Consider the following 57,671-nt stretch of genomic DNA (forward strand, 5'->3'; position numbering starts at 1 on the left):
CAATTATCAAACACGAAAACAAGCTAATATGTCTTTATTTGAGTATATAGAAACATGGTATAATACAAGACGAAGACATTCGGAATTAAATTACCTTACTCCTATGGAAGTTGGTGATAAACTGAATAATACCGATAAAATGGCCGCATAACTTAACTGAATGTCCGAAAAACTATTGCAAGTTCAATATTCTCCTCCTTGTGAAGGAGGAGTCCCACGAAGTGGGGAGGTGGTTAAATTGGTTAAAAGCAATTTCCCTGGAGAAGAATAAAAGAATACAGTTCGAAATTAATAGCAACTGAATGACAAAGAGTAAAAACTACATTGGAACTATATTATGCTTGTTGTGCATCTTTGGCTGTAAGCAAGCACCAAAAACGATCATGCCTGGCGAGCTATGGCCTGACAATAATGGTGTTCACATCAATGCCCACGGCGGTGGTATTCTGTTTCACCAGGGTACCTATTACTGGTTTGGCGAGCATAAAATTGAAGGTAAGGCTGGCAACAAAGCCCATGTGGGTGTACATTGTTATTCATCGGATGATTTATGTAACTGGAAAGATGAAGGTATTGCCATGGCTGTTGTGGATGATACAACAAGCCTGATTGTAAAAGAATGCATTATCGAACGCCCCAAGGTCATTTACAACCCTAAAAATAAGCAGTTCGTCATGTGGTTTCATCACGAGTTAAAAGGCATGGGCTATAAGGCAGCCATGACTGGTCTGGCGGTGAGTGATAAGGCAACTGGACCATACACCTACCTTCGAAGTGTTAACCCGAATGCAAAGCAATGGCCACTTAATTATGCCGATAGTCTGAAAACCAAAGAATATAAGCTGGAGCAAATAAAAAGATGGTCGGCCCAATGGCAGGAAGCTTCACAACAAGGCGTGTTTTTACAGCGTGACTATGAACAGGGACAAATGGCTCGTGACATGACATTGTTTGTTGATGATGATGGGACGGCTTATCACATTTATTCTTCGGAAGAAAATCAAACCCTTCATATTGCGGAGTTGACGGATGACTACACCGATTTTACAGGACGATATACGCGTGTGTTAGAGGGTAAATCCAACGAAGCACCAGCTATATTTAAGCGAGGTGGTAAGTATTATATGATTAGCTCTGGTTGTACAGGCTGGAAACCTAATCCGGCCAGATCGGCAGTGGCAGCCCATCCCATGGGACCGTGGACCGAATTAGGTAATCCTTGCCGTGGTACCGAAGAAGAGGTTAAGACTACTTTTCAATCGCAAAGCACCTTTGTTCTTCCTGTGCATGGTAAAGCGGATACATACATTTATATGGGAGACCGATGGACGCCTGAGAATGCCATTGATGGCAGATATATCTGGTTGCCAATTGAATTTGAAGATGATAAGCCGGTGATTCGGTGGATGGATGAGTGGGCAATAAAAGATTTATAATGCTATTTATCTCAGGCTAAGCTGTAATTTGTAAAACCTATTCAGCTTTTAAACAGAAATTATAGCTATTGCAGAATTGAAAGGATGTACAATGAAACACTTCATAAAGATCTCAGTATTATTAGTGCTGACAGGAGTATTTGTCTGTGAACAACCTCAATTATCAGATCCAATTTTTACACTCTGGTACACCCAACCAGCTACCGACTGGCAATCAGAAGCCTTACCCATAGGTAACGGTTATATGGGAGCCATGTTTTTCGGTGGTATCGAAAAGGAGCAAATCCAGTTTACGGAAGGTACTTTGTGGAGCGGTGGCCCGGGTAGCGGGGAAGAATACAATTACGGGATTAAAAAAGAGGCCTGGAAATATCTGGCCGAAGTACGTCGTTTGTTGGATGCCGGTATGATGGATGACGCTCATCGACTGGCCAACAGAGAATTAACTGGTTCCATATATAAGGCCCAGGATTCAGAATCTCCTTTTGGTAATTATGGGGCGCAGCAAACCATGGGGGATGTCTTTGTGGAGGTGCATCACAAAGGTGAAGCCGCAGAATATCGACGGGAACTGGATATCGAAAATGCCTTAGGTCGTGTAAGCTATAAAATTGGCGAAACGAATTACAAGCGTCAATACTTTGCTTCCTACCCGGCCAAAACCCTTGTTTATCGCTTTGAAGCGGATAAGCCAACAGCTTATTCGGTTCAATTTAAAACGCCCCATGTAAAGAACAAAGAATCATTCGACAATATGGTTTATTCTTTCCGGGGAGAGGTAGCTGATAATGGTATGCAGTTTGAAACCTGCCTGAAAATAGAAACAGATGGTACTGTGAACTATAAGGATGGAAAAATAGACGTAGTCGGTGCAGGGTATTTGAATATGTACCATGTGGCCGCTACCGATTATATCAACCAGTACCCCGATTACACGGGCAATGATTTTATGGCTGACAATAAAAAGGTGCTTCAAAACATAGGAAGTAAATCATACGAAGAGTTGCTAACTGAGCATCAAAATGATTACAAAGCCCTATATAATAGAGTTCAGCTGGAGCTGGGTGACAATGCTAGGGATAGCATTCCCACGGATGTCCGCCTGGAAGACTATTCCAAAGGAATCTCTGACTTAGGTATTGAGGAATTGTATTTTCAATTCGGACGTTACATGATGATTTCATCGTCACGCCCTGGTACAATGCCCATGAACCTGCAGGGGAAATGGAATAACAGCACCAATCCAGCCTGGGCCTGTGATTACCACATGAATATCAATCAGCAAATGTTGTATTGGCCGGCTGAAGTGACTAACCTTAGCGATTGTCACGAGCCGCTATTCGATTACATGGAGACCTTGGTAGAGCCAGGGCGAATCTCAGCGAAGGAGTTTTATAATACACGTGGCTGGGCCGTTAACACCATGAATAACCCCTTTGGTTATACATCGCCAGGCTGGCAATTTCCATGGGGAGCTTTCCCGGGTGGGGCGGCCTGGTTATGCCGGCACCTTTGGGAGCATTATGAATTTACCCAGGACAAACAGTTTTTGGAACAAATGGCTTATCCATTAATGAAAGAAGCGGCTCTGTTCTGGATGGATTACCTGATAGAAGATGAGAATGGCTACCTGGTGTCATCACCATCTTACTCGCCTGAGCATGGCGGTATTTCGCGTGGAGCATCTATGGACCATCAAATAGCCTGGGACTTATTGAACAACTGTATGGCAGCTTGTGAGGTATTGGCCATGGATGAAGAATTTAAAATGGAGGCCCAGCGTATTCACGACTTAATTTCGCCGCCAACCATTGGTAGTTGGGGACAATTACAAGAGTGGAAAGAAGATGTGGACGACCCCAATAACAAGCACCGTCACGTGTCGCATTTGTATGCGTTTCACCCGGGTAAACAAATCTCCATGGAACTTACACCGGAACTGGCTGAAGCAGCTAAAGTGAGCTTAAATGCTCGTGGCGATGATGGTACAGGATGGTCACTGGCCTGGAAAGTAAATTTCTGGGCACGATTTAAAGATGGCGATCATGCCTATAAATTGATTAGGCGTCTTTTGAAACCTCAGGGAAAGCAGGCTGGAGGTGGAACCTATTCAAATTTGTTTTGTGCTCACCCGCCATTTCAACTGGATGGTAATATGGGGGCAACAGCAGGTATGGCTGAGATGTTATTGCAATCCCATGCGGATGTTATCGACTTATTACCTGCATTACCTTCTGCATGGACTGATGGGCATGTGAAAGGTTTAAAAGCACGAGGAGGGTATAAGATTGATTTGGAGTGGAAAGGTGGTAAGCTATTGAATGCAATAGTTATCGCATCAGCTGAGGGAGAATGTATCATCAGCTATCAGTATAAAAAGCAGAGGAGAGCTATGAAAAAGGGTGAGGTGTGGAAAATAAAAATATAGTCAAAATATTAGCTGTTTAAACTACTCATCCATAAACTCCTGTCTCACCCTGAGGAAGGAATTTATGGAAATGGACTCAACATGATTATGTTTGAATTCTATCATATTTTTGGCAAATATTTATCAATTATATGCACAAAACAACGTGACTTGTTTATATAAAATAGCAAGATACCCCTTCAGATAATCTTATCTGCTCTTACGTCTATGCTTTTGCAACAATCGCAAACAAATAAATTAAGTTTGAATTAACTATTCATAAAATATCAAATACGTTTGTGCTCTCTTTTTCTTAAAACTGTTAAGTTTTTGTAGATTATCTGCTCTTTCTAAATATTATATAGTCATACATTTACGTTGCTAATTAATTTCAAATCTTAAGTGTCATGATGAAAAAATTTACATTTCTGTTGCTGCTCTTTCTGGCAAGCAACATGAGTATTAATGCACAAATGCTTCTAACTCTGGAAGCCGAAAACGCCACATTATCGGATGGTTATTCGATAGTGAGCAAAGAATTTGCTTCAGGAGGAAGCTTTGTCAAATTAAAAAATTCTTCCCCACAAGGATCATTAGTGTTTACAGTTGCAAACGTAGATTCAGCCGGAACCTATAAGTTACATGTATTTAGCTTTAACGGGGGCTCAACTGTTGATGCTTTAATTTCTGTAAATGGTGGTGCTGCAACAACTATTGCTGTTCAGCCCTCCAATTGGGCGTATCTAGATTCAGCAAAAGTAACTTATCTGGATGTGGATCTAGTTGCCGGGAACAATACCATTGCTTTAACAGCAACTTCTGCCACAAATGTATTGGTAGATAAAATTGTTGTTTCTGAATATTTTAACGACTATTATTTTAGTGAATCAGGTAACGATGCCAATGATGGAAGCATTGATTCCCCTTGGCGAACTCTTGCAAAAGCAACGGCCATTACCAACAAAACAAGCAATGGAGGTATTGTATTGCCCGGCGACAAAATCCTTTTCAAGTCAGGTGATACTTTTGAAGGAAATTTCCTGGTAAAATGTTCAGGTACTGTTGATCGTCCAATCGAAATTAGCTCTTATGGAATAGGCGAACTACCAATTCTTTCAGGTTCAGGTACCATTGAAGGCGGAGATTATTTTGAGGCTATAAAATTAGTTAATACTTCAAACATTGTAGTATCAAAACTTTGGGTTAAGAACGACCGTCAAGTTGACGGACGCTATACATGGGGTGAAACCAATGCTTACGGCATTTTAGTTTATGCCAACAAGTGGGGCGGAGTGTCATCAAACCTTACTTTTCGCGATCTGAAAATAACCGATGTATTTGGTTTGAGTTTGCCGGCAGATTTCGATGAATTAAATGTAACCGGATTACGCTTTGATTCGGACAGTAGTGAAGTGAATACAGAAGTAAGTATTAAAGATGTACTTATAGAAAACTGTTATTTTAACAATATTGGTAAAGCCGGAGTGTGGTCGGTGCATAAAGGTGTAGATGGTGGGGTTGATTCGGTCAATCGAAGTGCGAATTTTATAATCCGTAACAATACCTTTTACAAAACCGGGGGGTCAGGCATTATTCTTTCTAAAGTTTATAATGCTTTGGTCGAAAACAATGATTTTGACCATTCAGGTTATAGCGATGGTATTGAGACGCGTTTGGCGGGACGTGGTAGTGGAATGTGGGTGTTTAAGTGTGTGAATGTTGTCGGTCAGTATAATCGCTCCATAAGTGTTAGAGGTTCCGGTGACTCCTACGGAATGCACATTGATTTTGGTAATAAAAACATTTTCTATCAGTATAATTACAGTGAAGACAGTGAAGGTGGTTTCTGTGAAGTTTTAGGTGATAACCACAATGTGACTTACCGATTCAATGTAAGTGTCAACGATGGTTTCAGAGATAACCATGGTTGTACTATTTGGACATCTGGATACGTAGGCACAGGCAATTCGCCGGTTCCGTCAAACGATGTTTACGTATATAATAATTCCATTTACCTGGATGCAAACCGAACTCCTGATTTTTCTCTTTTTAGCGAAAATACTTATATCTATAACAATATCTTTAAACAAACCGGAAGTGGAATGATCGGACAAAGTGTTGATATAGATATTCAGAATGATGGTGAATTTATCGTATCGAACAACCTATTTAGTGGAAATATCAGCTCAATATTTAAAAATTACGACAGCAACCCAGTGAATGCCGATCCAATGTTTGTGAATGAGGGAGCAACGAATATTAACGGATACACTATTTTATCCGGAAGTCCAGCAATAGATGCCGGAACTACTTTCCCTGAGCCTGTTTTTCCTATGGCAGGTCAAGGCATATTCAAAGATGTAACCATGTATCCTACATTTGATATTTATGGTAATGATATAGATTTGAGTTCCTTTTTGCCAAACATAGGAGCAGATAATAACTACAACAGCAAAATTGATCCGTTGGCAGTCAATGTACTAAACCACGACTTTGAACAGGGTTTGCAATACTGGAACACATGGGGAACGGGCACTGTAACCACTGAAACTTCAACGCCTTTTGCCGGAACCTCCTCGCTTAAGGTTGTTGGATACGGCGGTGTTAACCAATGGATTAATACTAAGCCTGCAACCGATTATCAGGTAACTTTTACTGCAAAAGTTGATAATGCGTCGATTCCTGTAAAGTTCACAATGGCAGATGCTAACAATGTGGCTTATTTTACACAGGATATCGTTAATACTAATTACACAGAACATACCATCTCTTTTAAAACAAAAGCCAACCATGAAACTTCAAAAATAGGTTTTTGGAGACCTTCGGGTTCAATAGGTGGTGCTTATCTTGATAACATTAGTATTGTAGAATCAACACTCAAGAGTGCCGAAATAGCAACTGATTTGATTAAAAATGTAAATGAACAAGAAGTTATTGTCTATCCAAATCCTACATCAGACAAGATGACCGTCCTAGGTCTTTTGGGTGAAACAAGCTTGTTGATCTATAACCTGATGGGGAGTCAGGTGTTAAGCCAAATGCATGATGCTAATAAGAATGGTTCTGCTACAATATCTGTTAACCATCTGGCAAAAGGCACCTACCTGCTTATAGTAACAGATGAAACAGGTAAGAGAGTTACTAAAAAACTAGTAATAAAATAAACTGTTTTTCTAACTATTTATTCCACTCCTGTCTCGCCTTGAGGCAGGAGTTTTTTTAGAATAGAACTCAACATGATCATGTTTGAATTCTATCATATTTTCGACAAATATTTATCAATTATACGCACAAAACAACGTGACTTGTTTAAATAAAATAGCAAGATTCCCCTTCAGATAACCTCTGTCTGCTCTGACGTTTATACTTTTTCAACAATCGCAAACAAACAAATTAAATTTGAATTAACTATTCATGAAAAATCAAATTCGTTTGTACTGTCTATTTGTTAAAACTGTTAAGTTTCTGTAGATTATCTGCTCTTCTTAAATATTACATTATCATACATTTACATTGCTAATTAATTTCAAATCTTAAGTGTCATGATGAAAAAATTTACATTTCTGTTGCTGCTCTTTCTGGCAAGCAACCTCCGTACTAATGCACAAACCTTTCTTACTATTGAAGCAGAAAATGCTACCCTTTCTGATAGTTACGATTTAGTAGCTAAAGAATTTGCTTCGGGGGGAAACTTCGTAAAACTAAAAAACACCTCACCTGAAGGAAAAATGGAATTTGTGGTGCCCAATGTTTCAACTGCCGGCACTTATAAACTACATGTCTATTCTTTCAATGGAGGAATAAGTACTGAGGCTCTGTTATCAGTAAATGGTGTTGCGGCATCAACTGTTACACTTCAACCATCCAATTGGGCTTATGAGGACTCTGCCAAAGTTACCTACTTAGATATTAATTTGGAAGCAGGTAATAATACTGTTGAAATTGCTGCTACTTCCGCTGTCAATGTTTTAATTGACAAAGTTGCTATTAGCGAATATTTCAATGTTTATTATGTGAGTACAAGTGGAAGCGATGCCAACAATGGAAGCGTTAGTTCGCCTTGGCAAACCATTGCTAAGGTTAATGAGGCAGCAGCCACAGATGCTAATGGAGGATATTTAGGATCCGGTGATAAAGTGCTGTTTAAACGTGGAGATTATTTTGAGGGTCAACTTTTGCTTAACCGCTCAGGAACAGCCGATCGTCCAATTGAAATTGGCAGCTATGGAGCAGGTGAACTCCCTGTTTTATCAGGCTCGGGAACTACCCTGGCCAGCGACTATATCGAAGCTGTAAAAATGACTAATACCAGTCATATTCTTGTTAACAACATCTGGATTAAAAACGACCGCCAGAATATGGGAACTATTACATGGGGCACCAATACGGCCTATGGTATTAAAGTGATTGCAAATAAATGGGGTGGTGTTAGTGAGGGTCTTACTTTCCGCAACCTTAAGATTACGGATGTATTTGGTATCAATATGCTTGACTGGGAAGGAAAATTTACCCTTGACTATTACACAGCTAAAGGTATTTTCTTCGATGCGACAGCAGATGATCCTGAATTAGGAGAAGTAAGAATCAATGATGTATTAATTGAGAACTGCTATTTCTACAATCTTGGAAGTACAGCCATTAGTTGCAGAAATTTAAATCCGGCCAACAATCCCATAAGCGAGGAAGGCAGAAATATGAACTATGTTATCCGCAACAATACTTTTGAGCAATTAGGTGGCGATGGTGTTGTATTTGCCTCGGTTTGCAATGGTCTTGTTGAAAAAAATACTTTCATTGATTTGGGTCTGGGAGATAAAAATTCATCTACCGACAGATTATACGGGCGTGGAGAAGGTTGTTGGATTTGGGATTCGCATAATATCATTGTGCAATTTAATAAACAGTTAAGAAACAGTGGTTTTGGTGATACTTACGGTGCAGGCGGACATGTTGATTTCTTCTGTAAAAATGCAATCTTCCAATATAATTACAGCGAAGAAACAGCAGGAGGTTTTTGTGAAATTCTTGGGGATTGCGAAAACAGCACGTTCCGCTACAATGTAAGTGTAAACGATGGGTACCGAGATTTTCACGGATATTCAATCTGGGTCTCAGGATATGTAGGTACTGATCAAACTCCCGTTCGTTCAAACAATAACTATATTTACAACAACACTATTTATATTGATAAAGCATACACACCCGATATTTCAATTTGGGCTGAAAACACTTATGTTTACAACAATATTTTTAAAGCCGTTAATGGAGGACAAATTGGTGCTACTGGTGTTGATATTGATATAGCTTCAGGCAGCGAGCTGGTGGTGGCCAATAACCTTTTCTATGGTGATGTTGCTTCAGCATTTACTAATTTGGATAATTCCAAGATTACAGGCGTTGATCCTCAGTTTGTAAACCAAGGCTCAGGCGATATTTTTGGTTATCAGATTCAGCCTGGAAGTGCTGTTATTGATGCCGGTACAACTTTCCCTGAACCAACTTTTCCAATGGCTGGGCAAGGCATTTTTAAGAATATTTCATTGAATGCAGCCACAGATATCTACGGCAATGCTGTAGATATAAATAATCTGTTACCAAATATAGGTGCTGATAATAACTACAATTCCGGAATTGACCCAAGTGCTGTAAGCGGAGTTTCAGTTTCTCCTCAGAGCGGCACGATAACTGTGGGAGGAACACTGCAATTAACCGAAACAGTAATGCCTTCACAGGCAGCAAACAAAAGTGTTACATGGTTGAGCGACAATACTTCTGTAGCAACTGTTGATGCCAACGGATTAGTTACTGCTGTAAGTGAAGGTACTGCAATAATAACAGTAACTACTGTAGATGGCGGTTTTACTGCAACGGCTGATATTACCGTTACTGCTCAGGTGGTCACCGAATTACTTAACGCTAGCTTTGAAGATGGATTAACCAACTGGAATACATGGAACAACCCAACAATAGTGTCGGATGCTGTATATGGCAGTAAGGCCGTTAAATTAACAGGAAAAGGCTCTGTTAACCAATGGGTAGATGTAAAACCAAATACCACCTATACTTTATCAGCTTTTGCAAAAGTAAGCGATCCTCAAAACGATAGAGTTGTACTAGGTGTTGAAGATGCAAGTGGCACTGCTTTGGGCTTTATTGATATTTATGACACTAATTATACAGCGCACAGACTGATGTTTACCACCGGAGCTAACGATGTAACGGCCAAAGTTTATTTCTGGCGACCGGCGAATGGTGTGAATGATGCTTATTGTGACGAAATGATTATTGATGAAACTGCTTATATTTTAAATAGTGATTTTGAAAAAGGATTACACGCATGGGATTATTATGGCGGAACAGCAATTGAAACCTTAAGTCCTGTTGCCGGAACAAGCTCTTTATTAATTGATGGGAAAGGTGGATCAAGCCAATGGATAAAAACAAAAGGGGCTACTACTTACGAAATTACTTTTACTACCTTGGTAACGGATGTTTCAAAAACAGCAAAATTCCATGTGAAGAACTCAGCAGGAACAAAATATTTTGAAGTAGAGCTTACTGATACACAAACTGCCGAACATACAATATCATTTACTACAGATGCCGGTGATACGGATTCGCAAATTGGATTCTGGACACCTAATGACTATCAGGGACAAGCATACCTTGATAACGTTAGCATCGTCGAATCAACACTGAAAAGTGTAGCGATGACTCCTGAATTATCAGATAATACAAGCAAAAATAGAGTTCTGGTCTATCCAAACCCTGCATCAGATAATATTACCATTCAAGGTCTATGGGGAGAAACAAGTTTATTGATCTATAATCTGATGGGAAGTTTGGTATTAAACCAAGTGTTTGATGCTTATGAGAATGGTTCAGCTACTGTCTCTGTTGACCATCTGGCAAAGGGTACTTACCTGCTTATAGTTACTGATGAAACAGGTATGCGCATTACTAAGAAGTTAGTTATAAAATAAAAGGCCGTACGAACTAACCATTTCACTCCTGTCTCACCCTGAGACAGGAGTGTTTTTATATCTGAAAATTGAATCGTGAGCAATTATTAACCTAAGAAGTGAAAGATGATAAAGAGGGCGAATGTAAAATCAAATTTAAAAATGCTCAACATTCTATCCTGTGACAAGTTGGCGAACTTTGGTTCAGGACATATTTAGTATTAGATGATAGTTTTAACTCAATAAGACTATCAAAATAGAATGAAGTACAATGTCAAAAATCCCAATCTAAATCTCACCAAGGTATAAACTATTACTGATATTGGTTTCATCCCTGCTTCGAAAGGCCACCCAAAGATGCCAAAGATGATTGTCGTGCTCCGTGTCCCAAAAGTATTCTTTTTTAAAACGGGGAATACCTGTAAAGCGGTAATCGATCCAGTTTTTTTCTGGTATATAAGCCACCACTATCAAAGTATCGCTTTTGTCTCCTTGATTATCATTCCAGCCAAAGTGCCATCCTTCTTTTTCTTTGCTTACATGGCAATTTTCGGGTTGGGCAAGAGAACCTGCACTGAGATATACATTTGGCCAATCAATTCTTTGATGAGGGTATTCACCTGTTACGGCATGCAGTAGGTTATAGGATTTAGCTACATGATAAGGTGCATTGTTTGTTGTTGCAGGTGCAAATGTGACTTTTATAAGATCTTTTAAAGGGTTTAAAAGTTCCTGAATCAAAGCCATTTTCTGTCTTTGTGCTTGTTGTTTCAGACTGGGTTTTCTCCGCCTTGATAATTGGGGACGTGATCTAATAATGTTTTTTCCATACATGGTATAAAAAACCGCATTGCCTACTTTCCCCTTTATCGTGCCATTAATACCATCTTTTGCTTCAGCCATGATTCTATTGATTAAGTTGGTTATTCAGCTTTGGGTGCACATATACCTTAGCTCTACAGGATAATGCAGCTTAAGTTATTGTATATAGATATAATTGTCAATGATTATTCATTAATTAAATGGTAAATATTGACTAATGATTGAAGAAACATTGAAGAAACAATGAGTAAAGATTCAAAATCTATCATCAGCAATAGCAACCATCTCACAATACCAGCCTAGGGGATGATCATAAGCTTCCATCGGGGCTTTTTGCTTTTTCTTTGTGTTTTTACCCCGCCAATCAGTAACAAGTGATTGTCATGTTCAAATTAATTAAGGTGGTCAAAATTGGAATATTTGAGTTAAGCATTGTCAAATATGCGCCTGTTTGTTCTGTTTCTGTGAGTTACTTTTAGTGCTTTACAAATTGGTTAAAATTTTTTTAATGAAAAGCCCGAAATGCATACTGTTTATTCTTCATGTATTTTTATCAATCAACATTATTGGGCAAACGCCTTTAGTTGATCTGAGTGAAACGTATGTCGCCGAATTTGTTAAAACAAAAGGTGCTGCTGTCGGTCTTAAGGACGAGGTGTTATATATTACGCTGCAAGCCGATGCACCCTTGGTTGAGTTACATTCACCATCGGAGAGCTGGGATTTGTGCTCGCACTCGTCTGTTGCCTTTGAGGTGACTAATCTGGGAAATGAGCCCGTCCTGTTGAATGCGCATATTGGCGATTACCATTGGAACGAAGGAGTATTGGTTATCCATCCGGGTGAAACAAATGTGATGCGCATCCTCATCAAAGGGTACCGATTACCGGAAGAGCATCCGCTGGCCCGCTCTTATAAAGGGATGTTTGGATATCCGGGAGGCTACTACTGGCACTGGGTACCAATGGATGCAGCGCATATTAAGAAGATTAAATTATCACTGATCAATCCGAAGAGCCCTGCCATCATTGCCGTCAGAAATTTCATGGCTGAGGGCAACCTTCTGGCCAAGTCATATGAAGAGATACAAAAGACCATGTTCCCTTTTGTGGATCAGTATGGGCAATACATGCATAAGGATTGGAAAGGAAAGATTCATACTGATGAAGAACTACAGGCAGCGATTAAAAAAGAGAAGAATGATTTAATGGCACAGCCTTCGCCACAAGGAAGAAACAAGTATGGTGGCTGGGCCTTAGGGAAGCAGTGCAAAGCTACGGGGCATTTCAGGGTGGAGAAAATTGATGGTCGCTGGTGGATGATTGATCCGGAAGGCTGCCTCTTCTGGTCCCATGGTATTACCGGTGTGGCAAAAGCTGCTGCCACTACAATAATAAAGGGACGTGAAAAATATTTCTCATCCTTGCCGGATAAAGGGACTCCATTGATGCAATTTGCCAAACAGGAAAAAGGGAAGGTGCTGACTTATAACTTTACAGGTTCTAACCTGTATCGTAAATATGGTGAGGACTGGCAACAAATAAGCAGTGAGCTGGCTCATCAGCGTCTCAGGAGCTGGGGCATGAATACCTTTGGTAACTGGTCGGATGAAACAACCTACCTTCAGCGAAAAACGCCTTATACAGTCAGTGTGAACTTTCCGTGGCCAAAAGTTGGAGGTAAGTTAAAGTTTCCCAATGTATTTCATCCAAATTATAAATCAAATCTGGAGAAGACCTTTGAAAAACATGCGGTTACCTGGGAAGATGATTACTGTATTGGCTATTTTGTGGATAATGAGTTGCATGGCTGGGGATCAATAGGAAGAACAGTGCAGACTTTACCTGCAGAAGATAATGCCAAAGTTGAGCTGATGAATTACCTGAGCGATAAGTATGATAACATTGAACAACTGAATTCAGCATGGAACAGTGACTTTAAGTCATGGAAAGTATTTCTAAATTCTACCAAAGCCATAACCGGAAAGACAGCAGTGAGTGATTTGCTGGAATTTGAAAAATAATGGTTGATCTATATTACAAAACCTGTCGGGAAGTAATTAAGGCCGAGGCACCAAACAAGCTATACTTAGGAAGTCGTCTTCACAACCATTATTATCCTCAGGATCTCGGGCACCAGCATTGGATCGTGCCCATAGCTGCTAAATACTGCGATGTAATCAGTTTCAATCGCTATCGTTTTGTGCCTAACGATTTAATTTTTCATGATCTTAACATTGATAAACCCATCATCATAGGTGAATTTCACTTTGGTGCGTTGGACCGCGGCATGTTACACACCGGACTGCGCTCAGTGCAAAGTCAGGATCAACGAGGACGAGTGTACTATGAGTACATAAAAGGTGCTTTGGAAAATCCTTTTATCGTAGGGGCTCATTGGTTTCAATATGGCGAACAGGCAGTAACCGGGCGTGGCGATGGAGAGAATTATCAGATTGGTTTTCTGGATGTTTGTGACACGCCATATCAGGAAACCATTGATGCTTGTCGAAAAATTGCTGAGCAGATGTATGAGATAAGATTGGCCCCAGAATCTATAAACACTAAATAATAATAATCGATACCAAATATGCAAGGCCAATGAAAATATATAGTTCAATACGACTATTTCTTCTCTGTATTTCAGCAGTGAAAGCACAAAACAAAACAGGTTCGAAGAAAAAAATAAAAGTGTTTATCCTATCAGGTCAGTCAAACATAGTGGGTTGGGGCGATAGCGAGTGTTCAAGCCTTTTTGCTTAAATACGATTTTAAAAAATAATACTCATGAAAAGAATTTGTTTATATATAATCATTGGATTTTTTTTATTACAAATTACTTGTAGAGCACAGGAGTATGATACCTGGCGGTTTATTAACATACCAGATTATCACAATGCCGAAGGCTTTGCAAAGAATATTCCTGAACGCAGTAAGCGAATTCAAGTACAAACAGAACAGTTCAAAGAAATGAAGGAACGACATGGCGGTGAGTTGATCATTATGCCGGGCGATTGTAACGGAGGGCATTGGTACAGAACAAAGTTTATGAAGCCGTTTAAATCTCACCCAGATTATGCGCAATACTCAACAGAGGAGGTTATTCAGGAAGCATCACGCTTGTGTTACAGTGGATTGTGGGATATTATTCACGATGGCGGTTACGAACATTTTTTAATGGCAGTGGGCGATCACGAGTTGGGTGACAATCCCTGGCAAAAAGGCAGTGAAGTCAGTAAATACATTTCAACCTTTCGTCAGGGTTTTGCCAATACTTTTACTCTGGATGAGAATAAAGAATCGAGATTTACTCAAAAGATAGGTAATGCATTGCCACGTCCGGTAGGGACTATATATGAGCATACCTCCAATGCCGTTCAATATAAGAATGTCTTATTCGTTACGCTTGATATGTTCCGTTTTGACAGTCAGGATAAAAACCTGGGAAGTCAGGGTGTAATTAATGGTGATATTGATAGGAAACATATGGAGTGGTTTGAATCAGTATTATCAGAAGCTCAGAAAATCCCATCTATTCAACACATAGTGGTTCAATCCCATTTGCCCATAATCTATCCGGTGCGTAAATATGCCAGCAGTGGTATGTTGGTGGATGAAAAAGAGAGTGAAAAGATTCTAAATGTGTTGCGAAAGTATAAGGTGGACTTGTATCTGGCTGGTGAGGTGCATATGAATACGGTGACCAGGGATACAGAATCAGACTTGATTCAGCTGGTGGCGAGAGGCAATAATTTATCCAATATAACATTAATAGATGTGGAGCCAAATATGCTTTCTATTAGTACCTTGAATGAGAATGGTGATGAGTTGGGAAGTCTTAAAATTGATAAGTCATCAGTAAAAACAGTTATTGAAGGTGAGGGTCTATTAAAACCAATTATTAGCAACGGTTTGCAAATACATTGGAGTTTTGATGAGCAATTGGATAAAAGCAATTATAGAAGTAGTGTGGAAGGAACCTTTCCCAAGAAGGGAAAGCATAATCCCATTTTAGCTACAATTCAATATCCATGTGTATATCTGAATGACGGTGGTTTTAATTACGATTATTCACTTATTTGTGAAAATGTCAAACCAGCTATGGGGATATTAGGTCAGGCTGCTGAAATAACAGAATCATCCAAGCTATTTGTTTTGCCCATGGGACCAATGAGCGAAGGTTATAAACGTACTCTGTCATGTTGGGTAAGAACCAAAGCCAAAGGAAGAATGCTGATTCTGAATAGTGGATCGTATTGGGGACAAGGACAATTTTTTAATTTATCCATTAATAATGGTAACCTGGAAGTAGCCTTGCGTCCCGATATATATGCAACTACGCATAATCAACATATTAACGACGGTGAATGGCATCACTTGGCAGTGGTGATGCCTGACGAAGATGCTACAATTGGCGAGCTGAAGTTATTTATTGATGGTAATCTGATTGAAGATAAGCAATGTGCTCAACCCGATGTCAAGGTCAATACATCACAAGCTAACTGGATGGCTGTTGCCACAAATATTGAAACTTATAAAACAGATTTATCTGAAACAATGGGCATGAAAGGGTACGTTGGTTTGTTGGATGATTTCTGCATATGGACAGGAGCTCTTAAAAATACAGGTATTAAGCAATTATACATCAATGGACTGAAAGGCAAAAATGCATGTAATGTAGAGGTAATAATGCATGATTAGCATATTTACGTTAAGCATTGTTCAATTTCTGCCCGTTAAATTGCTGGTTGCATTCTAATTTTACAGCGTTTATAAATTAGATCTTGACTATGCAATTACGTTTTATATTACACTTAGTAATCTTGTTATTACCGGCCGGTTTATTGGCAAAAAACTACTATGTGAGCGCAGATGGAAATGATGCCAATGATGGAAGTATGGAAAATCCCTGGAAGACCATCGCTAAGGTATCCGAGGCAGGAGCCAATGATAAAAATGGCGGATTTATTCAACCCGGAGATCAAATTCTCTTCAGGTCGGGTGATATCTTTGAAGGGCAGTTGGTTATTAACCGTTCTGGCACACCCGATAAGCCCATAATAATTAGTAAGTATGGTGATGGTGAGCTGCCAATATTAAGTGGTTCTGGCAATATACCAACAGGTGATTTTATTGAAGCGGTTAAACTGGTCAATACCAGCCATATTGTGATGGATGGATTGTGGATTAAGAATGACCGGCAAAACATCGGTACTATTACCTGGGGAACAAATACGTCCTATGGCATAAAGGTTATTGCCAATAAATGGGGAGGCATCAGTAAGGATCTGACCTTTCGTAATCTGAAGGTTACCGATGTGTTTGGTTATGATATGATTGACTGGGAAGGCAAATTTACTTTGGACTATTACAATGCCAAGGGTATCTTTTTTGATTCAGATAAAAATGATGATACGGTAACGCCAGTTAAAGAAGTACGATTCGAAGATGTGTTGATTGAAGATTGTTATTTCTACAACCTGGGAAGTACCGCCATTAGTGCCAGAAATCTTAATCCGCCTAATAATCCGGTAAGTGAAGAAGGCCGTAATCGGAATTTTGTGATACGTAACAATACCTTCGAGCAGTTGGGAGGCGATGGTGTCGTGTTTGCATCAGTGTGCAACGGACTGGTGGAGAATAATGAATTTATCGATTTAGGCTGGGGCGACCACACATCTTCTACTGATCGATATTACGGACGAGGAGAAGGTTGCTGGATATGGGATTCACACAACATCATTGTGCAATACAACAGGCAATATCGAGCGCGTGGTTTTGGCGATACCTATGGTGCTGCCGGACATATTGATTTCTATTGTAAAAATGCCATTTTTCAATACAACTACAGTGAAGATACCGAAGGTGGTTTTGTTGAGATATTGGGCGATTGCGAGAATAGTGTATTTCGATACAATGTGAGTGTTAATGATGGCCACCGTGCCAATGGTCACCACCGTTATAGCATATGGTTATCAGGTTGGGTAGGAAAAGATATAACACCGGTACCTTCAGACGAAAACTACATCTACAACAATACTGTGTATCTGGATGATCCAAAATGTAAACCCGATATTTCAATTTTTGCTGAGGATACCTATATATACAACAATATATTCTACGCCATGAATGGTGCCCAGATAGGCTCAGGTGGCGTGGAGATAGATATGCAGAATGGTGGAGGGCTGAATGTATCCAACAACCTGTTTTATGGCAATGTGGCCACAGCATTCTCCAACCTGGATGCCAGAAAAGTTAATGGAGATCCACTCTTCGTGAATCCGGTATCGACCAATGGTGCTCCGGACAATTTTAATATTCAGTCAGGTAGTGCTGCCATTGATAAAGGCTTCTCTTTTAAAGAGCCTGAATTTCCTATGGCTGGTCAGGGTATTTTTGCTGATGTGCTGCTTGTTCCATCAGAGGACATATTTGGAAATGCCATGGATATTGAGAATCTGATACCTAATATTGGTGCCAGTAATGCTCATAATTCCGGTCATCAGGTGGGCATTGAAGACTTGACCAGGGTTAGTTATTTGTTTAATGTCTATCCGAATCCTGTTCGAAATAAATTAAATATACAATTAAGTGAGTCAAACAAGGAGATTCACTATAGTATATATTCCATACAGGGGCAGCTTATATATTCAGAAAATATCCATTCAGGTATTAAAGAGTTATCTATTCATCTGCCCGAGAATGCAAACAATGGGATTTATTTTATCCGAATTACTCAGGGAGATTATTATCAGGTAGAACGCTTTGTATTATATCGATAGAGCATAACAGGCATGAAAAATATTCTGATTATATCTTTACTATTTATGGTTTCTTCTGCTGTTACAGCTGTTATAGAACCAGATACTGTTCTTGTGTATAAAACCATTGATGATGTTGACTTAAGCCTGCATGTGTTCTTTCCTGACGGACATACTATGAATGATTCAAAGCCTGCTATTGTTTTTTTTCATGGTGGAGGCTTTAAGTCAGGCAGTCCTGAGCATTTTTACGGACAGAGTCAATATCTTGCTTCGAGAGGCATGGTGGCCATTAGTGCCCAGTACAGAACTGAAAAGGCCAATGGCACTACACCTATAGAATGTATCAAAGATGGCAAGTCGGCTATGCGCTGGGTACATTCACATGCGGCAGAATTGGGTATTGCTGCAGATCAAATAGTGGCAGGGGGTGGTTCGGCAGGTGGTCATATTGCAGCGTCCATGGCTGTGCTTGCCGGGTTTAATGAAGCGGATGAAGATACTTCTGTAACGTGTGTACCTAAAGCCCTCGTCTTATTTAATCCTGTTCTCAATAACGGACCAGACGGTTATGGCTACGAAAGAGTTGGTGACTTTTATAAGCAGTTTTCACCACACCATAATCTGCACGTCAATACACCACCTACACTTATTATGGTGGGCACTGAGGATAAATTATTTACGCCCCCAATGGCCAAGGCCTATAAAAAGAAAATGGAAAACATGGGACTGCGTTGCGATTTGATTTTCTACGATGGGCATGGACACGCTTTCTTTAATAAGGGAAACAGCGAAGAGATGTATTATCAAACCATGATTGATGCAGATCGTTTTTTAATTTCGCTAGGGTACTTAACGGGTGAGCCGTCAGCTTTAAAGCCATTCAGGGATGTACATTTCAGAAAAGAAGGTAATCCATTTGTAAAACATTTATATACAGCTGATCCTTCAGCCCATGTATTCAATGATAAAATGTATGTGTACACCTCACATGATGAAGATACTGCCACTTATTTTAATATGATAGACTGGCACGTTTTTTCAACTGAAAATATGGTGGACTGGACCGACCATGGAGCTGTTTTTAGTCTTGATGATATTAATTGGGCTGATAAGTGGGCCTGGGCACCGGATTGTGTCGAGCGAAATGGCAAATACTATTTCTATTATCCAGTAGGGCGTGCTAAAATAGGCGTGGCTGTTGGCGATTCGCCTATTGGACCTTTTAAAGATGAATTGGGAAAGCCTTTGATTGATAATACCGGTCAGGTTGAACACATAGGCAAGGAACCTATTGATCCTTCTGTCTTTATCGAAAAAGGACAAGCCTATATGTACTTTGGCTGCCGCGAACCCAAAGTGGTAAAGTTGAAAAAGAGCATGATGGCCTTAAAAGGAGATGTACAGGAATTAAAAATAAAAGGAATAGAAGGCGATAATGAGCATTTTGGGGGTTTTTATGGTGAAGCACCCTGGGTATTTAAACGTAAGGATACCTATTACCTGTTATATTCTAATGGTTGGGGTAAATCCAGCACTTTGGTGTATGCCACAAGTAAAAAACCAATGGGTCCTTTTAACTTTCAAGGAGAGGTAATGGATGTAGTGAGTTCCTGGACCTCGCATGGCTCTATTGTTCAATTTAAGGACAAATGGTACGTGTTCTATCACAACATGGATTTATCGAACAATAACTACCGACGTTCCATCTGTTTTGATGAACTCACTTTTGATGAAAATGGGAGGATTAACAAACTAAAACTTTAGGATGAAGCGATTACGTTATGTTTTGGTTTGGACTGCTGTAGCATTTAATGGTATATTAAATGCCCAAAGTGCTTTTCAGCCATACAATACACAAGGTGATAATTTGATTCATATTGCTACTGCTGATTTCGATGGCGTTGGTGCAAAAGATTATGTGGTGGCTATGACGGTAGAGGGAAAGGTAATCGCTTTCAATCGTCCGGACCTAATTACGGATCCTTCAACCGATAATCGTTTGTGGGAATATACAGCTCTTCCAACCATGGGATTGAGAGTTGTTGCTGATGAGGTGTATTCAGAAAATACCGGCGATGAAATTCTCTTGCCAGGTACCGACGGACATCTACGTATACTATCATCAGCAGGCGAATTGCTGCTGGATAAAGAAATCAGCACCGGTGCCTTGTATTCAGCAACCGTTGCCACAGGAGTGGGTGGACAAAAAGTCATTGTAACTTCCGGTGTGGATGGGCTGGTTTATATACTCAATGATGCAGGCGTTTTGCTAAAAAGCGTTCGCCCCGAAACTGGTAAAGCAGCTGGTGTGTCTGGTCTGGTGCGTCATGTGGCGGCTGGTGATTTTGATGGAAACGGAACAGATGAGGTAGTTGCTTTTGTCAACCGCAAAAGCTTTGAAGGCAATAATTTTATTGACATCATCGACCTGGCTACATATGAACGACCGGCATACTGGAATGGTGATGCCGATCCTGTAGCTGATAATGTGGTGTCAGGCCTAGGCTTTACCGATAAACAGTTGCCTCGCGTATTTGATGTGGATGGTGATGGCAGTCCGGAGTTGGTAGCGCATTGGGGTGTTTTTCATCCAGAGGATGGTCCCCAAACCAAAACATTTTCAACGATGTTGGCGGATAATGAAAAAATGCCGCTCAGTGCCTATAGAACTTTTGCAAAGAACTTCTTAATTCAAAACCATGGCTTTCAAAAATCTGATAAGGTAGATCTAACTGCAACAGGTAAATACCTGATGCAACATGGGGTGCCTGGTGATTTTGATGGCGATGGGCAAGCCGAGCTGTTTACTATTTATGGCGATGATTTGTTTCTTTCTCAGTATGACTCCTCCACAAAAACACTAACTATTTCAGCTTACACCTGGGCCCATAGTATGTATCACTTTTCAGATGGTGCTTGTTTGGAGGATAGAAATGGTGGGGCTGATAAAATGGTTTTGTCCGGCCCTATCAATGGAGATGATCATTTTTACGTGGTGGATTTCTCAAACCCGAATTGGAAAATTCAAGCACGAACAATAAACGGTTTAGGTAAATTAGGTGAGGTAGACCGAAATTTAGACCAACTGACAGATCAGATTGATCAGTTTACAGGAACCCTAGCCACAGGCGATGAACCCATCTGGTACCTCGATTATTTTGCCAGTAGCTTATGGTGGGAGATGACACCTGAAAATAGCGCTGTACAGGCACAAAAGGTGTATGATGCACAGCAGGAATGGTATGATAAAATAGGTGGACAGGAGAACTATCGTTCAACAAAAATACGCCTGGCAGCGAGCGTCAATTCATGTATTTACGGAATGGCTAATGAATGCGATAAAGCAAGTATTACGGCTGAAGGGGTTAAGAATTTTTGTGCAGCCCTGGCTCAAAAAGGGGCTTATTTCTGCCTGAAAATAGGGCATGGACCACATATTTTCATCAACCCGGAGGATTTGGCTGATTGTTATGAGGCTTCTGTTGTTGATGGCGAATGTTACATGATGGCGCGCACGCGTGAATTAAACGAACCTGTGGATTTTGAATCTTACATCCCTCACTTGGATGCTTTATTGGCTCGTGCTGAACAAATAGGTGCGGCACCGCCGATGGTGATGCTATGTGCAAAGGGTGCAACGTTTACCGCTTTATCACAAAATCAGGCTGATAGCTATTTTCCAAAGTATAAAGATATACTGGTACCTGGTGTCGAAAATTCAAATGTGACCGAATTGGACATTAGTCTGGCCGAGCGCGTTGGTTTATGGATGAATGGCGATGTAGAGGGCTGGGGGTGTAACGTGATTGGCGACAACCTGTCGGCTAACCGTGTAGCTGAATGGGGTGGTATGCGAAATGCCCACATCGTTTTGCGTCAAATGTTATCGCAATATAGCCTCGGAGCAAAAGTATTCCGTACAACATCAATCACGGCACTTATTAATCCGTTATACGAACGTGGTGATGTCAGCGACGCAGACCAGCAATGGACACAGGTCTTTCAGAAAGGAATTTTAAATTTTCTAAAGCTGGTTGATAAAGGAGTTTACCCGAACTCACCGGATGTTGAGCAACTAAAGGGTATTTCTCCTGTTTCGGTTGGTATCTATAATCGAAGTAACCGCCTCACCGAGCAAAGCATTAATCACGACCATTACTTGTATCAGCCCGAGACCGATAACTATGTTCTTAACCGTTTAGCTTGTTGGAATGCCTATACCGATATACCGGAAACAGATGCGACTTCGTATTTATACGGAACAAAGCGTCGTTGGGAAAACATGTTTCCATCAATGCCGGGCGGCTTTGTGACTATTGTACCTGGAAAACAGGCTTCAGATATAGAGAATAAATCATGGTGTGATGTGGCTTACCAAACCAATGGCGATACCTGGAGCGATATGTCACTGAATGAAGCCAAAGAATCGATAAGTAGCGAAGTGCTGACTCAGCGTAATAACCTGGACTTTTATGTAGATGGCGATTGTTTTTGGCAATTCACCCAACAAAAGGATGATCCTTATACCTACTTTGCTTTTCTTATGGATAATGAGGAATTATCGCCTGTGGAGAAAGTCGTGAAACTAAAGGCTGGTACCTCTATTAATGGCAATTGTCAGGTGTTTGATCAATTAGGTGGGACTGAAGCCATTGGCACTTTATCATCCACCAGTGATGAGCTTGCCATCACCATTCCGGCCGGAACAGCCCGTTTCTTCGTGATCCATTTAAGTGAATTGCCCACAAAGGATGTTGGCATTAATGATTTGATGAATGATGTTTTTAAGGTCTATCCTAATCCATGCAACAAGATAATTACCATTGAGTTAAAAAAAGGTTATCAAGAAGGCGTTTCTTTAGAAATAGTTAATGCCTTTGGTATAAGGGTCAAGAAACTTGAAGTACATGGTTGGATGCAAAGAGTTGATGTTAGCTCATGGTCTTCGGGCATGTATTTTATTAGAGAAGAAAATGGGATGGCAGTTGAGAAACTAATAGTAAAGTAGAAAGTATGAAGTACGGTGTTATTATAGCTTTGTTTGTTCTTTTGACTTCGTGCAAAGAGAAGAAGCAGACAAATGTAATTCTCTTTTTAGTTGATGATTTGGGATGGACGGATTTGGCTTGTTATGGCAGTGATTTACACCAGACGCCAAACATTGATAAATTAGCATCAAAAGGCTATTTATTTACAAACTCTTACAGTTCATGTAATGTATGTTCGCCTACGCGCGCAAGCATCATGACAGGGAAATCGCCCGCTCGCTTACATATCACAGATTGGATTGAAGGACATAAATATCCCTGGGCAAAGCTAAGTGTTCCGGATTGGAACATGAAACTGGATACAAACGAATATACCATGGCTGAAGCTTTTAAATCGGCCGGATATAAAACTGCTCATTTTGGGAAATGGCACCTGGGTGAAACCGAGGAGTATTGGCCCGAAAATCATGGGTTTGATATAAATGTAGGTGGTTGGTCGAAAGGCGCACCTCGTTGGGATACACAGTTGGGTTACAATGGTTATTTTTCGCCATTTGGAAATCCACATATTAAGGATGAGCAGGAAGACGAATACCTCACCGAATATTTATCTAAACGTGTTTGTGATTATATAAAAGAACAGAAATCCAGTAAGCAACCTTTTTTCATTAATTTCTGGTTGTACAATGTGCATACGCCTCTGCAAGCCAAGGCTGAGAAAGTAGCAAAATACCAAGAGCTCATTAGCGACAACGCTCACCATACAAATGCTACATATGCCGCAATGGTTGAACATACAGATGATGCAATGGGAGCTATTTTGAAAGCTTTAAAAGATGCTAATCTGGATGAGAATACGATTATTCTATTTTCTTCAGACAACGGAGGGCTTATTGGCAAAGGAAAGCATAAAGTAAGCAATAATGCCCCTCTGAGAGAGGGGAAAGGAACCATGTATGAAGGAGGAACGCGAATTCCAACGGTGCTATATTTGCCCAATACCCTGGACAGTACAAAAGTAATTTCAACGCCGGTAATTTCTATGGATTACTTACCCACATTGGCAGCCTTAACAAATGTCCCATTAAAAAACCCTTTGGATGGTGTTGATTGGTCACCATTGTTAAGAGACGAATCAATTAACCGAGAAGCCCTTTACTGGCATTATCCGCATTACCATCAACAAGGTGCTGTGCCTCATAGTATTATTAGAAAAGGTGATTGGAAACTCATTCAGAATTTTGAAACCGAAGAGTATGAGTTTTACAATTTAAAAGATGATTTAAGTGAATCCAATAACCTGATCAATAGTCACTCTAATTTAGCTAATGATTTACTGGCCGATTTAAAAAAATGGCAGGAAGAGGTTGATGCGCAATATCCCACAAAAAATGAAAACTTTAATCCTAAAAAGAGATGGCTTAAGCATTAAGCCAATGGTCTTATATGTAATCATCGAAACTATAATGGAGATTGGGTAATTATTGACTTGTTTTGGTTAATCAATCAAATATCACTTTCAGGTATATTCAAGAATTTTATCAGATAGAATTATAACGTTATAACATGATGTGTAGCCTAAGTAAATATGTGAAGAATAGTCATATTCTGGTGTTTTGTATGTTGTGCTTTTCAGGAATAGCAACTATAAAGGCACAGACGAAACCCAATGTAATAGTCATAATGGCCGACGATCTGGGCTATGCCGATGTGGGTTTTAATGGCTCTACCGAAATTCCTACGCCAAATATCGATCGTATTGCGGATAACGGTATAACATTTACCAGTGGTTATACAACGTATTCAGTGTGTGGTCCAAGCAGGGCCGGTTTTATTACCGGCCGTTATCAGCAGCGTTTTGGTTTTGAACGAAACCCGTTATATCGTACTGATGATCCGTTTATGGGCTTACCTCTTGATGAAATGACCATTGCCGAATCGGTCTCACAAGTGGGCTATAAATCCGGTGTTATTGGCAAATGGCATTTGGGGGCTCATATTTCCAATCACCCGCTCAATCGTGGATTCGATGAGTTCTATGGCCATCTGGGTGGTGGGCACAGGTATTTTCCTGAAGACCTGACCATTGAGGATAGTTATGCTGCAAAAAATGAGGACCAAAGCTATTTGACATGGATCCTTAGGAATCATACACCGGAAAAAACAGATGAATACATAACGGATGAATTTTCCAATGAAGCCGTTGAGTTTGTGTCGCGTCACAAGGATCATCCTTTTTTTCTGTTTCTTTCATATAACGCTCCGCACTCACCAATGCAGGCGAAAGATGAAGATCTGGCGTTGTTTCCATCACTTACCGATAAGCGTCAAATCTATGCAGCCATGGTTCATGCGGTTGACAGGGGTGTAGGGAAATTACTAGATAAGTTACAAGAGTTAAATATAGAAGATAATACCATTGTTTTTTTCTTGTCGGATAATGGTGGCCCAGAAAGTAAAAATGCCTCAGATAACGGTATTCTTCGTGGAGGCAAAAGCGATGTGTTTGAAGGAGGCTACCGTGTGCCTTTTGCCATGCAATGGACTGGTGAGATTGATGGTGGTGTAACGTATGATTTCCCGGTATCATCGCTCGATATTTTCGCCACTTTATCAGCACTGTCAGAATCACCAGTTAATCCTGATAAACCACTGGATGGTGTTAACCTGATCCCATATCTGAATGGCGAGGAAAGCGGAAGACCCCATGAAACAATTCATATCCGTAAGTTTGATCAGGATCGTCATGCCGTGCGTTACGGTGATATGAAATACATACGGTTTATGGCTGAAAGTCCTAATCCAAGGTTATACAATTTGAATACCAATATCAGTGAAAGCGATGCAGATGGACAGAATCTATACTGGAATGCTGATTATAAGCATCAGCGAGATGAATTACAAGCAATTCAAGCCGAATGGGAAGAGGGTTTAATTCACCCACGTTTTCTAGGTTTGGTACACGATGAGCTGGTGTGGGCAACGGAAGTGAACTTGTCTAGTGAGAATATTGAACTTAATAGCAATGATACATACCAGCTCGAGGCTTCCATCTTGCCCAATGATGCCTTTAATGATGTGATCGAATGGAACAGTAATAACCCTTCTGTGGTTTCGGTGGATGACAGCGGTATGGTCACAGCCCTTAGTGAGGGGTATGCCATTGTTACGGCAAGGGTTGTAGATCGTCGACAAGTATTTAAGCAATGTGTTGTTAAAGTTGGTAGTCCGGATGAAGCGAGTACCATCACGCTGTCCGACAATGTGCTCACATTAACCACCGGCAAACCTGCCCGCTTAACAGCAGAAGTTAATTCATCCAGCAGTAGTTACGCCATCGAATGGAGCAGCAATAATATGGCTGTTGCAACGGTCGATGAGCATGGACATGTGCTAACACATCGGCAGGGGCAGGCAATTATAACAGCTAAGGTGACAGGCAGTCCAAACATATCTGCTGAGTGTGAGATTAATGTTGAAGACTACCAGGAAGGTACCGGAATTTTTGATAATGATTTGGTGCAGGCTGATTTCTTCTCTGTTTATCCTAATCCAGTGGTGAACGGACAGGCCACTATTTTATTTAAAATGAATGAACCCAAAGCCTATATAAAGCTTTATGATGTTTCCGGACAGTTGGCTAAGGAAAAGACTCTGGAAGGAGTCCGTCAACATATGTTGAATGTGAGCGGCTTAGCGAATGGCTTGTACTTTATCAATATGAATACAGATAAAATGGTGCAGACAAAAAAAATACTGGTCAGGAACTAAAATTAATATAAGATGTTAAGAGGCGTATTTATACTTTTATTGGGACTGATTTGTCTGGGCGGTAATGCACAGGAAAGGATGAATGCCGTGCTAATTGTTCTGGACGATATGAACGACTATATTGGCGTAATGGGAGGTCATCCCCAGGCCAAAACACCCAATATCGACCAATTGGCCAATGAAGGTGTGTTCTTTTCCAATGCCCATGCTAATGCTCCAATTTGTGCACCGTCAAGAGCCAGTTTTTTATCGGGTTTGTATCCTTCAACAACAGGTAATTTTGGATTTGCCCGTATTGCCGATAATGAGGTTTTGAGCAATTCCAAGTTCATTATGGAGTATGCTGCTGAAAACGGCTATGAAACTTATAGTACCGGCAAAATATTTCATCGAAGCGGGGATGATCCATCAAAAGTAAAGGGAGAGAAACAAGACCAGGGACCTTATGCGTGGGATGGAACCAATGCCATTGGTCACCCGTCAGTACCGGAACCATTTCGGAATGTAGGTTTATTAAACGGGTCGTTTGCCCCGCTCTCAGATGTGCCACCGGGAGGATGGCGTAATAATATAACGGCCAACTCAGCTTTTAATTATATATCGGCTGATGAACGTGATAAGATGTGTGATGAAAAGAGTGCTGATTTTGTAAAGCTATGGATTGATGAACATGAAACATTAAAAGCTCAGGGCAGTGATAAACCTTTTTTTATGGCTTATGGAGGTGTGAAACCGCATACACCCCACGTGGTCCCTCAACGTTTTTTTGATATGTATCCTTTGGATAAAGTTATGATACCGGAGATATTAAAGAATGATTTAAAGGATACTTACGGTCATCATTATAGTGCTTCCGGCTTTAACGACTATGATTCCCTGCTGGTATCTTACGCTACAGCAGAAGAGGGACTACGACGTTATGTGCAAAGCAAATTAGCCTGTATCGCTTTTGCCGACAGTTTGGTTGGGGTAGTTCATAATGTCATAAAGAACAGCTCCTTTGCCAATAATACAACCATCATATTGTGTGGTGACAATGGTTTCCATATGGGAGAAAAGTGTCGATTGGCAAAAAATACTTTGTGGGAAGAAAGTACACGCATTCCATTTATACTTAAAGCCCCTGGTTTTAACTCTTCGGCAGGTACAGTTGTTACTCATCCCATAGGCTTGATTGATATTTATCCCACCTTTAAAGACTTATGTAACTGGAGTGGAGAAACAAAAAAAAACACTAACGGAGCTGAACTGGATGGTCATAGTCTGAGAACATTTTTGGAAAATCCTAATACAATGACTTGGTCAGGTCCGAATGTCGCCTTAGAATCGGTTTTTAACCCTGCAAGTGAAGAAATTGGAAAACAAAATTATGCCGTTCGTTCAAAAGATTACCGTTATATTCTTTACCCTTCAGGAGATGAGGAACTATACGATCTGTCGACTGATAAGAATGAATGGAACAATGTCATTTTTGATGAGACATATGCCGCAATAGCGCAAGAACTGCGTGAGCAATTAAAAGCGCTTGTGCCAGAAGTAAGCTTTGAGAAAACAAGTGCGATACCATATCTCTTTTACGATAACTTTGAAAGTTATCGTGAAGGAGATGACTTGCTAAGCAAAGGTTATCAGCAAAAAAACGGAGAAGCTACCACAACAACTTTGGCGCTTGAAGAAGAAAACCAATTTGCATTAAATGTGTCAGTTAATGGGAGTGCAATCAGTATGCGTAAAAACGTTAAAGATCTGACACCTGGCAAAGTTTATTTTTTTGAAGCATCAACACGAACGGAAACCAGTGTAACAGCCGGTTCGTGGGAAGCCGTTACACCAAATACCATTACTGGGCATCAGTGTGTTGATTGGCATACTTTTTCTGTGCCATTAAGGCCCAACAAGGATTCCTGGGCAGAAGGTGTGGCCATGAATTTATTTATAGGTTCCGCACAGAATAAGCCCTTAGCCGTTGACAGTTTTGCTTTTTATGCAGCCGACCTTGTGATTAAGACTAATGATTTTAATGAAAATGAATTAATCGCCGGGAATGATTATCAATTTGAATCGATGGTTATTCCTGCAAGGGAATCGTATTCGTGGTCGCTTATTGAGGGGACGGGTTCCGCCAGTATCGATACAAAAGGATTGTTGACAGCCAAAGCTGCCGGGACTGTAAAAATTATTGCAACTATGAATAACTATCCGTCGGTGAATTGTACAACAGAGGTTGTTATATGGAATGATGCGATTAATCCAACACTAACAATTTCTGAGATTAATGAAGAACTGTTGGTTGATGTGCCCATTCAATTATCTGCCAGTCTTAATCCGGAAATTGATATACCTGTTTTATGGAGTGTTGATGATGAAAGTAAGGCCATTATCAACCAAACAACGGGTTTGTTAATTCCAATTGATTATGCTACGATTACGATTACAGCAAGCTTGTACAAACATCAGGATGTATTTACCAGTGTGCAACTGGATATTAAAGAAAATACCTCTGTTAAAGACCTAAAGGCATCCTATTTTAAGATTTATCCCAATCCATCTAAAGGCATTTTTTATATCGATGGTGATGGAATTGAGCCACGATACCAAGTGTATAACTCAATGGGGAGGATGGTTAAAGACTCATCTGGTTCCATCCTGAATTTAAGTGGTTTTGCCAATGGAGTTTACTATTTAGTCATCGACAGAAACAATGTTGAAAAGATTATATTAAGCAAATAGCAGGTTGGTAGTCATGTTGTTTTCTATAAATTTGAGCAAATTACAAATGCTATGAAACCATTAGTATTATTCTGTTTTATGACTTTAATGCACTTTACTGTGGCTAGTTCTCAGCTTGTTAATATATGGGAACCCAATCAGATACCGAACTATCAGGATAAAAAGGGTGAAGAACGAGTTCCGGAAAGGGATATTCTTTTTATTGAAAATGTTCAAAAGCCAAGTTTAGAAATCTTTGTTCCATCTAAGAAAAATGCCATTGGAATGGCAGTGTTAATTTGTCCGGGTGGGGGTTATGCAGGTGTTGCTTATGATTGGGAAGGAAGCGATTATGCAAAGTGGTTTAATAGCCAGGGAATTGCGGCCTTTGTTTTAAAATACAGAATGCCACAGGCCGAATCCGTTATTACATCTTATTTGGCACCAATACAAGATGCTCAGCGTGCTATCAGGTTTTTAAGGTATAATGCAGACAGTTTTAATATTGATAAAAACAAAATTGGGGTAATTGGTTCTTCTGCCGGAGGACATTTAGCTTCTACTTTAGCTACACATTTAAATGAAGCCTACTATGAACCGATAGATGTGATTGATCAGGAATCAGTGCATCCAAACTTTATGATGCTTATTTACCCTGTCATTAGTATGAAGGAAGGCGTGACACACAAGGGTTCAAGAAATAGTTTATTAGGGAAAAATCCGTCGGATGCATTGGTGTTACAATTCTCGAATGAATTAAGAGTCACCCCTGCAACACCTGTAACCTTTATAGTTCATTCGGGCAATGATAAGGCTGTACCTGTTGAAAATAGTATTAGAATGTATCAGGCTTTGCTTAAAAATGATGTAAACACTACCATGCACATTTTTCCCAATGGTGGTCACGGATATAGTATGGGCATAAACACGATAAACACGCCAGACTGGACAGAACTTGCAAAGCAGTGGCTTTCATCTATTGAAACAGTGTTATAAATGTGATAATATTTGCTCGCTATCTGTTATTGTACCATTAAAGTTTTGGTGATATTTCGATTTCAATAATAACTAGATACAAATGAACAAATTTGCTTTACTTTCCTGTTTATTATTGGGTTTGTTGGCGTGTAAAACGGAAAAAACGACAAGCAAGCAACAGCCCAATTTAATAATGATCATGACCGATGATATGGGTTATGCCGATGTTGGCTTTAATGGTTGTACCGATATTCCAACGCCCAATATAGATAAAATAGCTGATCAAGGCGTTCGTTTCACTCAGGGCTATGTTACGTTTCCGGTGTGTGGTCCAAGTCGGGCTGGTTTTTTAACGGGGCGTTACCAGGATCGCTTCGGATTTACAACCAACCCTTCAATTGATCCAAATAATCCTATTTCCGGCTTGCCTGTGGAAGAAGAAACCATGGCTCAGGTATTGCGCAAAGCCGGTTATAAAAACGCCATAGTAGGTAAGTGGCATATGGGTACACATCCAAATTTTCATCCACTTGAAAGAGGATTTGATTATTTCTATGGTTTTCTATCGGGTGGGCACAATTACTTCCACGATGAACTGTATCTGAATGACCTCTCGGAAGTGACAAAAAAATGGGAGTGGTATCGAACTAAGATCATTGAAAACAGAGAAAAGGTTGAAACGGACGATTACCTGACGGATGAGTTGAGCGATGCAGCGGTCAATTTTATCAATCAAAAAGTAGATAAAAGCGAGCACTTTATGCTTTACCTGGCCTATAATGCACCGCATACTCCTTTGCAAGCCACAGAAAAGTACCTGTCACGCTTTCCAAATATCGAGGATAAAAAGCGAAAAACATACGCTGCTATGGTCAGTGCCGTTGACGATGGCGTTGGTAGGGTTTTAAAAGCATTGCAAGACGGAGGCATTAATGATAATACCATTGTGGTATTTCTCTCAGATAATGGTGGCGCACACAATAATGCATCTGATAACGGACCTTTGCGAGGATTAAAAGGTGACTTGTTTGAGGGTGGCATTCGTGTGCCTTTTGCCATGCGTTGGCCTGCTGTTATTCGTGCTGGTCAAACTTATGACAAAGCCATTTCTTCAATGGATGTTATGGCAACCATTGTTGCACAAAACAACATTGAAATAAGCGCTGAGCGCCCTTTGGATGGTGTTGATTTAATTCCCTATTTGACGGGTGAATCAAAAGAGGAACCGCATGATTATCTATTCTGGCGCAAGTGGGAGCAAAATGCCATGGCTATACGTCAGGGAATGAATAAACTGGTAGCTAATAATAATCAGGATAACAATGCGCCAGAATTGTACAATATAGAGAATGAATTAAATGAGCAGACGAATATAAAAGCCGAAAATGAAGAATTATCAAATCATCTTCTGGAAGAATGGGAAAAGTGGAATGCACAATTGAAAGATCGTGTTTTTCCGACACTTGGGGGTGATGAATGGTGGATAGATTAACGCAAAAATAAATATTAGAACCTACTATTATGAAAAATATTTTGAAAGTCAGTGTATTCTTATTGGTAATGTTAATTGCAGTAGGATGCGGTGGCAGCGGTAGCAAAGTGGAACCGGAGCCAAAGGATGTTATGAATCCTGAAATGACAATAACAAAACCTGTGGAAGGGGCCACTGTAATAAAGGGAAATAGTCTGGATTTATCTGGTACTTTTACTGATGATATGGAACTAGAAGGTCTAACCATAACTTTGAGCTTTAATCAGACTAAATCATCAAATGGTATAACAGATCCATGGGAACCAGTCAATAATCCGGAGCTAATTGCTTTAACTGGAAAGGAAGACGAAGTAACCAACCACCAATTGTTTGAAGAATATATTCCTGCCGATTGTAAAGGCGGTCAATACCTTTTGACTCTTGAATTAAAAGATAAGGCAGGAAAGTCAATAAGCAAGCAAATCAATATAGTTATTGAAGGATAATTGTAACATAACAGGGTAAACTGGCAACTGGGGAAACTTGGTTGCCAGTTTTATTTTAGAGTTGTTTTTAATTGAAATAGCGCTTAAAGACCCCTGTAAAATAATTCATCTACCTGATCTATTCTCCTTGTAACTATCAAATACTAATTCTGTTTTTATACGCAACGAAAATTGCAATATGAATCGAATTTGATTGAATATAACTTCTGAATAATAATGTATGTTTGTGTCTTAGTATTTGTAAATGTGATGATTGGGTTTGTTTAGTGGGCTCGATGTTTGCATATATTTGCTAATCGTTGTCAGATATGTGTTAATGTGTATTGTTGGAGATGGATATTTTTGTGACAAAACATATAAGATGATGAAAGGTATATTCATATTGGCAGGCTTAACTTTTTATTTAGCCTTAACAGCCCAAACAGTGGTATGGCAAGCCCAAGCCGAAGATGGAACATTGAGCGGAGCAACTGAGGTTGTTGAAGGCTGTGCCAATGCGTCGGGTGGTTTCTTTGTTAAGTTGTCCAATAAAGCCAGTAATACCGTTAGTTTTAATAATATTGAGCTAAGCAAAGCAGGTAACTACAAACTATCGGTTTATCATTTTAATGCTAGTCCTGTGGATCTAGTAATAGAGGTGAATGGTAATTCGCTGGGAACAAAAGGGTTTCCGGCGGGTGTCTGGTGTTATCAGGGGAGTGCCATCGAAACAGTTTTTGATGTAGAGCTTTCGGTGGGTACAAATTCCATATTGCTCAGGCCCGAGGAAAGTCTTGGCTCGCCACTGCTTGACAGGTTAGTGCTCATTGATGAGTCAGGCGACTTTAAGCCACAGAAGTACTATGTTAGTAGCTCTTCGGGAAACGACACTAATGCAGGAACATCACCTGAAGCTCCATGGGCCAGTCTGGCACGAGCCAGTGATCAACTCCTAAATCCGGGTGATTCGGTTCTGTTTAAATCCGGGGATACTTTTATCGGTCAGTTGCAAATCAGTCGCTCCGGAACAAAGGACATGCCTTTGTATTTTGGAAAATATGGTGAAGGAGATTTGCCAGTCCTGGATGGTGCATTAGCCGAAGGTGGTGCACATCTAGCGACGGTTGCAATCACCAATCATGATAATATTGAATTGGCGTTTCTCGAAATTACCAATGATCGTCAGACCTCTCGTGCCGGTGTGTCTGATAACCTGGCCTATGGTATTGATGTTCAGAATACAGGTCCTGATACGCTACGAAATTATCATTTTCATGATCTGACCGTTCGTGATATTTTTGCGCCAACTACAGAAAATCAGGATTTTAACGCTATAAAAGTTTCGGCTATTAACTTTTTTACAAGCAAAAATACGGAAGTAGGTAAAGAACGTAATATTCAGGATGTTTTGGTTGAGAATTGTTATATAGCCCGCACTACCCGTTTAGGCATAAAAACCGGTCATGCCGGAGGAGATGAAGGTGTAGGGAATGATTCTATCAACCGAAATATGAACCTGGTGTTTCGCAACAATCATTTCTACCAAACAGGCGGAACTTGTATTCTTCCTACCAAAACCTATAACTGCCTAATTGAACACAATATTTTTGAAGAGCCAGGGTCAGATGCCGATCCACGCATGGCCAACCGGGGGAGTAGTGTTTGGTTCTTCAGTAGTCGCAATGGTATCTCTCAATATAACAAATGCTATAGTGTTCGTGGCTATGCCGATTCCTATAGTCAACACATCGATTTTGGAAATCGCAATATTATTATGCAGTACAATTATAGCGAGGATAGTGAAGGTGGATTTGTTGAGATACTGGGCGACAATGTGAATTCAACCTATCGTTTTAATGTGAGTGTGAATGATGGTTTTCGAGATTTTAAAGGGAATACCTTATGGGTATCGGCTTATGCCGGTAAAGATCGTGACATTTTATCTGATAGTAGCTTTATCTATAATAATTCGGTATATGTGGATGCGGCCATTACACCGGATATCTCCTTTGTAGGAAAAAACATATTCGTTTATAATAATATTTTTCAAGCTACCGGAGCTGCTACTATCGGACAGGAGGTAACAATGGAAATTGAGCCAGGCAGCCAGTTGTACATGTCAAATAACCTATATTACGGCAACATTACCAGTACATTTAAAAATTATGATAGTAGTCCTGTAAATGGCAATCCATTATATGTGAATGGAGGTGGTTTAACAAGTGAAGACTATAGAGTTACTGATGATAGTCCGGCTATTAATGCAGGGAAACAATTTCCTGAACCTGTTTTTCCAATGGCCGGTAAGGGAATTTTCAAGGATATTGCAATCACACCCAATGTAGATATGTTTGGCAATCCGGTTGGCGTATCAGATTCAGTACCCAATATAGGTGCCGATAATCGAAATAATTCCTATGTGGGCATACATGATCTTGAGTTAGTTTTAGAAGAGTCGATGACTATCTATCCCAATCCTGTAGAGGATCAGGTGATGGTAACTGTGCATGGTGTAAAAAAAGGAAAAGTATCGCTTGTTTTGTCTGATATAAAAGGAACCTTGTTACAGCAAAAAGAAATGGATATAAACCCTAATTTTAACCAATTGAAGATGACTATTGATCCTGATTTGCGCAATGGAATTTATATCTTAAGTATCGAGGAAAAAGGTAAGTATGTCAGTAAAAAAGTAGTGATCTACCGATAAGATGACCCAATAGCCACCAACCTGACTTTTTAAGTTCAATTATCTTTTAAAAATGGTATTTTTGAATTATGAGTAAAGGGAAAAAGTGTTTTTACATAGTAAGTTTAGGCTTATTACTTATAGGTTTTTTATCTAAAGCCAATGAAAATGTTCGCTTCGAACACTTGGTTTTGCCACCTGGCATTAATTCTACCGTAAAATGCCTGATAGAAGATTCAGAAGGTTTTATGTGGTTTGGCACTTCCAACGGATTGGCCATGTATGATGCCTATTACCTAAGGCAGGTTGATTTAGTATCTGATGGAATACCAGGGTCATTTGGCTCCATAAATGCTCTGGCTGAAGATAAGATGCAGCAAATATGGATTGGTACTGAAAATGGTGTTTTTATATACAATAAAACCACAGAAACTTCAAAACGAATTGATGATGAATACCTAAGGGGAGTTCAGTGTCGCACTATCCATATTGGATCGAATGATGAGATTTTTATCGGCACAGCAGTTGGTTTTTTTATTTACGATCACGAAGGGAGGTATCAGGAGCGTTATCTTCACCAGGCCGAAATGGGAAGTGGTTTAAGTCATAATATGGTACGTTGCTTTTATGAAGATAAAGATCAGCGTATATGGATCGGAACCTTTGATGGATTGAATTGCCTGGACAGGAAGAAGAAAGAAGTAAAGAAATACAGATTGCAGCCTGAATCAAGTTTAAAAAATAACAACTTGATCTTAAGTATTCAACCGCATTATCAGGATTCGGATAGTATATTATTGGTTGGAACCGAAACAGGTTTATGTGTTTTCAATACTGTAACTGGTGACTATTCAAACTTCCGGCATGTTAAAGGCAAAAATTCCCTTAGTAATGATGTGATCAAGTCAATCTGCGTAGATGGAGCTAATGTGTGGATGGGAACTGATCTGGGCCTGAATCTGTTTAATACAACTGAAGAGCGGTTTTATAATTATTTCCACGACTATAGAAATACCTTTTCAATAGCAAATAACGTCATTCACCAGGTATTTGTTGATCGACAGAAAAACCTATGGCTGGCAACTGACAATGGAATTGATAAGATGTACCTGCGCAGTAGTAAGGTGTTGCTCAATAGGTTTTATGAGTCGTCGAAAGTACTGGAAGGAGAATTAAATGTCACAGGCTTATGTGGCACAAGGAATGGAGATGTATGGTTAGCCACCAGGGAAGGTTTGATTCAGTATAATAAAGAACATAATGAATATCAAAAATACTTGCCTCCCAAATTACTACACAATAAAATTAGTGATGTGCTTTGTGACAATAACGGGATGTTTTGGATATCAACTCCAGGAGGTTTAAATACTTATGATAGTCGAATAGCTGACTTTAAAAGTTATGAGGCTGATGTTTATAATGATTACGCGCTAAAAACAAATTATATTCATGTTCTTGCTCAAAGTAGTTCCGCAATATGGATCGGTTCATACGATAAAGGTCTGCATAAGGTGGTAAAAGATGGGAAAGGGCAACTGAAATTCCATAATTTCCGTCACGAGTCTGACAACAGAAACTCTATCAATTCGGACAGGGTAACTGATGTAATTGCAGATCAAAAAGATAATATATGGATATCAACTAGTAAGGGACTTAATAAAATAGATGAATTAAGAGGTGTAGTTGAACGTTTAAATGTTATCCCTAATGCGAATAATCAGTATGTAGGTGATTTGTTTATTGATAAAAGTAATACACTATGGATTGCTACATATCACGGTTTGTTTTATACTGACACCGATGAGGTAAGGTTCAAAAAAGTTGAAGAGATTACCTTTGATATTCAATCTGTAGCAGTTGTGGGATCAGGAGTTTACTTGGTTTCAAATAATGTCTTCTACTTCTTTGATCTATCAAGTCGCGAACTTTTGCGCATTCCCAATGCAGATTTAGGCCTTAGATCAATTTTAAATGTAGAAATCCTCGAGGATGATAAACTTGTCCTTTATGGGAAAGAGGGATTTGTGACTTTCAATATGAATGATGTTGAAATTGACACAAATATCCCTAAAGTCAACTGGACCAACTTCTCAATACTAAGTGAAGATATTAAACCTTTCAGAATGCGTGATGACCGATACGTGATCAATCGTCGTATCAATGAAATGGAGAATATTGAGCTGAAATACAGTGAGAATACATTCCGTTTAGATTTTTCTTCATTGCAATATAGCCATGGTAAAGATTGTAGTTATATGTATTTGCTGGATGGTTATGATAAAGAATGGCGAACGACCTTGCCAAACCAGGCCTATGTGTCATATACACAGGTGCGCCCAGGTAAATACACTTTGAAAGTAAAAGCATCAAATAAATATGGATTATTCAATGATGAATGGCGTGAAATAGCTATTAGGATCAAACCTCCTTTATACTTGTCTTTGTGGGCAATAATATTCTATGTTGTTGTTCTAGTTATGTTGTTTGTCATATCCAGGAAGTTGCTTATAGCTAGGGAAAAAGCGAACAGTGATATTCGATTCCAAACGATGCAGCGCCAAAAAAGTGAAGAACTGGTAGAAATAAAAACACGATTTTTTACCAATATCTCACATGAACTAAAAACGCCACTAACACTTATCAGTAGCCCGGTAGATGACTTGTTAGCATCGGAGCCTGATGAACCGATCAAATCGTCATTAATGTTGGTTAAGCGAAATACCGACAGGCTTAAGAATCTGGTCAACCAAATACTTGATATTCGTAAGATAGAAAGGGGTGGAGAGAAGTTATCCGTTCAAGAGTACGATATTATTCGTTTTTGCGATCGTGTTATTGGTCAATTTAAAGAGGAAGCTGAGCGGCGCAATATGCTGCTGCAATACAATACCAGCGAATCATCATTAATGATGTGGTTCGATATGGAGAAACTGGAAAAAGTATTGGTCAATTTACTTTCCAATGCCTTTAAGTTTACGCCTGATGGCGGATTTATCCGAATTGAAGTGAAGGATGCAAGGAAGCTGGCAGGCAAATTGAATGAAGTGCAGATCGCCATCACCGATGATGGCTGTGGCATCAGTAAACATGCTCAATCTGATGTTTTTGATCGATTCAATACTCAGGCTTCACCTAATTACAGTAATCAACAAGGTACAGGTATTGGTTTGTCACTGGTAAAAGAGTATGTTACTATGCACGGTGGACAAATCAAGCTTGAAAGTGAACCGGATAATGGCAGTTGTTTTACTTTTTCCATTCCTTTCGATAGAAATAAGTTTGATAAGTATGAAGAGCAAATTGAGTTAATAGAAGCAGAAGCGGAAGAGGTTGAAACTAAACAGAACGCCTCCGAAGAGATCGCTAAAGTTAACCTGGAGCAGGAAAGTGGAAAAATACTTATCCTTGTGATTGAGGATGATAATGATATGCGCGAGTATATTATTTCCGGTTTAAAGAAGCAATATAAGGTAATCTCGGCCGAAAATGGTGTGCAAGGCCATAAGCTGGCATTAAAAGAGGTGCCCGACATCATTATTTCTGATTGGATGATGCCCCAGATGAATGGCATTGAATTGTGCAATAAGGTTAAAAATGACCTCAGAACTTGCCATATTCCACTTATCTTGTTAACAGCAAAAGGTGGATTGGAAAGTCAAACTGAAGGTATTGAAACAGGTGCAGATGACTATATTCAAAAGCCATTCAGTATGGCCTATTTGCAGGTACGCATCAAGAATCTGTGGCAACAGCGAGAACGACTTAAGAAGGTCTATCAAAAGCAAACCAACCTGGAGCCTTCAGAGGTAACAGTAACATCGTTGGATGAAAAATTCCTGTCAGATCTGATGAACTTGCTCGAGAAAGATATGGATAACCCTGAACTCAATGTTAAAACAATGAGTGAAATGATGGGAATGAGTCACACTAATCTTTATCGTAAAATTAAGGCGCTGACAGGACAAACTGCTACAGAATTTATTCGTACCATCAGACTGAAAAGAGCAGCCCAGCTTCTTAAAGCAGGTCAGTTAAATGTGAGTGAAGTGATGTATATGGTTGGTTTTTCGCACCGTTCCTATTTTACACAAAGCTTCAAAGCCATGTATGGCGTATCGCCAAAAGAATATAAGTAAACACAACTATTAGTGCCCAAAAAAAGTCCTGAATGTATTACATCCAGGACTTTCTTGTTTTAACTTTTCAGGCTTTTATCTAATAAGCATTTTACGAGTGCAGGTTTGTCCATTGGCAATAAGCTTAACCAATACGATGCCTTTTATATCAGATGGTAATACAATGCTGTTTGTTCCGGCAACCAATTGGCTCGAATAGAGTTTTTGGCCACTTAATGCAAACACTTCAAGCAGACTGTTGTCTGAATTGGCGATTTTTACTTTAAATGCACCATTATTTGGATTAGGAGTTATCGATACTTCCATTGCTTCTCTTTGAACAGTTGTTGCAGTCGTATATTCAAAGGAGCCCATATCCGGTGCGCTACCACGGCTTGTGCCCAATATATCCGTTGATACAGCAGTTGTGGCATCAGCAGCATCAATAGCAACACTACCTGCTAGCAACGGTAAGGTGTAAACGCCATTTGCACCTTTTCTAAATGTGCCAAAGCTAATGGCGGCTTCTGTGGCGCTTTCTCCGGCGATGCAGTCTGTTCCAATTGCAGTTGCATAGGCATTAGAGATGATATTGTGATGATTGATGCCTCTTTCGGTTATTTCAAATACCTTTGAATCTGTTCCACCAATATCAAGACCTGTTCCCCATTTATTTTCTAGTGAATTAAACAGGATAGAGTTGGTGAGGGTAAGTGATTTCCCTTTTATAAAACGAATACCTACAGCCATTGGGTTATTTGCCGGATTTATAATTTTCGTATAAGCCAGCGTTGAGCTGTTCATTGTAATTGTGCCCCTAGTGGCATCTGCATTTTCAGAAAAGATAGCGGCTCCCTGATCCTTGTTTGAGCCGGTTACAGAATTGTTGTAAATAACAGAATTACTGATCGTGATATCATTGAGCTGGGTATCATTAGAAGATTGTCCAAATATAGCAGCACCTTTTAAACCACCAGATACGTTATTGGCAATGCAACTGTTGGTGATGTTTATGCTGCCCCATGATATAATAGCTCCACCATTTGCACCCGAATAACAATTTAATAGGTTACAGTGATCAATGGTGATCGATTGCCCTGCATATACGGCAATAGCTCCACCTGCCGTGGTACTGTTTCCATATCTGAGAGTCATGTTTTTAATAGTTACTTCGGCTGATGCTCCAAGACTTATTATTCGCTTATTTGATTCTGCACCTGTACCAATATAATCAGGTTCGTTAGCCTGAGCCTGAATGATCACAGCATTGGCATCGTTATCCACACCTTTAATGGTAATGCTTTTATTAATCAAGATATTAGGGTGTGTATATGTACCGGCAGCCACTTTTATCAGATCATTATCCGATGACTGATCAACTGCGTGGTAGATAGTGGCAAAAGCTGAGGATTCGCTTTGACCGTCATTACCATTGTCTCCACTTGCACCATTAACATACCACGTTGTTTGGGCAAGTGAAACGGTGCTTGCTGCAAAAAAAAGAGATAGGAGTAAAAGTTGAAATTGTTTCATAAAGATTGAATTAAGTTAAACTAATTAAATTTTTTGAGTGATCGTAAATATGCGATCGTATACTTTAAAAATAACTAACTATCAGAAGATAGGTGTTTTGTATGTTGCTTATAATTAGCGTATAATGCAATTGAGTAACACAAATACGACAAGATGTAACACATATATAGCATGATGCCTATGTGTTATTAATAGACCTTTATATGAAAAGCTAAACAATAGCAAGTCTGTATGTTTGTTTCTACAGAATTTTTTTAAAAGTATGAAGAAGACCTTAGTGAATAAACATTGGATTGAGGCATTGATTGTCATCCTGCTAATCGGAGGCATGATTTTTTTGCTGCGCATCTTATTCAAGGTGTATTTATAACCGTCTAAATTGTTATTATGAATGATAATAAGATATATTCCTTTACCTATATTAGTTTCATATTGATACTCATATTAGCTATTGTGGCTTGTAGGGAAGGTAATAATAATGTGAGCTTAACACCCGACACAACGGAAACGATTTACGATATTCTGGTGGATGCCAATTTACCAAAGGGTAGAGTCAGCCCACTCCTCATGGGATTTGGAACGATCTATTCATTTGAGAAGGATGAGATGTGGCAGAATGGACAAGGTATGATGCCAAGCATGTTAAAGCGTTTTAATACCGGAATTCTACGTTATCCTGGTGGGGCCCTGGTTAACCGTTATCACTGGAATAACTTAAACGGGGAAGGATGGAAAGATAACTGGAATCCAAACTACGATACCGCCAATGATAAGGATCCGCGTGAGTATATGGATGTTGATGAGTACATGATGAATGTGCAGGCAATTGATGCAGAACCAATGCTCGGAATCAATATGGGATCAGGTTTGAAATATGACCGTGTGCAGGATGGTATTGATGAAGCTGTGGCTTTAGTAAAGTATTGTGAAGAACATGGCTATGCTGTCAGGTACTGGTATCTGGATAATGAACCTTATCATGATGGAGCCAACTATAAGATGACGGCCGCAGAATATGCCGAACAGATCAATTTGTATGTGCCTGCGATGAAAGCAATAAATCCTGATATTGAAATTATAGTAAATTGGAAACATAATATTACAAGTGAGAATAATTCGCTGATTACTTTGATTGAAGCAGCCGGCAAACATATCGATATAGTAGAAGTTCACTGGTACTGGCAATGGGGTGAATCAAGTTTTAATCTATGGAAAGATAACAGCCCTATGAGTACTAAAAACAAATGGTATAATGGCGGCTCTTATGCTGATGAAATAATGGCATTTAAACCGTTAATGAACTCATTGGGATATCCTCACATCAAGCTGGCAAGTAATGAATGGAATATTGGTCCTTCAGCATCTGAAGCCTCACATCCATCTAAATTTGAATCCGCGTTAATGCAATCAGAAATGTTTTCGCAATACATAGATGCAGGTATGCACATGGCTTGCTTTTGGGGTGCATACTGGCCACTTGCAGAACAAGGAACAAATACTGTGAATCGATATTTGCTTGACCCAACTGATGATTATAGTCAGAATCCTTCAGTTACCATGTTTGAATTGTTTGCCGATGCCATGGGAAGGGAACAGGTTGAATGCCGTTCAATGATCAGTGATGTTTATGACATCGCAATTCGTGATGATGTCAATGACCAATTGATCATTTATGTCCTGAACAAAAAGGATTCAGGGGAATCGCTGTCGACAGGTATTAAAATAAAGGGCTATGAGATAGGAGCCGTCAATGCGACATCTTTTGTAGATACGATGATGTCAGAAAGCCATCTGGCAGGAACCGATGTCAAGGTGGAAGACGATCGTTTAATTCTGCATTTGCCTAAAAACTCCCTAACTAAAATCGTTGTAAAAAGATAATAAACATGCGTTATATAAGTTTATTCATAATATGTTTGCTGGTCACCGTATTCCATTCGTGCTCATCACCTCAGGTTCGTTCGAGAGAATCGTTTAATGAAGATTGGTTGTTTTGCAAAGGCGAAACAGGTCAGGAGCATCAGTGTAAATTTAATGATGCCCATTGGCGAAAGCTGAGTTTACCTCATGATTGGGCCATAGAAGGGCCTTTTGATGAGTCAAATGATGCACGTACCGGGGGATTACCCGTATACGGAACTGCTTGGTATCGCAAGCATTTCATTGTTGACAAAGCGGAGCAAGGTAACTGTGTAACCATCGAATTTGATGGCGTTATGAACAATGCAGAAGTGTATCTGAATGGACACAAAGTTGGCGAACGGCCATTTGGATATATTGGATTTGAAGTCGATTTGACACCCCACATCAAGTTCGGAGAAGAAAATATATTGTCAGTGCGTGTTAATCCAGAAGAGTTATCGGCACGCTGGTATCCGGGAGCTGGCATCTACCGGAATACTTGGCTCGAGATAAAACATCCAGTTCATGTGGCTCATTGGGGTACTTATATCACAACACCACAAATCAATGAGGATGAAGCATTACTTAATGTACAAACTACGATTGAAAATAAGCAACTCTTAAAAGGTAAGTTCTCCATAGAGACATTGGTAATTGATACTTTGGGACATAACGTGGCATATAGTAAAGGCAATGTTGTGTTCGAGGGGGCCAGGCAAGCAGAGGTTAACCAGCAATTGGTTGTTAAAAAACCACAACGATGGCATTTGGATAATCCTTATCTTTATAAGGTTCAGACCAAGCTTAAGAAAGACGGTGCTTATATCGATAGTTATGAAAGTACTTTTGGAATTAGAACGATTGAATATACAAAGGAAAATGGGTTTCTACTGAATGGTAAACAAGTGCAGTTTAAAGGCGTTTGCATGCATCACGATTTAGGCCCTTTGGGAGCAGCGGTTAATTACAGGGCCACAGAACGTCAACTGGAAATTATGAAAGGCCTAGGTGTCAATGCCATTCGAACGGCCCATAATCCGCCATCGCCTGAACAATTAGAGTTGTGTGATAAGATGGGTATACTGGTTCAGGTAGAAGCTTTTGATGAATGGAAAGCCGGAAAAGTAGAAAATGGATATAATAAGTATTGGGATGATTGGCATGAGAGAGACCTGCGGGATATGATAAAACGCGATCGTAACCATCCCTCAGTAGTGATGTGGAGCATTGGTAATGAGATAAAAGAGCAGCGAAAAAAGAACGGGGGAAAATTGGCTAAACACCTGGTTAATATCTGTCATGATGAAGATCCTACACGTCCTGTGACCGCAGGTCTTAGTCAGTATCCACACTGTATTACAAACGGATTGGCCGATGCTGTTGATGTGGTTGGCTTAAATTATAAGCCTACTCAGTATACGAATGTTCTCCAGTATAATCCAAATTTTATTGTGTATGGTTCTGAGACTTCCTCTGTAGTGAGTTCGAGAGGTGTTTATCATTTACCAATTGAAAACTATGAAAAGCATGAGTCGTTACAAGTAACCAGTTATGATATTGTAAGTCCACCATGGGCTTATCCGCCAGATTTTGAGACTAATGCTCAGGAAACGATGTCACACTCATTGGGGGAATTTGTATGGACAGGATTTGATTACCTGGGCGAGCCAACTCCTTATAATGGCAAAGACAATATGACACACGGCAAATGGACTGGGGATTGGCCATCGCGCAGTTCCTACTTTGGTATTGTTGACCTATGTGGCTTTCCAAAGGATCGCTACTATTACTACCAAAGTATCTGGACTGAGAAACCAATGGTGCATATTCTGCCACACTGGAACTGGGAAGATTCACCTCACAAAGCAATACCGGTGTACTGTTATACCAATTGTGATGAAGCTGAACTGTTTTTAAATGGTAAGTCACTTGGTAAAAAAGTGATGGGAGAAGATAAAACCACCATCCCTGCGGATTTCGTGTGGTGGAAAAAGCCGGAAACAACATGGGATTCGCCTTACCGTTTGAATTGGAATGTTGCCTATGAGCCGGGCCAACTAAAAGTTGTGGCATACAATAATGGGAAAGCAGTAGCTGAAAAAATAATTGTTACAGCTGGTGAACCATACCAAATAAAGCTGCTTCCTGATAGAAATACAATTAAAGCCGACGGGTATGACTTATCATTTATTACTGTTCGGGTTGAAGATGAGAATGGTAATTTATGCCCGTTAGCTGATAATATGGTTAGATTTGATGTGGAAGGTCCAGCATGTATTGCTGCGGTAGGAAATGGAAATGCTGCCACTACAGAACCGTTTCAGGCTGATCATCGCAAAGCGTTTAATGGTTTATGTATGTTGATTATTAAAAGTAAAGCTGGCGAGGGTGGGCTTGTTAACATTAAAGCTACCGCAGAAAAATTAAGTGCAGCTCAAATCACTATTGAGGTTGAGTAGTTATTCAGTATGTTTCATTTCAAATGTTTATCCACGATGCTCAAGGAAACCTATCTAATAATTCTGTTCTGTATGTTTTGTTTTCCTGTTATTGGGCAAAACGACTGGGAGAATGAACAGGTAACCCAAATAAATAAATTGGCACCTCGTTCTACGCTGTTTTATAACGACACATCAGATGATGTGGAATCCTTAAACGGACAATGGGATTTTGCATGGTATAGTGATGTTTCGCAAGTACCGGGCAATGCGATTCCAGATAAATGGAATTCAATTGAAGTTCCTGGAGCCTGGCAGATGCAAGGATATGGCAAGCCGATTTATACCAATATTACCTATCCTTTTGATGCGAATCCACCGTATATCAGTGGTGCGAACGGAAATCCGGTGGGAATTTACCAACGTGAGATTGCAATGAAGCAATTTAATGAAAATAAGGTTTACACCATCCGTTTTGAGAGTGTGTCTTCGGCTTTTTATCTGTGGGTTAATGATCAGAAAGTTGGTTACAGCCAGGATAGCTGGTCACCAGCCGAGTTTGATATTAGCTCCTATCTGAAGGAAGGTAATAACACCATCCGCATGCAAGTATTTCGCTGGTGCGACGGTAGTTACCTCGAGGATCAGGATGGGTGGCGTATGTCTGGTATATTCAGAGATGTCTACCTGATAACAAAGCCAAAGGTCCATCTGTATGATTATCTTATTACTACACCACAACTTGAAAATGGTGAAACTGCAATTGATATTCAGGTAGAAGTAGCGAACAGAGACAAGGAAAACGTGAATAATTATACACTTAGTTATGTACTTAAGGATGCCGCAGGAAATGTTCTGATAGATGCTGATCGATCAGTAGGCTTAAACAATAATAATGATAAGTGGAATGTATCAATTCAGGAATCAGTTAAGCATGTAAACCAATGGTCGCATGAGTCACCTTATCTGTATACACTGCATCTACAGCTGAAAAGAAATAATCTGGAAATTGATCGGATCTCTACAAAGGTAGGTTTCCGTCAAATAGATTTCTCGGATAAAAATGAACTGTTACTCAATGGAAAGCCACTAATCATAAAAGGAGTAAATATTGTTGAACATGATCCTGTTTACGGCAAGTATATTCCTGAGCAACGGATCGAAAAAACCGTTAAGCTTTTAAAACAAAATAATATAAACACCGTTCGTACCGCACATTATCCGGCTTCACCATATTTTTATAAACTTTGCGATGAGTATGGCATATTAGTGATTGATGAAGCTAATGTAGAATCACACGGCATGAAATATGGAGCCAATTCACCGGCTAAGCATGCCAATTGGGAAAAAGCTCATGTTGAGCGGATGGAAGCCATGGTGCACCGCGATAAAAACCACCCGTGTGTTATTATGTGGTCCTTTGGGAATGAGGCCGGTAATGGTGTTAATATGGTGGCCATGCAAAAACGTACCAAAGAAATAGATATATCACGTCCAACTCATTACCATTCGAGTGAAGAACCTATTTCTTATGACACCTATGGAGGAGGCATCTGGAAAGGAGGTAAGAAACATAGCTTTGGTCGCTATCAGTCTGTTGAGGATATGATTCGTATTGGTGAAATGGAATTGGATAAGCCATTTTTACTGAATGAGTATGCCCATGCAATGGGCAATAGTGTTGGCAATTTGCCAGAATATATTGATGTATTTGAAAAGTATCCCCATATAATCGGTGGATGCATTTGGGATTGGGCAGATCAGGGCATAACAAAACATATTGATGGTACTTATGGTAATCAAATCAAAGATGTGGAGGAAGCGCACAAGGCCTGTTTGCAACCAGAAAGCGACTACTATTGGGCTTATGGGGGCGATTTTGGCGATACACCTAATGATGGTAACTTCTGTATGAATGGCATTATGATGTCAGATCTAACGCCTACTCCTAAAACAATAGAAGTAAAAAAGGTATATCAGAACATTGCATTCAAATTATTAGACAGTAAAAAAGGCTTCCTGGAACTATGTAATAAATTTCATGTGACGGACTTATCAAATTTTTCCTTTGAATGGCAGTTATTAAGGAATGGTTATCCCGTGAATAATGGAAACATGGATGTGAATTTGGCTGGTTTAGAAAAGGGGGTGTTTAAGATGCACAATTGGAATAATATCGAAGATGCTGATGCTGAATACGTACTACAGGTTAAAGCCTTTACTAAAAATAACTCACTATGGGCTAATGCAGGGCATCTGGTAGCTTGGGAAGAGTTCGTTATACAGCCAGCAAAATTGAACTTACCCGTACCTCAGCTCAGTCAAAAGCTCATGCTGAAGAAGCGCAATGAGCATTATATTGATATTTTCTTTCAGGATGGTCAATTGGTCTTCGATAAAGCGAAAGGGGAAATCATTCAGTTAACTAAAAATGAGAAAGTTATGATTGATGGAGCTTGTGCCATCTCATTCGCACGGGCATACATTGATAATGATAAGATTAAAAAGATGCGTTCGCAGTGGGATGCCATTGATCTCCTGAATCTTAAAATTGAAGTCTTATCATGTGATGTAAGACATACCAAAACTATGGTTTTGATTGAGGTAGCCAAAAGGCACAAGGCGAAGAATAATCATAGTGGATTTCACACTATTGAAAAGATAACTGTGTATTCTAATGGAACAGTTGATATCAATCTTGAAGTAGACTATTTTGGTGAGATTAAGCCTTTTACTTTACCTCGTATTGGCTATGAGGTGCAATTACCTGCCGATATCACCGAAAGTACGTGGTATGGAAAAGGGCCTGGCAGCTCATATAAGGACCGAAATGCCGGAATGCAGTTGGGTATTTATTCAGCCAATGTAGATGAGCACTTTGTTAATTACGCTCGTCCGCAGGAAAATGGTAATAAATCAGGTATAAGGTGGGTTGAAGCCAAAACCAAAACTTCCGAAGGATTAGCAGTCAAATCAAAAATGCCATTTAATTTTTCAATGCGCAGGTATACGACAAAAGAGTTAGATGATGCTTCACATCCATACGAGCTTAAAAGTAATCCGTTTACTATTTTAAATATTGATTTTGAACACGGAGCACTCGGTAATGGAAGTTGTGGACCAATCCCAATGAAAAAATACTTTACAAATGTGGATGGTGGAAACTTTTATTTGCGTTTAGAGCCGTTGGATTAGCCTGTTAGTTCTCAAGGATTCGAAGGAGCGACGAAATTAGCCACTTTAAAGTCATGTATCTAAGAACGTTTTGAACATCTTATTGCTATTGAGATAATTTTCATGGCGTTTTAAAGCTAAGTTGGTAAACATTTAAATGCTTGGTTTTAGATGGAGCGCATCACCACCGTTCATTCTACATAGCCAAGCTGTTCTTGCCAATTCAACAGAAAGACGGGTTAGGTGGCTGAGGCCTAATAAAGTATTTTAAGCCATAGCCTTTGATATCGCAATCGCAAAGATATGACGGGCGGTGTGATTAGCAAAAGCGACGCCTGATGCTCAATGGATGAGCATGATGTCCTAAGAAGGCGGGTGAAACACAGCTGTATTTCACATTGTCTATAAGCCATTTGATTATTCTTTGACGATTTATGGAAATACAGTCAAGTTTTACACCTTTAGAGGGCATGCCCATCCATTGTAATACGCTGCCAGTCGCTTCCTTTTGCAAATGACACCAACCCTGTTTAATAGGTGGCTTAAGCGATATCAAATACCTCAATCCATATCAGAGAGAAAGTTATTACCAGGTTTAGTCGGGTTCGATTTAAGTTTTATTTCTGAGATTGAAACTGGGCTAATACAATGGTTAAATTAATCTCTTACGAAGTGGATGCAAGATGTGTTTTTAGGTACCTAAAAACGAAATGCTTGCTCTACGAGAGTCAATGAAAAACCTCGCCATTTGTTCCCCAAATAACGAGGTGAAAATCCAAACAATTTTAAAGCAGTGTTTTCAGTTTTTTCATATCCTGACTGATTTTAGAATCAATAATTTTCCCATATATCTGAGTAGTTTTTAATGAGGTGTGACCTAACATCTTACTTACGGTTTCAATAGGTACTCCATTGGCTAACGTAATCGAAGTAGCAAATGTATGTCGAGCCACATGCATAGTCAATTGTTTCTTTATTTGGCAGATATCAGCAATTTCTTTTAGATATGAATTCATCTTTTGGTTAGAGTTGATTGGCAATAATTTACCTTTCTGATTGCTTACTGGATGATTTTGATATTTATCTATAATAGCTTTAGCTTTTGGCAGTATTGGGATGCGACAACGTGTACCTGTTTTAATTCTGTCAACAACTATCCATAACTCACCATCATCACCTGAAATTAGGTTGCTCTTTGACAAGCTCGCAATATCAGAATAAGAAAGCCCAGTGTAACAAGCGAATATAAAAATATCTCGAACGACACTAATGCGTTCAATATCAAATATTTTTGTTTCTAAGGTATTAATCTCTTGTAGGGAAAGATAATCTCGTTTGCCTTTATAATGTTTAATTTTAAAGTTTGAATAGGGATTCTTATCCAATTGATTCATCGCCACTGCATCATTTAAAATTTTCCGTAATTGCTTGTGGTATTTGCTAACAGAATGATCGCTTACGTGATGCTTTACTTTTAGGTATGTATCAAAAGCGTTCAAAAAATTGTAGTCAATTTTGTGCAAGGGGATGTCATCTTGATACTTGGTTTCTTTGAGAAACAATTGTAGTCTTTTTAAGGTCGTTTTGTAGTGTTTATATGTACCGTTTGCATAGCCAAAACCGACTTTCTTTTCTATTGTTTGTATAACCAACTTAAATACATCTAATAGATAGTAATAACTAGAACCAATTAGATGTTCTTTTATAGTAGAAATGTCAAAATCATCGCCGAGAGCTTCTAGTTTATAATATACCTCATGAACTTTTGAGGTTATTCTATTGAGCTGCTTATTCAATAATCTCGCATCGGGATGTTTACCAATTACAAGCTGTCCATCTTTATCCCAAAATTCAGCCTTAATAAAAATGCCTGTTGAAAGTTCAATTCTTTGACCAGATAAGGTGGCTCTTATATATAATGGGTGAGAGCCATCTTTCTTTTGTTTGGATGTCTTTAAAAGGAAGTTTGTTGTAATTCTCATAACACACAGTTTTAAAAGTTAAAAAATTCTGTGTCCTGATGGTCTCTAAGTTATGTAGGTGAATTACTATTTCAAAACCTAAAGAGTATCAAAACACACCAATTTAAATTTCAAAATATCAGAATGTTACAATTTGCCGAGACCTATTTTGTCGGATTTGGAATGGGTCTCGATTTAGTCTCGATTGATACCTTATTTTATGCTATTTTTTGACATTTAGAGAAAAACAAAAAGCGCTTAAAATATTGATTTTAAGCGCTTTTTACTGTTTTTGAATATCTTAAAAGTGATCCCGGCGGGATTCGAACCCACGACCCACAGCTTAGAAGGCTGTTGCTCTATCCAACTGAGCTACGGGACCATTTCTTAGTGCTTTTCCTTAAAAGCGATGCAAAGATAGTTGTTCAACTCGGTTATTCAAATAAAAAATGCCCTTTTTTCTTGTGCTGGATTCCTTTCAAGGGCTCTGAGATGGGCTAAATCGCATATGTTCAGGAGGAAGAAGTGAATATTTTTTTTCGCAGGAATTTGCATCAGGAAGCGTCATATGCTTGTTCAACATGATTATGTTATTAGCTATGTTCGTTTGTGAACAATATTTATTGTAAATTGAGACTTGTTATTGGGCAGCATGTTGGCAAGTGATGCAATAGTGTTCGAATTTGAACATATTGTATCAGAATCGAACACTATCAATAAGCTTTTAAATATTTAAAAGTCTATTGTTTAATGAAATAATTATGTTGGTACGCTTTTAGCTGCTGCCAAGTAACCTAAACTCAATTATTTTGAAAATACAGATTAACGACCTTAGTCAGGTGTATAAAAATGACTTTCGGGCACTCAATAAGGTTAACCTTGAGATTAATCCGGGTATGTTCGGCCTGCTGGGACCCAATGGAGCCGGTAAATCAACCTTAATGCGGATATTAGTTACCCTGCTGCGTCCCACACATGGCGAGGTAATGGTGAACGACATGCCTTTATCAAAAAATCGTGCCGAGGTGCGTTCTATGTTGGGTTACCTGCCTCAGGACTTCCGCTTCTTCGCCAAATTACGCACTTGGGAGTTTCTGGATTATGCAGCTTCAATGGCGGGTATTAAAGGTAAAAAGGATAGGTTAGCAGCCGTTGATGAGCTATTGGAACAGGTGGGGCTGTTTGATGTGCGCAACCGTTATGCCAATAAGCTATCCGGGGGTATGAAGCGACGTCTGGGGATTGCACAGGCCTTGATAGGTGATCCGAAGATAATTGTTGTGGATGAGCCCACCACAGGTCTCGACCCGGAAGAACGTATTCGTTTTCGTAATATCCTATCTAACCTTAGTCAAAAAGAAGTCATCATTATTTTGTCAACCCATATTGTGGGCGATATCTCATCCACCTGCCGGCAAATGGCTTTGCTTAATCGCGGGCAGGTTCATTTTCAGGGCTCCCCTGAGGAGTTCATTAATCAGTCAGCGGGTCATGTTTTTAAAGCCAGTGTGTCATTCGAGCAGATGAAGCTCATTAGCGAACAGTATCCGGTTATTACCTCCGTGCCGGGTGCCGGTGGATATGAAATAGAATTTGTGGCCAACGAAGTGAATGGGTGGGAAACGACTGCCGTAGAACCCAATCTGGAGCACGCCTATGTGTATTTTATGGAATATGTGGCCAACGAAAAATTTCAGTATCAATGATTTCCTTCTTCAATATTTCTACTGTTGCGCGCTTCGAATCTAAAACCCTGTTTCGAAGTTGGTTCTTTCGAATCTTTTCCATCATAATACTGGCTTTTATTCTGATGTTTAACATTTTTGGCATTGCAGCTGTAGCTGATGGAGGATGGCAAGGGCGCGTATTGCCGTCGGCAGCGCCTTACTTTAATCTGTGGCTGCTTAACATTGCACAGGCGGTAATAGCCGTGTTTTTGTCGGCCGATTTCCTGGGGCGCGATAAAAAACTGGATACCACCGAGGCTTTTTATGTCAGAAGCATGACCAACACCGAGTATGTGCTGGGAAAGACCTTTGGTGTATTAAAGGTTTTTGTGGTGTTAAACGCCATTGTTTTACTTAGTGCTTTGGTATTTATGCTGATTGGCAACGAGGCACCCATTGACTGGATATCCTATATTGCCTATCCGCTTCTTATTTCAATGCCCACGCTGGTGTTTATTTTGGGGCTGTCATTTTTTACCATGACGCTTATCCGCAACCAGGCTGTTACCTTTGTTTTACTCCTGGGGTTTATCGCCTTATCATTGTTTTATTTGGGCAATAGGTATTTAGGTTTATTCGATGTATTGGGATTCTTCACGCCTTTTATGCGTTCCGATTTTACAGGATTTCAGGATGTATTTCACTTAGTACAGCATCGTCTTTTATATTTTCTTCTGGGTACTTTCTTTATTTTGGCCACTATCTGGCGCTTACCGCGACTGGAGCAGCAAAAATTCAATAAGCCTATCTTATTAACAGGAATGTTTACCTTGTTGGGTGTTTCTGCCCTGCTAACAGGTAAATTATACATAAATGACAGTGAGGGAAGTGCCCTTCAGGATAAAATCGTAGCGCTTAACAAGCAATTAAAACCATCGGCTTATCAAATAGTGGCCTATGAAATGGAGCTGAGGCATCATCCTACAGCTATTGAATGCAAGGCAGAGATGCAGATTTCAAAGGTTAATGACGGGGACAGTAGCCTTAAACTCGTTTTGAATCCGGGATTGAAGGTCGACCTTTGTTTAATCAATGCAAAGCAGGTGTCCTTCAAGCGCGATGCCCATATCCTTACCATTCAGGCAAATGATTTACCAACGGATTCTTTTGAGTTGGAACTGCAATATAAAGGAACGATTACTGATGAAGCACTGTATGTGGATGTTGATGAAGAAGTTAAGTTGGCAGAGAATCGTCTTGATCCTTTGCTCGCAGGCAAGCAATACAGCTTTATTCAAGATGATTACGTGTTGCTCACGCGCGAATCAGCATGGTACCCGGTGCTTGCTGATAAACAATATTGGACGAGCTATCCCTTTACACATATGAAGCTGTCCGTTCAGACTTTTCCCGGTTTAGATGTTATCGCACAAGGCAAAAAGGATAGTCTGGATATTGCTTCCTATCGTTTTATAAATGATAAGCCACTGAATGCCTACAGCTTAATAATAGGTGATTATGAGCACCATTCTATCAGGGTGGATAGTGTTGAGTTTAATCTCTATCATCATAAAAGGCACGTGGCCTATAAGGAGTATTTCACAGAACTTAATGATACCATTCCGCATATTATCAAAAATATTAAAGATGATTTTGAACGCAAACTAGGCGTTGATTATCCATTTGAGCGCTTCTCGGTGGTTGAAACACCCATTAATTTTTACACTTATATTCGCAACTGGTCATTGGCTACAGAGAGTGTGATGCCAGAGATGGTACTATTCCCGGAAAGTGGAGGCGGAACCTGGCAAAATGACCTTCATAGCATTCGTCGACGTGTGGACCGAAGAAAGGAGCGCTCCAATGAAGAGCAATCGGAGAAGGAGTTGCAGGTGGAGGTATTGAAAGACTACCTGGGCAGTAACTTCATTCGTCCGTCGCGCTTTTTCTTTGGCCGTAGACAAGCCGCCGAGCGCCATGTTGAAAACTGGGGTCGTCACCAGGTATTTCCTTTGTACTTTACCTATGCCAATCGAGTAGAAGAGGAGGGTTACCCTTTACTTACCATTGCCATGGAAAATTATCTGCATCAGCGCCTGAGCGAAACACGACGTCGTGATTTTGGAGGCTTATCCAGTAACGATGAAGTGATACTGAAGCTGAGAGAAAATAGTCTGAAAGAATTGATTGAGAAGGAAGATGTGAATACTCTGGGTAATGTATTTGCATCCAAAGGAAGCCAGTTGTTTTCCAATTTAAAGGTTGATGTGGGGCTGACCGACTTTGATAAGAAATTGGATAAGGTAATTCGTGACACTCGTTTTCAAAATCAAAGGGTAGAAGATTTTAAGCGCTTAATGAGTCAAATCAGTCGTACTGATTTTATGGCCTTATATGATAATTGGCTGAACGAATCCTATAAAGCTGCTTTTCTCTTTAGTTCGGTGGATGTGTTTGAAGTAAAGGATGGTAATCGGGTGCGTTACTTCCTGAACCTGCGGGTGGCCAACAAAGGAAATGCCGATGGGATATTGAGCTTTACAGTGCGTGAAGGTATGCAACAGAGCGGACGGGGCCGTTTTCGTTCGCGTTTTCAAATGAATACGGAGGAAGGTAACGAACAGAGCTATCAGTTAAAGGCCGGACAAACTTACGAGCTTGGTTTTTTACTCGATGAAGAGCCGCGTGATATAACAGTTAATACTTTTCTGGCAGCCAATATTCCTTCAGCGCAAAATCTCACTTTGAATGCGGTGAAACGTAATACTAAGGTGAGTTTCTTTGAAGGTCTGCGTCCCTCCGCTAAAACGCTTCGCTATGCGGCAGCATCTGAAGTTATTGTAGATAACGAAGACAGTGGTTTTACCATTGTTAATACGGGAGAAAGCCGGACGGTGAAAGACTGGTGGGTGGCGATGCAAAACAAGGAGGAAGAAGATGAAAGCTATGGCATGATGCATTTCTGGAATCATCCCGTGAGTTGGAAACCCATTGTGGGCGAACAGTTCTTTGGTGAGTATTTAAAATCTGCTGTTTATAAACGAAAAGGCATCGGTGAAGGCTATGTCAATTGGAAAGTGGAACTGAAAGAGGCGGGCAGGTATGATGTTTATGCCTATGTGCCGCGCATTGTTCAGCGTTTCCGGCGTAGGCGCAATAGCGAGAATAAAGAAACCAATTACAACTTTGTGGTTGATCATGATGACGGCGAGGAACAGGTGAAAGTAATGACGAATAACGATAATTACGGCTGGATGTATCTGGGAGAATATTATTTCTCAGAGGGACAGGCTTCCGTAAAGCTTTCTGATGTAACCAATAGCGACTATGTGATAGCGGATGCAGTAAAATGGATAAAGAAATAATCAGATAATAATATCCCAATTCATGAAGAAGATACTAATAATCCCGGCAATGCTTTTATTTACAGGGTTTGTGCAGCTTCCGGCACAACGTCTGATGACATTGCCACAATCAGTAGAAGAGGCACTTAAGAACAGTCCGCAAATTGTGCGCTCGCGATTGGGCCTGGAGCGAACACGTGAATTATTGAATGCACAGCGGGCTTCGCTGCGTTCTAACTTCAGACTTAACCTTAATCCCTATGTATATTCGAACCGACGCAGCTATAGTGAGGAAAGGCAGCAATGGTTTAATGCAGAGAGCACCAGTAGCAATGGTGTGTTTGATGTGAGTCAGCCCATCATATGGACCGATGGGGTAATTGCCTTGCAAAACGAGTTTGGATGGCAGAAAAATAGTGGTTCCTTATCTGCAAACTCATTTGAAGGTTTTAGTAATAATGTGCGTTTGGTATTAGATCAGCCTTTGTTTACCTATAACCGAACCAAAATGACCCTAAAAGAGCTGGAGTTTGACCATGAAAATGCCAAGTTGAGATATGCCCTCGAAGCCTTGAATGTGGAACGTCAGATAACACAGTATTTCTATCAGATTTATCAGAAGCAGATGGAGGTGATTACCTTGCGCGAGGAGTGGGAGAATCGCAAACGTAGCTTTGAGATCATCAGTAACAAAGTGGAGGCCGGGCTGGTGGCTAAAGAAGAAATGCTACAGGCCGAATTGGATATGATGACCAGTGAGTCGGCGGTGCAAAACAGTGAAGTGACGCTTGAGAACATAAAGGATAACTTTAAATATATGCTGGGTATGTCCCTTTATGAAGAGATTATGGTCATTGCCGAAGTGTCTGTTTTACCGGTTGATATCGATTTAAATATGGCTACTAATTTTGCTTTGTCTAACAGGATGGAGATACGGCAGCGACAGATTGATATTGAGACCGGCCAGTTTAAGTTGATCAGAACCAATGCTACCAATGAGTTTCAAGGCCGCTTGAATGTATCGGTGGGTTTATTTGGTGAGAATGAAAAAGTAAAGGGTATTTACGATAACCCTACCGATAATGAGGATGTGCGCTTTAGCCTGGAAATACCTTTGTTCGACTGGGGCGAAAAGAAAGCGCGTATGCGTGCTGCAGAGGCCGAACTACAAACTAGTGAATATGATTTAGAAGATGAAAAAAAAGCCATCCGTCGTGATATTCGCCAAATCGACAGAAGCATTAGCAATGCATTAATACAGATCGATATTGCCCGAAAGAACGAAGAAAATGCGCAGTTGACTTACGAAATCAACCTGGAGAAATACCGTAATGGAGATCTGACGAGTATGGATCTGAACCTGTTTCAAAATCAGCTAACCCAGAAAAAAAATGCCTTAACTGCTGCTTTGATCGATTACAAGCTGGAGCTGCTGAATATGAAGCTTCAAACCCTCTATGATTTTGAGCAGCAGAACAGTATCATCGATGATGTGATGAAATATGAGATGATTCAATAAATCTAATCTGTACGGCCCTATGCATTCCTATTGATCAATACTAACCAAAATTAAATAGCTACAACCATGATAATTCATAAGCAAGCCATAAAATATTCAAAGCTCATCGCACTTACTTTGGGCCTTATCAACCTCTTTTCCTGTAAAAATGAAGCAACCAGTTTTAATACCGATGTGGCGGTTAACGTGTCGGTTCAGGAGGTGAAGAAGAAACCCATTGAGCAAACCTTGATTACAACGGGCTCCATCAGCCCCGAGCTCCAAGCGAATCTGAAAACGGAGTTGGCGGCGCATTACCATTTGCAAAGGAATCCACGTACCGGAAAGCCTTTTAAAATGGGCGATCAAGTGAAGCAGCATGAGCTGGTAATTCTGCTGAAAGATCAGGAATATACCAATAATGCCAATTTGCCGGGTGCCGAGCTGGATAAGGAAATATCAGCTATGGAATACGAAAAGCAACGGGCTTTATACGAAAAAGGAGGTGTCACCAAGCGCGAACTGGTTAACTCAGAAAAAACCTTGCTGACAGCGGAGCAA

General features: G+C 39.9%; 29 protein-coding genes and 1 tRNA gene (1 of these 30 running past the window's edge). 26 read left to right on the forward strand and 4 right to left on the reverse strand.

What is annotated here, in order from left to right:
- The 5 genes from ACRD7A_RS03265 to ACRD7A_RS03285 form a co-directional block, all read left to right on the forward strand.
- Positions 1 to 151 (forward strand): IS3 family transposase (locus ACRD7A_RS03265; RefSeq protein WP_430810996.1); only part of this gene is annotated, 151 nt, incomplete at its 5' end.
- 151 nt (positions 152 to 302) lie between these two features.
- The gene (locus tag ACRD7A_RS03270; RefSeq protein WP_430810864.1) at positions 303 to 1,436 is read left to right on the forward strand and encodes a glycoside hydrolase family 43 protein; all 1,134 of its coding nucleotides are present in this window, start codon (positions 303 to 305) and stop codon (positions 1,434 to 1,436) included.
- 91 nt (positions 1,437 to 1,527) lie between these two features.
- The gene (locus ACRD7A_RS03275) at positions 1,528 to 3,864 is read left to right on the forward strand and encodes a glycoside hydrolase family 95 protein (RefSeq protein ID WP_430810865.1); all 2,337 of its coding nucleotides are present in this window, start codon (positions 1,528 to 1,530) and stop codon (positions 3,862 to 3,864) included.
- 386 nt (positions 3,865 to 4,250) lie between these two features.
- On the forward strand, positions 4,251 to 7,007 hold the full coding sequence (locus ACRD7A_RS03280) for a T9SS type A sorting domain-containing protein (protein WP_430810866.1): 2,757 nt from the start codon (positions 4,251 to 4,253) through the stop codon (positions 7,005 to 7,007).
- 378 nt (positions 7,008 to 7,385) lie between these two features.
- A complete protein-coding gene (locus ACRD7A_RS03285) occupies positions 7,386 to 10,826 on the forward strand; it encodes an Ig-like domain-containing protein (RefSeq protein WP_430810867.1) in 3,441 nt (1,146 codons plus the stop codon).
- Between the two features lie 267 nt (positions 10,827 to 11,093).
- Here the strand turns inward: ACRD7A_RS03285 and ACRD7A_RS03290 are convergent, their stop codons facing one another.
- Positions 11,094 to 11,708, reverse strand: a complete 615-nt coding sequence (locus tag ACRD7A_RS03290; protein WP_430810868.1) for a DUF6266 family protein — start codon at positions 11,706 to 11,708, stop codon at positions 11,094 to 11,096.
- A 427-nt stretch (positions 11,709 to 12,135) separates the two neighbouring features.
- Here ACRD7A_RS03290 and ACRD7A_RS03295 point away from each other — a divergent pair, with 427 nt between their 5' ends.
- The 14 genes from ACRD7A_RS03295 (at position 12,136) to ACRD7A_RS03360 (ending at position 39,614) form a co-directional block, all read left to right on the forward strand.
- Positions 12,136 to 13,650 (forward strand): hypothetical protein, encoded by a 1,515-nt coding sequence (locus ACRD7A_RS03295; protein ID WP_430810869.1) that lies wholly within the window; start codon positions 12,136 to 12,138, stop codon positions 13,648 to 13,650.
- The gene (locus tag ACRD7A_RS03300) at positions 13,650 to 14,198 is read left to right on the forward strand and encodes a hypothetical protein (protein WP_430810870.1); all 549 of its coding nucleotides are present in this window, start codon (positions 13,650 to 13,652) and stop codon (positions 14,196 to 14,198) included. Before ACRD7A_RS03295 ends, ACRD7A_RS03300 begins: the two co-directional genes overlap by 1 nt.
- A 215-nt stretch (positions 14,199 to 14,413) precedes the next feature.
- Positions 14,414 to 16,327 (forward strand): LamG-like jellyroll fold domain-containing protein, encoded by a 1,914-nt coding sequence (locus tag ACRD7A_RS03305; protein ID WP_430810871.1) that lies wholly within the window; start codon positions 14,414 to 14,416, stop codon positions 16,325 to 16,327.
- A gap of 89 nt (positions 16,328 to 16,416) precedes the next feature.
- A complete protein-coding gene (locus ACRD7A_RS03310) occupies positions 16,417 to 18,408 on the forward strand; it encodes a T9SS type A sorting domain-containing protein (protein WP_430810872.1) in 1,992 nt (663 codons plus the stop codon).
- A 12-nt stretch (positions 18,409 to 18,420) separates the two neighbouring features.
- Positions 18,421 to 20,154, forward strand: a complete 1,734-nt coding sequence (locus ACRD7A_RS03315; RefSeq protein WP_430810873.1) for a family 43 glycosylhydrolase — start codon at positions 18,421 to 18,423, stop codon at positions 20,152 to 20,154.
- Between the two features lies 1 nt (position 20,155).
- Positions 20,156 to 23,398 (forward strand): T9SS type A sorting domain-containing protein, encoded by a 3,243-nt coding sequence (locus ACRD7A_RS03320; RefSeq protein ID WP_430810874.1) that lies wholly within the window; start codon positions 20,156 to 20,158, stop codon positions 23,396 to 23,398.
- A 5-nt stretch (positions 23,399 to 23,403) separates the two neighbouring features.
- The gene (locus tag ACRD7A_RS03325) at positions 23,404 to 24,810 is read left to right on the forward strand and encodes a sulfatase (protein WP_430810875.1); all 1,407 of its coding nucleotides are present in this window, start codon (positions 23,404 to 23,406) and stop codon (positions 24,808 to 24,810) included.
- Positions 24,811 to 24,944: 134 nt separating this feature from the next.
- Positions 24,945 to 27,149 (forward strand): sulfatase-like hydrolase/transferase, encoded by a 2,205-nt coding sequence (locus tag ACRD7A_RS03330; protein WP_430810876.1) that lies wholly within the window; start codon positions 24,945 to 24,947, stop codon positions 27,147 to 27,149.
- A 12-nt stretch (positions 27,150 to 27,161) separates the two neighbouring features.
- A complete protein-coding gene (locus ACRD7A_RS03335; RefSeq protein ID WP_430810877.1) occupies positions 27,162 to 29,879 on the forward strand; it encodes a sulfatase-like hydrolase/transferase in 2,718 nt (905 codons plus the stop codon).
- A gap of 51 nt (positions 29,880 to 29,930) precedes the next feature.
- Positions 29,931 to 30,854 (forward strand): alpha/beta hydrolase, encoded by a 924-nt coding sequence (locus tag ACRD7A_RS03340; RefSeq protein ID WP_430810878.1) that lies wholly within the window; start codon positions 29,931 to 29,933, stop codon positions 30,852 to 30,854.
- An 82-nt stretch (positions 30,855 to 30,936) separates the two neighbouring features.
- Positions 30,937 to 32,328 carry a sulfatase-like hydrolase/transferase gene (locus ACRD7A_RS03345; RefSeq protein ID WP_430810879.1) on the forward strand — a complete coding sequence of 464 codons (1,392 nt, stop codon included), beginning with the start codon at positions 30,937 to 30,939 and terminating at the stop codon, positions 32,326 to 32,328.
- 29 nt (positions 32,329 to 32,357) lie between these two features.
- Positions 32,358 to 32,813 carry a DUF4625 domain-containing protein gene (locus ACRD7A_RS03350; protein WP_430810880.1) on the forward strand — a complete coding sequence of 152 codons (456 nt, stop codon included), beginning with the start codon at positions 32,358 to 32,360 and terminating at the stop codon, positions 32,811 to 32,813.
- Positions 32,814 to 33,174: 361 nt separating this feature from the next.
- The gene (locus ACRD7A_RS03355; protein ID WP_430810881.1) at positions 33,175 to 35,499 is read left to right on the forward strand and encodes a T9SS type A sorting domain-containing protein; all 2,325 of its coding nucleotides are present in this window, start codon (positions 33,175 to 33,177) and stop codon (positions 35,497 to 35,499) included.
- A gap of 68 nt (positions 35,500 to 35,567) precedes the next feature.
- Positions 35,568 to 39,614 (forward strand): hybrid sensor histidine kinase/response regulator, encoded by a 4,047-nt coding sequence (locus ACRD7A_RS03360; RefSeq protein WP_430810882.1) that lies wholly within the window; start codon positions 35,568 to 35,570, stop codon positions 39,612 to 39,614.
- A gap of 75 nt (positions 39,615 to 39,689) precedes the next feature.
- Here the strand turns inward: ACRD7A_RS03360 and ACRD7A_RS03365 are convergent, their stop codons facing one another.
- Complete coding sequence (locus tag ACRD7A_RS03365) at positions 39,690 to 41,126, reverse strand: choice-of-anchor Q domain-containing protein (RefSeq protein WP_430810883.1); 1,437 nt, start codon at positions 41,124 to 41,126, stop codon at positions 39,690 to 39,692.
- Positions 41,127 to 41,513: 387 nt separating this feature from the next.
- Between ACRD7A_RS03365 and ACRD7A_RS03370 the strand changes: the two genes are divergently transcribed.
- The 3 genes from ACRD7A_RS03370 (at position 41,514) to ACRD7A_RS03380 (ending at position 48,661) form a co-directional block, all read left to right on the forward strand.
- Positions 41,514 to 43,007: a hypothetical protein gene (locus tag ACRD7A_RS03370; RefSeq protein ID WP_430810884.1), complete on the forward strand. Its 1,494-nt coding sequence runs from the start codon at positions 41,514 to 41,516 to the stop codon at positions 43,005 to 43,007.
- 5 nt (positions 43,008 to 43,012) lie between these two features.
- Positions 43,013 to 45,487 (forward strand): beta-galactosidase GalB, encoded by a 2,475-nt coding sequence (gene galB, locus ACRD7A_RS03375; RefSeq protein WP_430810885.1) that lies wholly within the window; start codon positions 43,013 to 43,015, stop codon positions 45,485 to 45,487.
- Positions 45,488 to 45,559: 72 nt separating this feature from the next.
- Positions 45,560 to 48,661, forward strand: a complete 3,102-nt coding sequence (locus ACRD7A_RS03380; protein ID WP_430810886.1) for a glycoside hydrolase family 2 TIM barrel-domain containing protein — start codon at positions 45,560 to 45,562, stop codon at positions 48,659 to 48,661.
- A gap of 764 nt (positions 48,662 to 49,425) precedes the next feature.
- On the opposite strand, the gene ACRD7A_RS03385 is transcribed toward ACRD7A_RS03380, so the two are convergent.
- A complete protein-coding gene (locus ACRD7A_RS03385) occupies positions 49,426 to 50,622 on the reverse strand; it encodes a site-specific integrase (protein ID WP_430810887.1) in 1,197 nt (398 codons plus the stop codon).
- A 287-nt stretch (positions 50,623 to 50,909) separates the two neighbouring features.
- Positions 50,910 to 50,983: transfer RNA gene (locus tag ACRD7A_RS03390), tRNA-Arg, on the reverse strand.
- Positions 50,984 to 51,410: 427 nt separating this feature from the next.
- Between ACRD7A_RS03390 and ACRD7A_RS03395 the strand changes: the two genes are divergently transcribed.
- From ACRD7A_RS03395 to ACRD7A_RS03410, 4 genes are all read left to right on the forward strand, one after another.
- Complete coding sequence (locus tag ACRD7A_RS03395; RefSeq protein ID WP_430810888.1) at positions 51,411 to 52,307, forward strand: ABC transporter ATP-binding protein; 897 nt, start codon at positions 51,411 to 51,413, stop codon at positions 52,305 to 52,307.
- Positions 52,304 to 55,633 (forward strand): golvesin C-terminal-like domain-containing protein, encoded by a 3,330-nt coding sequence (locus ACRD7A_RS03400; protein ID WP_430810889.1) that lies wholly within the window; start codon positions 52,304 to 52,306, stop codon positions 55,631 to 55,633. Before ACRD7A_RS03395 ends, ACRD7A_RS03400 begins: the two co-directional genes overlap by 4 nt.
- A 22-nt stretch (positions 55,634 to 55,655) precedes the next feature.
- Positions 55,656 to 57,131, forward strand: a complete 1,476-nt coding sequence (locus ACRD7A_RS03405) for a TolC family protein (RefSeq protein WP_430810890.1) — start codon at positions 55,656 to 55,658, stop codon at positions 57,129 to 57,131.
- A gap of 66 nt (positions 57,132 to 57,197) precedes the next feature.
- Positions 57,198 to 57,671, forward strand: the beginning of a protein-coding gene (locus tag ACRD7A_RS03410) for an efflux RND transporter periplasmic adaptor subunit (RefSeq protein ID WP_430810891.1). The gene runs 603 nt beyond the window's last position; the window shows 474 of its 1,077 coding nt (coding positions 1-474); it begins with the start codon at positions 57,198 to 57,200; its stop codon lies off the right edge, out of view.

The sequence above is a fragment of the Carboxylicivirga longa genome (assembly GCF_050589825.1).
GTDB classification, from domain to species: domain Bacteria; phylum Bacteroidota; class Bacteroidia; order Bacteroidales; family Marinilabiliaceae; genus Carboxylicivirga; species Carboxylicivirga longa.

Excerpts from the sequence above, each read along its gene's own strand:
- ACRD7A_RS03300 (WP_430810870.1), top strand. The coding sequence starts at position 13,650 with ATGGTTGATCTATATTACAAAACCTGTCGGGAAGTAATTAAGGCCGAG.
- ACRD7A_RS03320 (WP_430810874.1), top strand. The coding sequence starts at position 20,156 with ATGAAGCGATTACGTTATGTTTTGGTTTGGACTGCTGTAGCATTTAAT.
- ACRD7A_RS03325 (WP_430810875.1), top strand. The coding sequence starts at position 23,404 with ATGAAGTACGGTGTTATTATAGCTTTGTTTGTTCTTTTGACTTCGTGC.
- ACRD7A_RS03305 (WP_430810871.1), top strand. The coding sequence starts at position 14,414 with ATGAAAAGAATTTGTTTATATATAATCATTGGATTTTTTTTATTACAA.
- ACRD7A_RS03275 (WP_430810865.1), top strand. The coding sequence starts at position 1,528 with ATGAAACACTTCATAAAGATCTCAGTATTATTAGTGCTGACAGGAGTA.
- ACRD7A_RS03330 (WP_430810876.1), top strand. The coding sequence starts at position 24,945 with ATGATGTGTAGCCTAAGTAAATATGTGAAGAATAGTCATATTCTGGTG.
- ACRD7A_RS03380 (WP_430810886.1), top strand. The coding sequence starts at position 45,560 with ATGTTTTGTTTTCCTGTTATTGGGCAAAACGACTGGGAGAATGAACAG.
- ACRD7A_RS03270 (WP_430810864.1), top strand. The coding sequence starts at position 303 with ATGACAAAGAGTAAAAACTACATTGGAACTATATTATGCTTGTTGTGC.
- ACRD7A_RS03370 (WP_430810884.1), top strand. The coding sequence starts at position 41,514 with ATGAATGATAATAAGATATATTCCTTTACCTATATTAGTTTCATATTG.
- ACRD7A_RS03385 (WP_430810887.1), bottom strand. The coding sequence starts at position 50,622 with ATGAGAATTACAACAAACTTCCTTTTAAAGACATCCAAACAAAAGAAA.
- ACRD7A_RS03345 (WP_430810879.1), top strand. The coding sequence starts at position 30,937 with ATGAACAAATTTGCTTTACTTTCCTGTTTATTATTGGGTTTGTTGGCG.
- ACRD7A_RS03315 (WP_430810873.1), top strand. The coding sequence starts at position 18,421 with ATGAAAAATATTCTGATTATATCTTTACTATTTATGGTTTCTTCTGCT.
- ACRD7A_RS03355 (WP_430810881.1), top strand. The coding sequence starts at position 33,175 with ATGATGAAAGGTATATTCATATTGGCAGGCTTAACTTTTTATTTAGCC.
- ACRD7A_RS03335 (WP_430810877.1), top strand. The coding sequence starts at position 27,162 with ATGTTAAGAGGCGTATTTATACTTTTATTGGGACTGATTTGTCTGGGC.
- ACRD7A_RS03310 (WP_430810872.1), top strand. The coding sequence starts at position 16,417 with ATGCAATTACGTTTTATATTACACTTAGTAATCTTGTTATTACCGGCC.
- ACRD7A_RS03290 (WP_430810868.1), bottom strand. The coding sequence starts at position 11,708 with ATGGCTGAAGCAAAAGATGGTATTAATGGCACGATAAAGGGGAAAGTA.
- ACRD7A_RS03285 (WP_430810867.1), top strand. The coding sequence starts at position 7,386 with ATGATGAAAAAATTTACATTTCTGTTGCTGCTCTTTCTGGCAAGCAAC.
- ACRD7A_RS03350 (WP_430810880.1), top strand. The coding sequence starts at position 32,358 with ATGAAAAATATTTTGAAAGTCAGTGTATTCTTATTGGTAATGTTAATT.
- ACRD7A_RS03405 (WP_430810890.1), top strand. The coding sequence starts at position 55,656 with ATGAAGAAGATACTAATAATCCCGGCAATGCTTTTATTTACAGGGTTT.
- ACRD7A_RS03400 (WP_430810889.1), top strand. The coding sequence starts at position 52,304 with ATGATTTCCTTCTTCAATATTTCTACTGTTGCGCGCTTCGAATCTAAA.
- ACRD7A_RS03280 (WP_430810866.1), top strand. The coding sequence starts at position 4,251 with ATGATGAAAAAATTTACATTTCTGTTGCTGCTCTTTCTGGCAAGCAAC.
- ACRD7A_RS03340 (WP_430810878.1), top strand. The coding sequence starts at position 29,931 with ATGAAACCATTAGTATTATTCTGTTTTATGACTTTAATGCACTTTACT.
- ACRD7A_RS03295 (WP_430810869.1), top strand. The coding sequence starts at position 12,136 with ATGAAAAGCCCGAAATGCATACTGTTTATTCTTCATGTATTTTTATCA.
- ACRD7A_RS03365 (WP_430810883.1), bottom strand. The coding sequence starts at position 41,126 with ATGAAACAATTTCAACTTTTACTCCTATCTCTTTTTTTTGCAGCAAGC.
- ACRD7A_RS03360 (WP_430810882.1), top strand. The coding sequence starts at position 35,568 with ATGAGTAAAGGGAAAAAGTGTTTTTACATAGTAAGTTTAGGCTTATTA.
- galB (WP_430810885.1), top strand. The coding sequence starts at position 43,013 with ATGCGTTATATAAGTTTATTCATAATATGTTTGCTGGTCACCGTATTC.